The 53,744-nt window shown below is 72.4% G+C and carries 38 protein-coding genes; 20 read left to right on the forward strand and 18 right to left on the reverse strand.

Going from position 1 to position 53,744, the window contains the following annotated elements:
* The first annotated feature begins 96 nt into the window (after nt 1–96).
* Nucleotides 97–2,307 (forward strand): bifunctional glycosyltransferase/CDP-glycerol:glycerophosphate glycerophosphotransferase, encoded by a 2,211-nt coding sequence (locus ABD236_RS21530; protein ID WP_344075607.1) that lies wholly within the window; start codon nt 97–99, stop codon nt 2,305–2,307.
* Here ABD236_RS21530 and ABD236_RS21535 read toward each other — a convergent pair.
* The 3 genes from ABD236_RS21535 to ABD236_RS21545 form a co-directional block, all read right to left on the reverse strand.
* Nucleotides 2,279–2,653 (reverse strand): DMT family transporter, encoded by a 375-nt coding sequence (locus ABD236_RS21535; protein WP_344075609.1) that lies wholly within the window; start codon nt 2,651–2,653, stop codon nt 2,279–2,281. The genes ABD236_RS21530 and ABD236_RS21535 overlap by 29 nt on opposite strands.
* Before the next feature lie 46 nt (nt 2,654–2,699).
* Nucleotides 2,700–4,265 carry a methyltransferase domain-containing protein gene (locus ABD236_RS21540; RefSeq protein WP_344075611.1) on the reverse strand — a complete coding sequence of 522 codons (1,566 nt, stop codon included), beginning with the start codon at nt 4,263–4,265 and terminating at the stop codon, nt 2,700–2,702.
* Between the two features lie 181 nt (nt 4,266–4,446).
* Complete coding sequence (locus ABD236_RS21545; RefSeq protein WP_344075613.1) at nt 4,447–5,676, reverse strand: glycosyltransferase family 39 protein; 1,230 nt, start codon at nt 5,674–5,676, stop codon at nt 4,447–4,449.
* 203 nt (nt 5,677–5,879) lie between these two features.
* Here ABD236_RS21545 and ABD236_RS21550 point away from each other — a divergent pair, with 203 nt between their 5' ends.
* From ABD236_RS21550 to rfbD, 3 genes are read left to right on the forward strand one after another with little or no spacing between them, the layout of a single operon-like run.
* A complete protein-coding gene (locus ABD236_RS21550) occupies nt 5,880–6,947 on the forward strand; it encodes a glucose-1-phosphate thymidylyltransferase (protein WP_344075615.1) in 1,068 nt (355 codons plus the stop codon).
* On the forward strand, nt 6,944–7,927 hold the full coding sequence (rfbB, locus tag ABD236_RS21555; RefSeq protein WP_344075617.1) for a dTDP-glucose 4,6-dehydratase: 984 nt from the start codon (nt 6,944–6,946) through the stop codon (nt 7,925–7,927). Before ABD236_RS21550 ends, rfbB begins: the two co-directional genes overlap by 4 nt.
* A complete protein-coding gene (gene rfbD, locus ABD236_RS21560) occupies nt 7,924–8,814 on the forward strand; it encodes a dTDP-4-dehydrorhamnose reductase (RefSeq protein WP_344075620.1) in 891 nt (296 codons plus the stop codon). The genes rfbB and rfbD overlap by 4 nt, the downstream gene beginning before the upstream one ends.
* Nucleotides 8,815–8,962: 148 nt before the next feature.
* Here rfbD and ABD236_RS21565 read toward each other — a convergent pair whose 3' ends face one another.
* Genes ABD236_RS21565 through ABD236_RS21575 form a run of 3 tightly spaced genes read right to left on the reverse strand, consistent with a single transcriptional unit; the run spans nt 8,963 to nt 13,375 of the window.
* A complete protein-coding gene (locus tag ABD236_RS21565; RefSeq protein WP_344075622.1) occupies nt 8,963–9,574 on the reverse strand; it encodes a dTDP-4-dehydrorhamnose 3,5-epimerase family protein in 612 nt (203 codons plus the stop codon).
* A complete protein-coding gene (locus ABD236_RS21570; protein WP_344075625.1) occupies nt 9,562–11,895 on the reverse strand; it encodes a glycosyltransferase family 2 protein in 2,334 nt (777 codons plus the stop codon). The genes ABD236_RS21565 and ABD236_RS21570 overlap by 13 nt, the downstream gene beginning before the upstream one ends.
* A gap of 52 nt (nt 11,896–11,947) precedes the next feature.
* On the reverse strand, nt 11,948–13,375 hold the full coding sequence (locus ABD236_RS21575) for a CDP-glycerol glycerophosphotransferase family protein (protein WP_344075627.1): 1,428 nt from the start codon (nt 13,373–13,375) through the stop codon (nt 11,948–11,950).
* Between the two features lie 144 nt (nt 13,376–13,519).
* On the opposite strand from ABD236_RS21575, the gene ABD236_RS21580 reads away from it, so the two are divergent.
* Together ABD236_RS21580 and ABD236_RS21585 are read left to right on the forward strand one after the other, a co-directional pair.
* Nucleotides 13,520–17,251, forward strand: a complete 3,732-nt coding sequence (locus ABD236_RS21580; RefSeq protein ID WP_344075629.1) for a bifunctional glycosyltransferase/CDP-glycerol:glycerophosphate glycerophosphotransferase — start codon at nt 13,520–13,522, stop codon at nt 17,249–17,251.
* A gap of 58 nt (nt 17,252–17,309) precedes the next feature.
* Entirely contained in the window at nt 17,310–18,881 is a 1,572-nt protein-coding gene (locus tag ABD236_RS21585) for a hypothetical protein (RefSeq protein WP_344075631.1), read from the forward strand.
* Nucleotides 18,882–18,890: 9 nt separating this feature from the next.
* Here the strand turns inward: ABD236_RS21585 and ABD236_RS21590 are convergent, their stop codons facing one another.
* Entirely contained in the window at nt 18,891–19,517 is a 627-nt protein-coding gene (locus ABD236_RS21590; RefSeq protein WP_344075633.1) for a TetR/AcrR family transcriptional regulator, read from the reverse strand.
* A gap of 203 nt (nt 19,518–19,720) precedes the next feature.
* On the opposite strand from ABD236_RS21590, the gene ABD236_RS21595 reads away from it, so the two are divergent.
* The 5 genes from ABD236_RS21595 to ABD236_RS21615 all read left to right on the forward strand — a co-directional run bounded on the left by ABD236_RS21595 (nt 19,721) and on the right by ABD236_RS21615 (nt 25,834).
* Nucleotides 19,721–20,662, forward strand: coding sequence for an ABC transporter permease (locus ABD236_RS21595; RefSeq protein ID WP_486387788.1), 942 nt, complete (start codon nt 19,721–19,723; stop codon nt 20,660–20,662).
* Entirely contained in the window at nt 20,655–21,461 is an 807-nt protein-coding gene (locus ABD236_RS21600; protein ID WP_344075636.1) for an ABC transporter ATP-binding protein, read from the forward strand. The genes ABD236_RS21595 and ABD236_RS21600 overlap by 8 nt, the downstream gene beginning before the upstream one ends.
* Nucleotides 21,462–21,531: 70 nt before the next feature.
* Nucleotides 21,532–22,788 carry a glycosyltransferase 87 family protein gene (locus tag ABD236_RS21605; protein ID WP_344075638.1) on the forward strand — a complete coding sequence of 419 codons (1,257 nt, stop codon included), beginning with the start codon at nt 21,532–21,534 and terminating at the stop codon, nt 22,786–22,788.
* A 68-nt stretch (nt 22,789–22,856) separates the two neighbouring features.
* The gene (locus tag ABD236_RS21610) at nt 22,857–23,894 is read left to right on the forward strand and encodes a serine/threonine-protein kinase (RefSeq protein ID WP_344075640.1); all 1,038 of its coding nucleotides are present in this window, start codon (nt 22,857–22,859) and stop codon (nt 23,892–23,894) included.
* An 80-nt stretch (nt 23,895–23,974) separates the two neighbouring features.
* Nucleotides 23,975–25,834 (forward strand): serine/threonine-protein kinase, encoded by a 1,860-nt coding sequence (locus tag ABD236_RS21615; protein ID WP_344075689.1) that lies wholly within the window; start codon nt 23,975–23,977, stop codon nt 25,832–25,834.
* 179 nt (nt 25,835–26,013) lie between these two features.
* Here ABD236_RS21615 and ABD236_RS21620 read toward each other — a convergent pair whose 3' ends face one another.
* Nucleotides 26,014–30,984, reverse strand: a complete 4,971-nt coding sequence (locus tag ABD236_RS21620; protein WP_344075642.1) for an NAD-glutamate dehydrogenase — start codon at nt 30,982–30,984, stop codon at nt 26,014–26,016.
* A 491-nt stretch (nt 30,985–31,475) separates the two neighbouring features.
* Here ABD236_RS21620 and ABD236_RS21625 point away from each other — a divergent pair, with 491 nt between their 5' ends.
* Nucleotides 31,476–32,042 carry a DJ-1/PfpI family protein gene (locus ABD236_RS21625; RefSeq protein WP_344075644.1) on the forward strand — a complete coding sequence of 189 codons (567 nt, stop codon included), beginning with the start codon at nt 31,476–31,478 and terminating at the stop codon, nt 32,040–32,042.
* A 214-nt stretch (nt 32,043–32,256) separates the two neighbouring features.
* Here ABD236_RS21625 and ABD236_RS21630 read toward each other — a convergent pair whose 3' ends face one another.
* A complete protein-coding gene (locus ABD236_RS21630) occupies nt 32,257–32,931 on the reverse strand; it encodes an HAD family hydrolase (protein WP_344075646.1) in 675 nt (224 codons plus the stop codon).
* A gap of 117 nt (nt 32,932–33,048) precedes the next feature.
* Complete coding sequence (locus ABD236_RS21635) at nt 33,049–33,555, reverse strand: DUF6912 family protein (RefSeq protein ID WP_344075649.1); 507 nt, start codon at nt 33,553–33,555, stop codon at nt 33,049–33,051.
* Between the two features lie 266 nt (nt 33,556–33,821).
* Here ABD236_RS21635 and ABD236_RS21640 point away from each other — a divergent pair, with 266 nt between their 5' ends.
* On the forward strand, nt 33,822–34,280 hold the full coding sequence (locus ABD236_RS21640) for an Rv3235 family protein (protein ID WP_344075651.1): 459 nt from the start codon (nt 33,822–33,824) through the stop codon (nt 34,278–34,280).
* Between the two features lie 15 nt (nt 34,281–34,295).
* Here ABD236_RS21640 and secA read toward each other — a convergent pair whose 3' ends face one another.
* The gene (secA, locus tag ABD236_RS21645; protein ID WP_344075654.1) at nt 34,296–37,142 is read right to left on the reverse strand and encodes a preprotein translocase subunit SecA; all 2,847 of its coding nucleotides are present in this window, start codon (nt 37,140–37,142) and stop codon (nt 34,296–34,298) included.
* A gap of 195 nt (nt 37,143–37,337) precedes the next feature.
* On the opposite strand from secA, the gene ABD236_RS21650 reads away from it, so the two are divergent.
* Nucleotides 37,338–37,994, forward strand: coding sequence for a GNAT family N-acetyltransferase (locus ABD236_RS21650; RefSeq protein ID WP_344075656.1), 657 nt, complete (start codon nt 37,338–37,340; stop codon nt 37,992–37,994).
* 73 nt (nt 37,995–38,067) lie between these two features.
* On the forward strand, nt 38,068–39,237 hold the full coding sequence (locus tag ABD236_RS21655) for a winged helix-turn-helix domain-containing protein (protein WP_344075658.1): 1,170 nt from the start codon (nt 38,068–38,070) through the stop codon (nt 39,235–39,237).
* Between the two features lie 88 nt (nt 39,238–39,325).
* Here the strand turns inward: ABD236_RS21655 and ABD236_RS21660 are convergent, their stop codons facing one another.
* The 7 genes from ABD236_RS21660 to mtnA form a co-directional block, all read right to left on the reverse strand.
* Nucleotides 39,326–40,078, reverse strand: a complete 753-nt coding sequence (locus tag ABD236_RS21660) for a response regulator (RefSeq protein ID WP_344075660.1) — start codon at nt 40,076–40,078, stop codon at nt 39,326–39,328.
* 225 nt (nt 40,079–40,303) lie between these two features.
* Complete coding sequence (gene hpf, locus ABD236_RS21665; protein WP_344075662.1) at nt 40,304–40,993, reverse strand: ribosome hibernation-promoting factor, HPF/YfiA family; 690 nt, start codon at nt 40,991–40,993, stop codon at nt 40,304–40,306.
* A 313-nt stretch (nt 40,994–41,306) separates the two neighbouring features.
* The gene (locus ABD236_RS21670) at nt 41,307–42,065 is read right to left on the reverse strand and encodes a ComF family protein (protein ID WP_344075665.1); all 759 of its coding nucleotides are present in this window, start codon (nt 42,063–42,065) and stop codon (nt 41,307–41,309) included.
* A gap of 168 nt (nt 42,066–42,233) precedes the next feature.
* Entirely contained in the window at nt 42,234–44,123 is a 1,890-nt protein-coding gene (locus ABD236_RS21675; protein ID WP_344075667.1) for an LpqB family beta-propeller domain-containing protein, read from the reverse strand.
* Nucleotides 44,113–46,158, reverse strand: coding sequence for an MtrAB system histidine kinase MtrB (mtrB, locus tag ABD236_RS21680; RefSeq protein WP_344075669.1), 2,046 nt, complete (start codon nt 46,156–46,158; stop codon nt 44,113–44,115). Before mtrB ends, ABD236_RS21675 begins: the two co-directional genes overlap by 11 nt.
* 1 nt (nt 46,159) lies before the next feature.
* Complete coding sequence (gene mtrA / locus ABD236_RS21685; RefSeq protein WP_188278465.1) at nt 46,160–46,849, reverse strand: two-component system response regulator MtrA; 690 nt, start codon at nt 46,847–46,849, stop codon at nt 46,160–46,162.
* Nucleotides 46,850–46,853: 4 nt separating this feature from the next.
* Nucleotides 46,854–48,002 (reverse strand): S-methyl-5-thioribose-1-phosphate isomerase, encoded by a 1,149-nt coding sequence (gene mtnA / locus ABD236_RS21690; protein ID WP_344075674.1) that lies wholly within the window; start codon nt 48,000–48,002, stop codon nt 46,854–46,856.
* 155 nt (nt 48,003–48,157) lie between these two features.
* Here mtnA and ABD236_RS21695 point away from each other — a divergent pair, with 155 nt between their 5' ends.
* The 5 genes from ABD236_RS21695 to ABD236_RS21715 are packed head-to-tail and all read left to right on the forward strand — an operon-like array spanning nt 48,158 to nt 53,611.
* A complete protein-coding gene (locus ABD236_RS21695) occupies nt 48,158–49,396 on the forward strand; it encodes a DUF7847 domain-containing protein (protein ID WP_344075676.1) in 1,239 nt (412 codons plus the stop codon).
* A 4-nt stretch (nt 49,397–49,400) separates the two neighbouring features.
* On the forward strand, nt 49,401–50,117 hold the full coding sequence (locus ABD236_RS21700) for a DUF4129 domain-containing protein (RefSeq protein ID WP_425543922.1): 717 nt from the start codon (nt 49,401–49,403) through the stop codon (nt 50,115–50,117).
* Nucleotides 50,114–51,310 carry a DUF4350 domain-containing protein gene (locus ABD236_RS21705; protein WP_344075678.1) on the forward strand — a complete coding sequence of 399 codons (1,197 nt, stop codon included), beginning with the start codon at nt 50,114–50,116 and terminating at the stop codon, nt 51,308–51,310. Before ABD236_RS21700 ends, ABD236_RS21705 begins: the two co-directional genes overlap by 4 nt.
* On the forward strand, nt 51,307–52,290 hold the full coding sequence (locus ABD236_RS21710; protein WP_344075681.1) for an AAA family ATPase: 984 nt from the start codon (nt 51,307–51,309) through the stop codon (nt 52,288–52,290). The genes ABD236_RS21705 and ABD236_RS21710 overlap by 4 nt, the downstream gene beginning before the upstream one ends.
* 10 nt (nt 52,291–52,300) lie before the next feature.
* Nucleotides 52,301–53,611, forward strand: a complete 1,311-nt coding sequence (locus tag ABD236_RS21715; RefSeq protein WP_344075683.1) for a DUF58 domain-containing protein — start codon at nt 52,301–52,303, stop codon at nt 53,609–53,611.
* Nucleotides 53,612–53,744: the final 133 nt, after the last annotated feature.

Below are 53,744 nucleotides of genomic sequence, written 5' to 3' on the forward strand. Positions count from 1 at the left end.
GGGTGGGCACAGCGGCACCCCGCCCCCGGGCACGCTCACACCCCGCCCAGCCCGCACCCCGCGCTCCAGAACCCCCCGCCCCGGAAAGAGGCCGCGTTGCCCCGTTTCACCGTCGTCGTGCCCGTCCACAACGCCCGCGGGCTGCTGCGGGAGTGCCTGGAGTCCGTGCTGCGGCAGCGCCGCGCCGACATCGAGGTCATCGGGGTCGACGACGGCTCGACGGACGGCTCGGGGCGGCTGCTGGACGAACTGGCCGCCGCCGACCGCCGCGTCCGGGCCGTCCATCTGGCGGCCCCGGTGAGTGCGGGCGAGCGCCGCGACGCCGGAGCCGGGCAGGCGCGCGGCGAGTACCTGCTCTTCCTGGAGCCCGGCCTGGTCCAGCTGCCCGGCGCGCTCGACGCCATCGACGCCCGCCTGAAGGAGGCCGGGGACCCGGACCTCCTCCTCTTCGGGCATCTGCGCACCCCCTTCCTCGGCACGGCCGAGCCGGCCCGCTCCCTGGAGGTGCTGCGTACCGCAGGGGACGAGGTGACCACGGCCGCCGAGCGGCCGGGCCTGCTCGGCGTCGCCCCGGTGAGCTGGAACCGGGCGGTGCGGCGGGAGTTCTGGCGTGACGGCGGGCCGAGGTTCGGCCCGGGCGAGCGGGCCGAGGCGGTCTGGGCGCTCGGCTCGCTCGCCGCCGCCGGATCGGTGGCGGCGCTGGCCACGCCCTGGGTGGACCACCGCCAGCAGCGCCCGCTGCCGGGGGCGCGCCGCACCGAGGACCCGGCGAAGGTCGTCGCCGCGTACGACACCCTGCTCGCCGAGGTCGCCACCCGCCCCGGGGCCGAGGCCCTGCGCGGACCGCTGTACGCGCTGGCGGTGCGGGAGCTGCTGAAGACGTACGCGGGAGCGCGCGGACAGCGCAGGGCGTACGTCCGCGCGGTGGCCGCGTTCAGCCGAGAGCACCGGCCCGCCGTCGGCGGGCGGCCCGGCGTGCGCGCCCGGTTGCTCACCGAGGGCCGGTTCCGGACGCTGGCCGCGCTCGACCGGGCGCTCGCGGCCCGCCGCCGACTGCGCTCGCGCGCCCGCGCCCTGCGCAAGTCCGTGCTGCGCACGCTGTTGCGGTACTACTACCGCCTCCAGCGGCTGCTCCCGCTCGACCCGCGTCTCGCGGTGTACGCCGCGTACTGGAACCGGGGCGTGAGCTGCAACCCGGCGGCCGTCTACCGCAAGGCCGCCGAACTCGCCCCGCACATCAGGGGCGTATGGGTGGTCAACAGGGCGCAGTCGGCAGCCGGGCACCCCTTCGTGCTGCCGGACACCCGCGCGTACTGGCGGCTGATGGCCCGGGCCACGTACTTCGTGAACAACGTCAACTTCCCCGACCACCTGGTCAAGCGCCCGGGCCAGTGCCATCTCCAGACCCACCACGGCACCCCGCTCAAGCGCATGGGCCTGGACCAGCTCGCCCACCCGGCCGCCGCCAAGGGGTTCAGCTTCCGCCGGTTCCTGGGCCGGGTGGACCGCTGGGACTTCTCGCTCTCCGCCAACCCGCACTCCACAGAGACCTGGTCGCGCGTCTACCCGAGCGCGGTGCGCCACCTGGAGTCCGGCTATCCGCGCAACGACGTCTACGCGGCGGCGAGCGCCGAGTCCGTCGCCGCCGCCCGCCGTGCGCTCGGCATCGCGCCGGGCCGCCGCGCGATCCTGTACGCGCCGACCCACCGCGAGTACGAGCGCGGCTTCTCGGCACCGCTGGACCTGGTCCGGGTGGCGGACGCGCTGGGGCCCGGCACCCTGCTGCTGGTGCGCGCCCACTACTTCCACCCCTCGGCCGGGCTGCCGGAGCACCCGGGGCTGCTCGACGTCTCGGGCCACCCGCACGTCGAGGAGCTGTGCCTGGCGGCGGACGCGCTGGTCACCGACTACTCCTCGGTGATGTTCGACTACGCCAACCTGGACCGCCCGATCGTGGTGCACGCCCCCGACTGGGAGGTGTACCGCACGGTCCGGGGCGTCTGCTTCGACCTGCTGTCGGGGCGCCCCGGGGACACCCCGGGCGCGGTCACCACCAGCACGGACGAACTCATCTCGTGCTTGCGGGACGGCGGTTGGGACAGCCGCGCCAACGCCGTGCTGCGGGCCGCGTTCCGGGAGCGGTTCTGTCCGTACGACGACGGGCACGCCGCCGAGCGGGTGGTGCGCGCGGTGTTCCTCGGCGAGGACGCCGGGGCGCCCGGCGAGCCCGCCCGGCGCGCGCTCCCGCCGCTGCCGGGCCAGAGCGCCGCCCGCCGGGTCACCGCCGCTGCCCGGCCATCACCGTGACGAGCCCGACCACCACGAGCAGCGAACCCGACCACGTCCACACCGACGTCCGCTCGTGCAGCACGGTCGAGCCCGCCAGCACGATCAGCAGATACCCCAGGGCGTTGAAGGGGTACGCGACGGACAGCGGCACCCGGGCCAGCGTCGACATCCAGGCGACGGCCGAGACGGCGAAGACGATCAGCCCGACCACGATCCAGGGGCTGGTCGCGGCCCGCAGCGCGATCGAGCCGCCGCCGTGCTCCACGGCCGACGCGGCGGAGCGCATGCCGTGCTTGAGCATGATCTGGCCGCCCGCCGAGGAGAACACCGCGAAGAGCAGCAGGGCCAGGCTGGACAGGTTCAACGTCGGCCTCCCGACCGGGGCTTCGGGCATCGGGCGCGGGGTGCGGTCAGACGCCCACGCGGTCGGCGGGGGTGTACTGGCGGTTGAGGATGTCCTGTACATCGACGTGCTCCCCAGCGATGATCGTCTCCGCCGCGTGCGGCGTGAGCAGGGCGATGTGCTGGTAGCCGAACAGGGTCGGCCGCAGCCGGGTCAGCAGCCGGGAGAGCCCGCCGAGCGCCTTCGCCAGCGCCCCGCCGACCCGGCCCCCGCCGCCGAGCAGCGCCCAGAAGGGCGCCCCGGTCGAGGTCAGGGCGAGGACGTCGTACCCGGCGCCCTGGACCGTGCGGCGCAGGCTGGCGCGGGTGAAGAAGCGCAGATGCGTCTCGTCCAGGATGCCGCGCCGGTCGTAGCCGAAGGCGCCGAGGGCGACGCGCAGCCGGGAGTACCAGTGGCTGAAGTTCGGCACGGACAGCAGCACCCGGCCGCCCGGGCGCAGCACCCCGGCGATCTCGGCGAGGACGCGCTCGGGCCGGGAGAGGTGTTCGATGACGTCCCCGGCGACCACGTAGTCGTACCCCCGTCCGATCTCCTCGGGCAGCCCCTCCTCCAGGTCGGCCGTGAAGAAGCGGTGGCACCTCTCGCGCACGCCCGGCACCTCGACGCGGTCGACGCCGGTCACCTCGTGGCCGAGGGCCTGAAGGCGCTCGGCGAAGAGCCCGCCGGAGCAGCCGAGGTCGAGGACGCGGCCGGGCGGCAGGGCGCGCATCCGGTCCAGGATCACCGCGTGGGAGGAGCCGTCGCCCTCCTTGAAGGCGTATCCCTCGGGCTTGGGGATCCATGGGCAGGTGCCGAACCCCTTGACCGCGAGCCGGTATTCGAGGACGTCCTTCACCACGTCCTTGGCGTACTTGAGCCCGTTGACGTAGCAGATCTCGTCGCCGTAGTAGGTGGGGACCGGGATCTCCCGGATCCGCAGGCCCGCGTCGATGAGCTGGACGATGATCTGGGTGTCGAAGTCGAAGGCGTCGGTGTTGCGCTCGACGGGCAGCCGGCGCAGGGCGGCGACGCTGTAGGCGCGGTAGCCGGAGTGGAACTCGGTGAGTCGGGAGCCGAGCAGCGCGTTCTCCAGCCGGGTGAGGATACGGTTCCCCAGCCATTTGTAGAGCGGCATCCCGCCGCGCAGCGCGCCGCCCCGGTCCATCATGCGCGAGCCGAACACGGCCTCGGCCTCGCCCCGCTCGATGGGCGCGACCATCTCGGGGAGCAGCTCGGGGGCGTACTGGCCGTCGCCGTGCAGCAGGACGACGATGTCGAGCCCGCGCTCGGCGGCGAGCGCGTACCCGGCCTTCTGGTTGCCGCCGTAGCCGAGGTTCTTGGTGTGCCGCATGACGACGGTACGGGGCCTGCCCTCGGCCTCGGACCAGCGGCAGCCGGCGGTGAAGGTGCCGTCGTGGCTGGCGTCGTCGAGGATGAGGATCTCGTCGATCCGGGAGCGGAAGTCGGCCGGGATGCGGTCGAGGGTGCGCTCCAGAGTGGTCTCGGCGTTGTAGGCGACGACGAGGACGCCGATACGGGGGGTTCGACCTGAGCGGTCGACGGCTTCGGGGGTACGGACCGGGGTCGGCTGCACGGGCGTCTCCAGGGGTGAGGTGGGTTGGTGGCCGGTGTTCGTCTGCGGGCCGGTGGGTGGCTGGTCGCGCAGTTCCCGCGCCCCTAAAAGCTCTCGGGCCGAGCTGAGTTCTCCGGCTGCGGCCGACTGCCTGAGGGGCGCGGGGAACTGCGCGACCGGCCACCGACGGCCCGCAGACGCATCACCGCACCTCCAGCGGCGCGCTCGGAGCCGGAACCGTGGTCGCCACGTGCGGAGCGGGGGCGCCCGGCCGCTCGCGCGACCGGAACACCGCCGCGTACCCCGAGGCCACCCCCACCAGCAGCGCCGCCCAGGCCCACGCACCCAGGACCTGCTGGTCGTAGTTCCAGCGGGTCGGCTTCTGGATCGTGTAGACCCAGGAGGCGAGGACGCCCGCGAGCACGCTGTAGGCGAGGCCCTCCCAGAAGCCGATGGCGAAGAGCGCCGCGACCGGCCAGGCCAGGTACTGCACCCCGGAGGCGGTGCTGAGCAGCAGCAGCACGCTCAGGGTGATCGCGACGACCAGCGGCGCGCGGTCCGGGCGGCGCCAGGCGGGCCAGGCGCCCGCCGCCACGCAGAGCAGGACCACCACGAAGTGGCCGGGTCCGCGCAGCTCGGCGATCGAGGCGTGGGAGAAGCCCAGCCACTCGGCGAACTTCACGATGCCCCACAGCCGGAAGTCGCCGCCCTTGTACTCCAGGACGTTGGCCCGCAGCGCCCCCGGTACGGTCGCGACCACCGGCCCCCACACCACGAGCAGCACCGCGCCCAGGCCCGCCGAGAAGCGCAGGAACTCCCGCCGCCCGGTGCGCCAGGCCGCCACCAGCAGCGCGGGCAGCGCCACCACCGGCACGAACTTCACGCTGATGGAGAGGGCCGCGACCACCCCGGCGGCCAGCGGCGTCCGCCGGTCGGCGAGCAGCCAGGCGGCGGCGAGCGCCAGCGTCACGGCGACCGAGTCGGTGTTGCCGTGGTAGCCGGAGGTCGGGACGAGCACCGGTGAGAGGGTCACGCCGATGCCGCAGGCGACGGCCGTCCGTACCGAGCGGCGCCTGCGGACGATCTCGAAAACCAGCAGGGCGGCCGCGAAGTCGGCGAGGCAGGCGGGGGTGCGGATCAGCGTCCCGAACTCGACGCCGAGACGGGAGAGTCGGTCGAGCCCGAGCAGCATCCAGCCCGCCAGCGGGGGGTGGTTGTAGACCGGCAGCCCCGGCATCGGGTGCGCGTAGATCCGTACCGGGCCGACCTTCTCGATGTGCTGGGAGAAGGCCCAGAAGAAGAAGACGTCGGCGGGGCCCCGGGTGCGGGCGGCGAACACCATCTTCGCGAGGAACCCGACGGCGGCCACGGCCCCGACGATGAGCCTTCCATGCCGTACGTACTGATTCGTCCCGAATGTCTGCGCGCTCATGGCGGACGAACGTACCAATAAGGGGGCGAAATACACCGGAGCGATCAACGCACTTTCACCCCGGGGGCGTTGTTCGGCCTGCGCGTCCTGGGCAAAAGCAGCAGCCCGGAAATCACCCGTATGGTTCACCACCAGCCGTAATCCCCGGCTTCAGCTGTCGTTCACTACCTGTCCCTCGCCTCCCAGACTCCGGTGGTCCCCCAGTGAAAGCACTCGTCCTCTCCGGCGGCGCCGGCACCCGGCTGCGGCCGATCACCCACACCTCGGCCAAACAGCTGGTGCCGGTCGCCAACAAACCGGTGCTCTTCTACGGTCTGGAGTCGATCGCCGCCGCCGGGATCACGGACGTCGGCATCATCGTCGGGGACACGGCCAAGGAGATCCGGGCGGCCGTGGGGGACGGCTCGCGGTTCGGCATCACCGTCACCTACATCCCGCAGCACGCGCCGCTGGGGCTGGCCCACGCGGTCCTGATCGCCCGCGAGTTCCTCGGCGAGGAGGACTTCGTGATGTATCTGGGCGACAACTTCGTGGTCGGCGGGATCACCGACCTGGTCGACGAGTTCCGGGCCGCCCGCCCGGACGCGCAGATCCTGCTGACCAAGGTGCCCGACCCGCGCTCCTTCGGCGTCGCGGAGCTGGACACGGACGGTCGGGTGGCGCGCCTGGAGGAGAAGCCGGCGCACCCCAAGAGCGATCTGGCGCTGGTCGGCGTCTACCTCTTCACCCCGGCCGTGCACGAGGCCGTCCGCGCCATCAGCCCCTCGGCGCGCGGCGAGCTGGAGATCACCCACGCCCTCCAGTGGCTCATCGACCGGCGCCGGCAGGTGAGTTCGACGGTGATCTCCGGCTACTGGAAGGACACCGGCAACGTCGAGGACATGCTGGAGGTCAACCGCTCGGTCCTGGAGCTGCTCACCCCCGGGCACGAGGGCTCGGTCGACGACAGCACCGAGATCATCGGCCGGGTGCGGATCGACCGGGGCGCCACCGTGCGCGGCTCCCGGATCGTCGGCCCGGCGATCATCGGGCCGCGCACGGTCGTGGAGAACTCCTACATCGGCCCGTCCACCTCGATCGCGGAGAACTGCCGGGTGACCGACAGCGAGATCGAGTACTCGATCGTCCTCAGTGGCTCCTCACTGCACGGCGTCGGCCGGATCGAGGCGTCCCTGATCGGCCGCGACGTCGAGATCACGCCGGCCCCGCCCACCCCGGCCGCCCACCGGCTCGTCCTCGGTGACCACAGCAAGGTACAGATCTCCGCATGACCCTTCGCATCCTCGTCACCGGCGGCGCCGGGTTCATCGGCTCGCACTACGTCCGTACGCTCCTCGGGCCCGAGGGCCCCGGCGACGTCGCGCTGACCGTCCTCGACAAGCTCACCTACGCGGGCTGCCCGGCCAGCCTCGACGAGGTGCGCGCCCACCCCGGATTCGCCTTCGTCCAGGGCGACGTCTGCGACGCCCGGCTCGTCGACAAGCTGGTCGGCGAGAACGACCAGGTGGTCCACTTCGCCGCCGAGTCGCACGTCGACCGCTCGATCCGGGGCGCCGCCGAGTTCGTACGGACGAACGTGCTCGGCACCCAGACGCTCCTCGACGCGGCGCTGCGCCACCGGCTCGGCCCCTTCGTCCACATCTCCACCGACGAGGTGTACGGCTCGATCGACTCGGGCTCCTGGCCGGAGGAGCACCCGCTGCGGCCCACCTCCCCGTACGCCGCCTCCAAGGCCTCCGCCGACCTGGTGGCGCTCTCCTACCACCGCACCCACGGCCTGGACGTACGGGTGACGCGCTGCTCCAACAACTACGGCCACCACCAGTTCCCCGAGAAGCTGATCCCGCTCTTCATCACCCGGCTGCTGGACGGCGGAACGGTGCCGCTGTACGGGGACGGGCGCCACGTCCGCGACTGGCTGCACATCGACGACCACGTCCGCGCCGTCGAGCTGGTCCGCACCGGCGGCCGCCCCGGCGAGGTCTACAACATCGGCGGCGGCACCGAGCTCAGCAACAACGAGCTGACCGGGCTGCTGCTGGCGGCGTGCGGCGCGGACTGGGACCGGGTGGTGCACGTCGAGGACCGCAAGGGCCACGACCGGCGCTACTCGGTCGACTGCGCCAAGATCCGCGCCGAGCTGGGCTACGCCCCGGGCAAGGACTTCGCCGAGGGCCTGGCGGAGACCGTCGAGTGGTACCGCACCCGCCGCGACTGGTGGGAGCCGCTGCGCTCAAAGGCCGCCCTGTGAGCGCGAGTTGGCTGGTCACCGGGGCGGGCGGGATGCTCGGCCGGGATGTGGTCGCCCGGCTCGCGGGCCGGGACGCACTGGCCCTGGACCGCTCGGCGCTCGATCTGACGGACGCGGCGGCGGTCGCGGCGACGGTGGCCGGCGCCCGGCCCGACGTCGTCGTCAACTGCGCCGCGTGGACGGCCGTGGACGAGGCGGAAACCCGGGAGGCCGAGGCGCTGCGCGTCAACGGCGAGGGCGCGTCCCATCTGGCGCGCGCCTGTGCCCGCGCCGGTTCACTGCTGCTGCACGTCTCCACCGACTACGTCTTCGCGGGCGACGCGACCGCCCCCTACCCGGAGAACGCCCCGCCCGCCCCGCGCACCGCCTACGGCCGGACCAAGCTGGCGGGCGAGCGGGCGGTGCGGTCGTTGCTGCCGAGGACCGGCCATGTGGTGCGGACCGGCTGGCTGTACGGGGCGGGCGGCGCCAACTTCGTACGGACCATGATCCGACTGGAGTCGGCGCGCGAGCACCTGGACGTCGTCGACGACCAGCGCGGCCAGCCCACCTGGACCGCCGACCTGGCCGACCGGCTGGTCAGGCTGGGCGAGGCGGCGCTGGCCGGGACCGCGCCCGCCGGTCACTGGCACGGCACCGGCGCGGGCCACGGCACCTGGTACGACCTGGCCCGCGAGACGTTCCAGCTGCTGGGCGCCGACCCGGCCCGAGTGCGCCCCACCACCACCGAGTGCTACCCGCGCCCGGCCCCCCGCCCCGCCTACAGCGTCCTGTCCCACGGCCGCTGGCGCGAGGCGGGCTTGAAGCCGATGAGGGAGTGGCGGGAAGCGCTGGCGGAGGCGCTGCCGGGGTTGGTGGAGGCGGAGCGGGCGGGGGCGCGGATTTAGCTCCGCCGCCGGGGGCGTCCCGAAGGGGCGCGCTCAGGGGCGCACTTAGGGGCGCGGGGCTGTGACATGTGCGGCTCCGCCGCGTGGGCGCGAGCAACCGGCCACGGCCCGCAGACGAAGAGCAGCCCCACCCCCACGCGGCGGAGCGTTACGGCCGAGCCGCAACCAACGCCCGCCGCCGCGCATACCACTCCACACACGCCGAGTACGACGGCAACAACCCCCGCTCCCCCGCCTCCGCGACGCCAGGAGCCCCCGCGTCCTTCGGCGAGAGCAGCGGCGTCAGATGCGTGGGCCACGCGATGCCCAGATCCGGGTCGAGCGGATGCACCCCGTGCTCACGGGTCGGCGCGTACCCCTCCGAGCAGAGGTAGACCACCGTCGCCCCCTCGGTCAGCGCCATGAACGCGTGCCCGAGCCCCTCCGCCAGGTGCACGGCCCGATGGTCGCGGTCGTCGAGCAGCACCTGCTCCCACCGCTTGAACGTGGGCGACCCGGTCCGCAGGTCCACCACCACGTCCAGGACCGCCCCGCGCACGCACTTGACGTACTTCGCCTGCCCCGGCGGCACATCCGCGAAGTGGACCCCGCGCAGGGTGCCGCGCGCCGACACCGAGCAGTTGGCCTGCGCCAGGCCCAAGCCGTGGCCGGTGGCGGCGGAGAACCGGTCGTCCCGGAACCACTCGTGGAAGCTGCCCCGGCTGTCGAGCAGCACCTGCGGCTCGACCACCCAGGCGCCCTCGATGCTCAGCTCGCGCACGGGTCGCCCCCCTCGGCGGCGGCCGCCGCCGGTCCGGAGACCGTGAGGGTCAGCTGGTCGTGGCCGTCGCGGCGGACGCGGAAGTCGCGTCCGGCGATCGTACGGGCGGCGGGGAGCGTGGGATGCGCGGCGGCCGGGACCCGCACCGGCGCCTCGCCCATGGACAGCCGCCACTCCCCCTCCCCGATCAGCGTCAGCGCCTCGTACGCCGACTCGACCCGGAACCGGTCGTCCGCGCAGCGGGCGGGCAGCTCGACCTCTTCCTCCTCGGCGCCGGTGCGGCGCAGTTGGAGCGGGATGCCGGGACCGCCCGCGTACCGGCCCTGGAGGACCAGCGAGTGATCGGTCCAGGCCACGCTTTCGGTGTACGCGTGGGGCAGCTGGTCGGTGAGGACGGCGTTGCCCCAGGCGCTCACCGTGAAGGCCAGCTCGCGGCCCCCGGGGGCGGCGTGGCGGCCGAGCGGCAGCGCGGGGGGCGCGGCGACGGGGAGCCGCCGGCCGTCCGGCTTCACCAGTTGGACGCTGTACGCGTCGGCGGGCCGGGACTCGCCGTGCGGCGCCCGCACCGGGCCCCGGCCGCGCACCGCGACCAGCTCGTCGAGCGGCACCCGGGCGGTGAACCGCTCTCCGTCGCGCGCGAGGGGGACCTGGATCGCGGCCTCCGAGTGCCAGTGGCCGAGCCGCAGGGCGCTCGCGCGGGTACGGGTGCGGCCGGTGAGCGTGAGCACGCCGTCGTGGCAGTCGTGGCCGGTCAGCCAGGTCTGGACGCGCTCGGCGCGCAGCTGGAGGCGGCCGGACGCGAAGACCGGGACGACCCTGGTGTCCTCGTCGAGGTAGTGCGCCTCCAACTGCGCGCCCCCGTCCGCGACCCCGCCCCGGCGCGCCACGCCGTGGCCCGGCACGCCCCGGTGGCCGAGCACCCCGAGGACCAGCTTCCAGGTGGTGCCGGCGGACTCGGTGAGCAGCCGGGCCGGATCGACGGTGATCTCGAAGCCGGCCCAGTCGTAGCCGTGCAGCTCCTGCCCCGAACGGGCGGTGATGGACGGGTCGTTGACCCTCTTCAGCCGCAGCGGCAGGGCGCGCCGGTCGGGTGTGCGCAGCCAGGCGGCCTTCAGCGCGTGCCGCCGCGCCCGGGCCGGGAGGTTGCGGATGTAGCCGTACCCGGTGAGCCGGAGCCTGCCGCCCTGCCACTCGGCGCCGGTGAGCCGGGCCTCCAGCGGCAGGTCGCCGGGGGCCAGGGCGGCCACGTCACGCGGCAGGGGCGCGGCGAGCGGCGGGTACACGGCGGTGCGCCGGTGCAGCCCGCGCACCCGGTGCGTACGCGGATTGCGGCGCTCGAACTCCAGCAGGCCGACCAGCTCTTCGAGGCGCCGCTCGCGGGTCAGGTGCCACTTCACCCGGTGGTGCAGCGGCAGCCCGGCCAGCACCTCGGGGTCCACCTGGCCCGCGAACTCCCCCGCGTGATCGAGGAACGCCTGGCGGTAGGCCGCGTCGCCCTCCGGCAGGACCTGCATGAAGTACCAGAGGTCCTCGCACAGCACCGACTCGTCGTAACGCTTCTTGTGCTCGGGCGTCCCCGCGAGCCACTGGCTGACGCCTAGCACCGCCGCCGTACGGTCCACGACCCCGCGCACCACCGCGCGCCGGTTGGTGATCGAACTCTCCCTGTAGCGCCAGTAGTAGACGGCGTCCTGGAGGACGTCGACCGAGCGGGCGGCGAAGTGCGCGGGCAGCACGACCGGGATGTCCTCGTAGAGCACGCCCTCGGGGAAGGCGAAGGCCTGCTCGTCCCAGAAGGCGCGGCGGAACACCTTGTTGCAGGCGATCCGGTCAAGGAGCAGCGACCAGTCCCTGGTGACGTGGGTGGCGGGGCGCGTGGAGCGCATCGGCCTGGTGAACAGCGGGTGCTGTCCGAGGCGCCCGCCGCCGGTCAGCCGCAGGACGTTGCCGGAGGCGAAGTCGGAGCCGGACTTGTCGAGCGCGCCGGTCAGCAGCTCGAAGGCGCGCGACGGCAGTACGTCGTCGCTGTCCACGAAGGCGAGGTACTCGGTGCCGGGCGCGGTGTGCGCGACGCCCGTGTTGCGGGCCGCGCCCAGGCCGCCGTTCTCCCTGGCCACCACCCGGAACCGGTCGTCGCGCGCGGCGAACTCCCGGGCGATGTCGGCGCTGGCGTCCGTCGAGCCGTCGTCCACGAGCACCACGTCGAGGTCCCGCAGGCTCTGCCGGGCCAGCGACTCCAGACAGGCCCCCAGGTGCTCCTCGACGTTGTGGACGGGGACGACGACGCTGAGGCGGGGCGTCAGGGGCGTCATACGCGTCATACGGGGAGCACCTTCCTGCGGCGGACGGGGGCGCGTCCCGCCCCACGCGTGCTCAACCGCCGAACGCGAGGGCGGTCACCTCAGCCCGTCCATCCGGGTGACGGGTGGGGCGGGTGGGGCCGGTGGGGGCTGCCGGTCCTGGGCGAGGTGGCTGTTCGCCCAGGAAGAGGCGGCGCACGACCCGCTCCGCCGCGTGCCCGTCGTCGTACAGGCAGAACCGCGCCCGGAACGCCCCGCGCAGCCCGGTGCTGGCGTCCGTGTCCCAGCCGCCGTCCCTGAACAGCGCGATCAGCTCGTCGTCGCTGGTGGAGACCGCGCCGGGGGTGTCGCCCGGACGCCCCGAGAGCAGGTCGAAGTAGACGCCCCGGGCGGCCCGGTACTCCTCCCAGTCCGGGGCGTGCACGACGATCGGCCGGTCGAGGCAGGCGTAGTCGAAGAGCAGCGACGAGTAGTCGGTGATCAGCGCGTCCGACACGAGACAGAGGTCCTCGACGCGGGGATACCCGGTGACGTCCACGACCCGGGGCGGCCCGGCGTCGAGGCCCGCCGAGATCCCGTGGAAGTAGTGCGCCCGCACCAGCAGGACGCACTCGTCCCCCATTTCGCGCGCGAATCGCCCCACGTCGAGAGCGAGCGGCGGCGAGCGGCGCCCGGCCCCGTCGGGCTGATGATCACGGTGGTCCCGGTGGGTCGGGGCGTAGAGGAGCACACGGCTGTCGGGCGCGATGCCGAGCGAGGCGCGGACGGCGGCGACGTCGTCGGAAGTGGCGGTGAAATAGCGGTCGTTGCGGGGCTGGCCGAGGTGGAGGTGTTCGTACGCGGCCGGGTAGACGCGGTCCCAGACCTCGGCCGCGTGCGGGTTGGCGGCGAGGCTGAAGTCCCACTGGCCGACGTGCGCGAGGACCTTCTCGAAGTCCATGCCACGCGCGGAGGCCGGATAGCTGCGCTGGTCGAGACCCATGGACTTGAGCGGGGTCCCGTGGTGGGTCTGGAGGTAGACCTGCCCGGCCCGCTTGCGGAACCCGCCGGGGAAGCTGGAGTTGTTGACGAGGTACGTGGCCGTCGCCATGGCCCGCCAGTACGCGCGCGACCCCGCGACGACGTGTTCCACCCCCGCCGGCACCCGCCCGACATGACGGCTGCCCACCACCCACAGATGCCGCAGCCGGGGCGCCAGCTCCAGCGCCTTGGCGTGGATGGCGGCGGGATTGCAGGCCACGCCCCGGTTCCAGTACGCCCCGTGGACGACGAGGTCCGGGTCGAGGGGGCGGCGCAGGTCGGCGCGGTAGAGGCCACCGAGGACATGGCGGCGCACCCGCTTCTTGCCGCTCAGGGCCCACGCCCTGACGCGCGCCTGCTTCTCCCCCTGATCCTGATCCGGCTCCCCGTACGACTGGTCGAGCGCGGGCGACGGGCTCTCGCCGAGACGGTCCTGAACAGGGTGAAGCGGTGCGACGACGCTGACGAGGGGGCGCGGCATGGGAGCCGAGCGTAACCACCCGTCACCCTCACCGGTGCGCACTGTCACCCGATAGGGGCAGCATCGGTAACCAGTGCAGGACACTCGGGTTGACCCGGCGTGAACCCACCGCAGTCCGTTCCCCCGGAAGCGCCGGGGCCGCGGGTGCCCACGCCCGGGGCACCGAAGGCCGCGGCCCCGCCCAGGCTGAGCGTGGTCGTCCCCGTCCACAATGTCGCCCCCTATCTGGAGGAGTGCCTCGCGTCCCTGGCCGCGCAGAGCATGACCGCCCTCGACGTGGTCCTCGTCGACGACGGCTCCACCGACGACAGCCCCCGCATCGCCCAGGAGTTCACCCGCCGGGACGCCCGCTTCCGTTACGTACGCCAGCCCAACGCCGGGCTGAGCGCGGCCCGCAACACGGGCGTCGCCCACACCGCCCCCGGCACCGACTACCTCGCCTTCGTCGACAGCGACGACGTCCTCGCCCCCCATGCCTACGCCCGGCTGACCGCCTCCCTCGACGCCTCCGGCTCGGACCTCGCCTCCGGGAACGTGTGGCGCCTGCATCCGGGCGGGCGGCGCCAGGCCTGGCAGTACCGGTGGCTCACCGCCGACCGGACCGGCACCCACATCACCCGCGAGCCCCGCCTCCTCACCGACCGCGTCGCCTGGAACAAGGTCTTCCGCCGCTCGTTCTGGGACCGCCACGGATTCACCTATCCGGTGGGAAGGCTGTACGAGGACACACCGGTGGTGATCCCGGCGCACTACCTCGCCCGCTCCGTGGACGTCCTCCACGAGCACGTCTACTACTGGCGGGTGCGCGAGGGCTCGATCACCCGGCTGCGCACCGATGTCCGGGGTGTGCGCGACCGGATCGCCGCCTGCGCGGACGTCAGCGCGTTCCTCGCCCGGGCCAGGCCGGATCAGCTGGGGCACTACGACACCTCCTGTCTGCGGGACGACTTCGTCTACTTCCTGGAGGGCCTGCCGATGGGCGGGCCCGACTACCGGGCGGCGTTCATGACCGGCGCCCGGGCGTTCCTGGAGCGCGCGGGCGCGGACGCCACCCGTGCTCTGCCGCCCCATCTGCGGGTCAAATGGCAGCTGGTGCGGGAGGACCGGCTCGCTGAGCTGGTCGAGGTGCTGGCCTTCGAGCAGGCCAACGGGGTGGGCACGCACGCGGTGCGGGGCGGCCGCGTCTCGTACCCGGGCGTCGGAGCGGTGGTCGGCCGCGCCGCTCGGGTGCGGCGCGGGGAACTGCCGGTGGTGGCCCGGCTGTCGGCGGTGGAGCGGCAGCCGGACGGGACCCTGCGCCTGACCGGCTTCGCGTACGTACGCAACGCCGGTCCGGGCAGGCTCGTGCTCGCGCTGGCCCAGGAGCACGGCACCCACCGGCTGCGCCGCTTCCCGACCCGCACCATCAGCCTGCCACCCGCCACTGACAACGCCGCCCAGGAGCTCCACGACTACGACCGCTCGGGCTTCGAGACCGTCGTGGACCCGGCCCGCCTCGGCGACGGCGAGTGGACGGCAGGGGTGGTGCTGGTGGCGGTCGGGGGCGGAGGCGGGGCGGTGCGGCGGGCCGCCCTCCGCCCCCTCGGCCGCTCCGAGGACCAGCCCCGGGTGTACGAACTGGCCGCCGGGAGACGGCTGGTGGCCGCCTACCGGGAGGGGCGGCTGGTGCTGTCGGTGCGGCGGTACGGAGCGCGGGTGGAGGGCCATCGGGTGGTCGAGGCGGGGGCGCTCGGCGAGACCGGTGGAGACACGGCCCGGGCCCAGCCGGCCGTCGAACTCTTCGGCAGCCTCCACGGCCCCGCCCCACGCCCCACCCACCTCTCTCTGCACCACCCGCCCTCCGGCATGGAGTTGGCCTTGCCCGTACGGGAGGCACGAGAGCCACAAGAGGCGGGGGAGGTACGGGAGCCAGGAGAGGCACAGGAGGCACGAGAGGCACAGGAGGTACGGCAGGCACAGGAGCTTGGGGAGGTACGGGAGCCGCCGGGGGGCCGAGACCAGCCGGAAAGCCCGGGTCCGCAGGACCGCCGCCGCCCCGGGTTCGCCGTGCGCATCCCCCTCGCCGGGCTCATGGGTGTACAGCCCGCGCCCCACACCGCGCCCCGTGGCGTGGAACCTCCGGACGCGGACCGCTGGGAGGCCCGGTTCGGGTACCCCGACGGCAGCGCGGGCCCGGTCCCGGCCTCCCTCGACCTGGCCCCCGGGCACGCCCTCGGGCGGCTGTGCCTGCGCGCGGACCCGGCCGGAAACCTGGCGGTCGAGCTCACCCGGCGACCGCTGGCCGACTCGGTCGACTGGGCCGACGACGGCACGCTGACCGTGGCGGGGACCTGGAGCGCGGACGGCTTCGGCGGCGCCCGGCTGGTGCTGCGCCACACCGTCCTGCGCGAGGAGGTCACCGCGCTCCTCACCCGGGACGGTGTGCGCTTCCGGGCCACCGTGCCCGCGGAGGCGATGGCCTCGCTGACGGAGGGCCGCTGGTCCATCCTTCTGGGTGAAGCTCCGGTACGCCTGCTGACGTCGACCGGTGCCGCGCTCCCCCGCCCTCGCGACCTCTTCGGGCGCCGGTTCACGGCCGCCCGCCGCCACGGCGACCGGCTGGAGCTCGTCGCCGGGTCACCGCTGGCCGAGGCCGAGCGCGGGGCGTACCGCCAGCGCGGGCTGCGTACGGCGTACTTCCCGGACCGGCGCCCCCACGGCCGGCTGGGCAACGCCGTTCTGCGGCGCGACACAGTCCTGCCCGGCACGGTCCCGCCCGGCACGGTCCTGCCCGACACCGTTCTGCCCGACACCGTCCTGCGCGACACTGTCCTGCGCGACACGGTCCTGTTCACGGGCGGCGACTCCCCGCGCGCGGTGCTGGCCGAACTGGTCGCCCGAGGCAGCGGATTGACCCCGCTGTGGGTCACCGGCGACCGGCGCCGCGCGGCTCCGCCCGGCGCGGCGCCCGTCGAGCCCGGCAGCCGCGCCTGGTACGAGGCGCTGGCGACCGCCCGGCACATCGTCACCGACGACCACCTCCCCGAGTGGTTCGAGCGGCGGCCGGGGCAGAGCGTCGTCCAGACCTGGCACGGCACCCCGCTCGGCCGGACCGGCACCGATCTGACCGGCACCCTCCACGCCGACCACCGCCGTATCGAGGCGCTGCCGCACCTGGCCCGGCAGTGGTCGCTGCTGGTGTCGCCGAGCCGGTGGGCCACACCGGTGCTGCGCCGGGCACTCGCGTACGAGGGCGAGGTCCTGGAGGCGGGCAACCCCGCCAACGACGCGCTCCTGGCGGCCGACCGGGACCGCACCCGCGCCCGGGTGCGCGCCGCCCTGGGCGCGGGCCCCGACGCGCGCGTGGTGCTCTACGCGCCCACCTACCGCTGCCACCTCCCCCTGGGCCCGAGCCACCCCGGCGTCCACCGCCCCGACCCGGCCGGCCTCGACGTCGTCGAGCTGGAGCGCAAGCTCGGGCAGGACCACCTCGTCCTGGTGCGGCGCCACGCGCGCGTGGCGGGAGCCGTGGCGGGCGGGCGTGACGTCTCGGCGCACCCCACGACCTCGGGGCTGCTGCTGGCCGCCGACGTCCTGGTCACCGACTACTCCGGGCTGATCTGCGGCTTCGCCCACACCGGCCGCCCGATGCTCTTCCACACGTACGACCTCGCCCACTACCGCGACACCGCGCGCGGCTTCTACGCGGACTTCGAGGCGCTGGCCCCCGGCCCGCTGCTCAGCGACACCGGCGCCGTGGCGGAGGCGCTGGCCGCGCCGGAGAGCGGCGCCACGACCCACGCGGGCGCGTACACCGCCTTCCGTGCCGCGTTCTGCGACCTGGACGACGGCCGGGCAGCGGCCCGGGTCGTCGACCGGCTGACGGCGGGCTGCTGATCGGGTGATGGACGCGGGATGCCGGGACAGATCGGGACCCCCACGGAACCGATGACCTGTGCGCACCTTTCCTCCCACCGGCCCCGCCCGGCTCCCGGCGCCCCGGCGCGCGGCGGGCCGCCCCGGCGACGCGCCGCCCCCGGGTCCCGCCTGGCGCGTCACGCCGTACTTCGTGTGCGGGGGGATCTTCTGGCTGGTGATATCGGCGGCGGCCTGGCGGGTGCCGCTGTGCTGCGACCTCGGTACGCACGCCGCCGTGGTGGAGCGGCTGAAGGCCGATCTGCTCGCCCCCGCGCACCCGATGGCCGACCTGCCGGGCCTGGGCAGCCCGTACTACTCGCCGTACTCCGTGGTCCAGGGCCTGTTCGCGGAGCTCACCGAGCTGCCCGGCCGGGTGGTGGTGCGGCTGTTCGGGCCGGTCAACCTGCTGGTCCTGATCACCGGACTCGGCCGCTTCACCCGGCTGTTCTCCACGCGCGCGTGGGCGCCGGTGTTCGCGCTGGTCTTCTCGGCGGTGCTGTGGGGCACCTCGGTGACGTGGTGGAGCGGATTCCTCGGGCTGCTCTCGATGACCGGCAACCTGTCCTATCCGAGTACGTTCGCCATTGGTCTCACCTTTCACATCTGGGCCCTGACGGGCCGTCTGACGGAACGTTCTTCCCGTACGTCCCGGTGGCGCGCGGCCCCGCTGGAGCACGCCGCGCTCGGCGTGCTCACCGGTGTGGTCGTCCTCGTCCACCCGATCACCGCGATCGCCGCGGTGCTGGGCGCGGCGGGGCTCGCGCTCGCGCGGAAGGGGGCGTGCACCCGTGCGGCGGCCGGCCGCTGGGCGCTGGCGGGGGCGGGCGCCCTGGCGGTGACGGTCACCTGGCCGTACTGCGACATCTTCACACTCGTCGGCGACACCGGCATCGATTCCATGCACAGGGCCCTGTATGAAGATCTGACCGGCCGTTACTGGCTGGCGGCCCTGCTCGGCGGCCCCGCCCTGCTGCTGCGTCTGCGCCGCGACCGGCGTGACCCGCTGGCGCTGATGACGCTGCTGTTCTGGCTGGTCGTCCTGTACGGCTGGGCGAGCGGCCACTACACGTACGGCCGGATGCTCGCGGTCGCCCCGGTGCCCGCGCAGGTCGCACTCGCCGTCGAACTGGCCCGCCCGCGCCCCTGGTCGGCGGCCCGCCGCGCGCTGGCCCCGCTGGCGGCGGCCGGGGCGTGCCTGGGGTTCGTCTCGGCCCAGGCCGGGGCGGTGGCGCCGAGCCTGGGGGTGCGCGGCATCGAGCGCCCGCCGCACTGGGACACGTACGGCTGGGCCGCCCAGCACATCCCGCCGGGCGAGACGGTCCTCGCGGACGACTACTACGTAGTTCGGTCCCTGCCCGGGTACGGCCCCTTCCTGGTGGCCCCGGTCTGGCCCGACCCGGCGCTCGCGGAGTCCGAACGGCTGCGCCGCAAGGCGGCGGTGAAGCGCTATCTGTCCCCGTCGACGCCCCGCCACGCGCGCGCGGCCATCGCCCGCCGCTACGGGGTCCACTGGCTGCTGCTCACACCGCAGGAGCGGCTGCCGGAGGAGGCGGTGGTGGTCGCCTTCAACCGGCGCAGCGGCGAGGTACTGGCGCGGGTCAGGTACTAGGGCCTGCCCTCAGCCCGTCGCCTTCAGCGCCGCCACGGCCGAGGTGGCCAGGTCGTCCAGGTACCCCTTCGGCAGGTCACCCCGGACCACCACGAGCCGCCAGTACAGGGGGCCGACGATCAGGTCCAGGGCCCGGTCCGGGTCGGCTCCCGCGGGGAGCTCGCCGCGCTCCACGGCCTCGCGCACGACGACCGCGGCGACGCCCTTCTGCCCGTCGAGCAGCGCCTTCTTGATGGCGTCGGCGATCTCCGGGTGGCGCACGGACTCCACCAGCAGGTCCGGGATCACCTGGGAGGCGACCGGGTGGCGCAGGGCGAGCGACGCCACCGCGAGCAGTGCCCGGATGTCCCCGTACAGGGAGCCCGTGTGCGGCACCGGGAGGCCCTGTGCGGCGAAGGCGGACACCAGGTCCAGGACCAGGCTCAGCTTGGACTTCCAGCGGCGGTACACGGCCGTCTTGCCCACTCCGGCGCGGCGCGCGATGCCCTCGATCGACATCCGGGCGAAGCCGACCGCCGCCAGCTCCTCGAAGACGGCCTTGCGGATGGCCTCGGTCACGTCGGAGCGCAGCACGGCGGCACCGGCCGGGGCGCGGCGCTGCGGTTCGGCGGGGGCCGGGGCGTCCGAGTTGGTCATGTCTTGAGCATAGCGATACGACGAGACGGTTGCGTTGCGACGTCATCACGTCCTACTCTCAGCGTTACGACGATACGGACCCGTCCCGTCGTAACCTCGGGTTCACCGCCCGGCCACCCCCCGGCCTCGATACACGCGCCGGTCCTGAGACACGCATCCCGCGAAGACCTCCCGCCCGCGAAGCCACGTCGAAAGCGATCGTTGTGAGCCAGACCGCAGCACCGCCGGCCCCGCCGGCCCCCGCGCAGGACACCCGGCCCGCCGACCCCGACCAGGGCCTGGACGCCGCCGAGCTGGCCGCCAAGTACGGCCTGACGGTCAGCGGCGCCCGCCCGACCCTGCGGGAGTACGTCCAGCAGCTCTGGGAGCGGCGCCACTTCATCTCGGCGTTCGCCACCGCCAAGCTCACCGCGCAGTACAGCGAGGCGAAGCTGGGCCAGATCTGGCAGCTGATGACACCGCTGCTCAACGCGACGGTCTACTACTTCATCTTCGGCATCCTGATGGGCACCAAGCAGGGCGTCCCGGACTACATCCCGTTCCTGGTCACCGGCGTCTTCATCTGGACCTTCACCGCCAACTCGATCATGTCGGGCACGCGCGCGATCACCGGCAACATGGGCCTGGTGCGCGCCCTGCACTTCCCGCGCGCGTCCCTGCCCATCGCGCTGGCCCTCCAGCAGCTCCAGCAGCTGCTCTTCTCGATCGCCGCGCTCGCGATGATCCTGGTCGCCGTCGGCGTCTACCCGGCGGTGTCCTGGCTGATCGCCGTCCCCGCGCTGGTCCTCCAGGCCATGTTCAACACCGGCCTGTCGCTCGCGATGGCCCGGATCGCCAGCAAGACCCCGGACGTCTCCCAGCTGATGCCGTTCGTGCTGCGCACCTGGATGTACGTCTCCGGCGTCATGTGGAGCCTGCCGCAGCTGATGACCCGCAGCTCGCTGCCGCACGGCCTGGTGCAGGTGCTCCAGTACAACCCGGCGGCCGTCTACATCGACCTGATGCGCTTCTCCCTGATCGACAGCTTCAAGGCGAAGCAGCTCCCCGACCACGTGTGGGCCGTCGCGGGCGGCTGGGCGGTCCTCGCCCTCGTCGCCGGGTTCATCTACTTCTGGAAGGCAGAGGAGAAGTACGGCCGTGGCTGACAGCACTCCCGCCGTGACCGGCGCCCCCGCCGCGCTCGGCGCCCCCACCGTGATCGCCGACGACGTCCACGTCGTCTACAAGGTGAACGGCGGCTCCTCCAAAGGAAGAGGCAGTGCGACCTCCGCGCTCAGCCGGATCGCCTCCCGCAGGGCCACCCCGGGCGTCCGCGAGGTGCACGCCGTCAAGGGCGTCAGCTTCGTCGCCCGCAAGGGTGAGGCGATCGGGCTGATCGGCTCCAACGGCTCGGGCAAATCCACCCTCCTGAAGGCCGTCGCGGGCCTGCTCCCGACCGCCGGCGGCCGGATCTTCACCCAGGGCCAGCCGTCCCTGCTCGGCGTCAACGCGGCGCTGATGAACGACCTCACCGGAGAGCGCAACGTCACCCTCGGCGGACTCGCCATGGGCATGTCCCGCGAGGAGGTCCGCGAGCGCTACGACGACATCGTCGAGTTCTCCGGGATCAACGAGAAGGGCGACTTCATCTCGCTCCCGATGCGCACCTACTCCTCCGGCATGGGCGCCCGGCTGCGGTTCTCCATCGCCGCCGCCAAGTCCCACGACGTGCTCCTGATCGACGAGGCGCTCTCCACGGGCGACGCCCGCTTCCAGCGGCGCAGCCGGCAGCGGATCGAGGAGCTGCGCGCCGAGGCGGGCACGGTCTTCCTGGTCAGCCACAGCAACGGCACCATCAAGGAGACCTGCGACCGGGCGATCTGGCTGGAGTCGGGCGTCCTGCGCATGGACGGCCCGGCCGACGAGGTCGTCGCCGCGTACGAGGAGCACACCAGGAAGAAGTAGGCCACCCGGGGACGACATAGCGTCACACCCGTACGAATAAATATCCCAAAACGGTATAAAATTCTGGTCGATGACGACCCAGCAGCTGCGCATCCCCGCTCCGTCCGCCGCGCCCGACCCGGGCGCCTCGGGCCGCCGCACCCGGTACGCCGCCCTCGCCGCCACCTGGCTCGCCACGCGCGCGGTGATGCTGTTCCTCCTCATGGACGACTCGATCGGCGTCGGCGGAGTGACCGGCGAGGTCTACGTCCTGTACCGCCAGTGGTACGAACAGCTGACCGCCGGTCACTTCCCCTACGGAGACCCCACCTGGCAGTACCCGCCGGGCGCGGGCGCGGTGATCCTCTCCCCCGCACTGCTGCCGTTCCTGACCTTCTTCCAGGCCTTCGTCGCGCTGACCCTGGCCGCCGACGCCCTGATCGCCCTGGCGCTGGTACGGGCCGGGGCGCGCGCGGGCGGCAGCGCGGCGGGCGCCTGGACGTGGGTCGGCGGGCTGCCGCTGCTGCTCCACCTCCCGTACGGCCGCTACGACGTCCTGGTCACCGCCCCGGCCGTGGCTTCCCTGCTCTGCGTACGGCGCAGACCGCGCCTGGGCGGGGCGCTCGCGGGGCTCGGCGCGCTGGTCAAGGTCTGGCCCGCGCTGGTCCTGATCGGCACCCCTCGCGGCCGCACCACGCGCGCGTCATGGACGGCGGCGCTCGGCGCGGCCGCCGCGCTGTTCTCCGTCCTCGCCCTCGGTTTCAGCCACAGCCTGGACTTCCTGCGCCAGCAGGGGAGCCGAGGGGTGCAGATCGAGTCCCTCGGCGGCACCGCCCTCCAGCTCGCCCACCTCCTCGCCCACTGGCCCGGCCGGGTCGTCTACCGGTACGGCGCCATGGAGTTCACCGGCCCGTACGTCTCCTCCGTGGCGCACCTGGCCCTCTGCCTCACCGCCGCCGCGTTCTGCTGGCTGCTGCTGTGGCGGGTCAGGGCGCGCCGCTGGACGGCCGCCACCCCGGCCGACGCGGCGCTCTGCGCGGTCCTGCTCTTCACCGTCACCAGCCGGGTGATCAGCCCGCAGTACCTGGTCTGGCTGCTCGGCCTCGCCGCCGTGTGTCTGACCTCGCGGCAGACCAGCCAGCGGCCCGTGGCGCTGCTGATGCTGCCCGCGGCCGCCCTGAGCGCCCTCGCCTTCCCCACCCTGTACGGCCAGGTCATGGCCGGGACGGCGACCGGGACCGCGCTGATGGTGCTGCGCAACGGACTGCTGCTCGGCGCCGCGCTGCTCTCCTGCCGCCGGCTGTGGAGGGCGACGGCCGCGCGGCCCGTTGTCAGTGGGCCGCGATAGTCTCGTTCCTCATCGGCACGAGGGCCTCGCCGGCGCCACAAGAGGCCCATGGGGGAAGGGAGATCGCGGTGTCCGACACGCGTTTTCCGCCGCTGCGCGCGGACGACCCGCGCCAGATCTCCGGCTATGTCCTGGAAGCCCGCATCGGCGAGGGCGGCATGGGCACGGTCTACCTCTCCCGCACCCGGGGCAACCAGCCGGTGGCCCTCAAACTGATCCGCAGGGAGTACGGGGAGAACGAGGAGTTCCGCCGCCGCTTCACCCGCGAGGTCGAGGCCGCCCAGCGGGTGTACGGGGCCCATGTCGCCCCCGTTCTGGACCACTCGGCGCAGAGCGCGCGGCCCTGGCTCGCCACCCGCTACATCCCGGGCGTCCCGCTGGACGACGCCCTGGACGCGCACGGCCCGCTGCCGCCCGGGGCCGTGCTGCACCTGCTCGCCTGCGCCGCCCGCGCGCTCGACTCGGTGCACCACGCCGGAGTGATCCACCGCGATGTGAAGCCCGGCAACCTGCTGCTGGCCGCCGACGGCCCCTGGCTGCTCGACTTCGGGATAGCCAAGGCCGCCGGGGCGGTCCGGCTCACCACCACGGGACGGCTGGTGGGCACCCCGAAGTACATGTCGCCCGAGCACGCCCTCGGACGCGAACTCACCCCGGCCGCCGACGTCTTCGCGCTCGGACTGCTCGCCGGTCTCGCCGCCACCGGGCACCATCCGTACGGAGGGGGCAGCGCCCTCGCGGTCGCCGCGCGCATCGCGGGCACCGACCGCGAGCCGCCGGACCTCACGCCGTACCCGGAACCACTGCGCGAGGTGCTCCGGCTCTGTCTGGCCGCACGGCCCGAAGAGCGCCCCGCCGCCGCCGAGTTGGCCGCCCTGTGCCGCCGCCTCTGCGGCCGCGGACCGCTCGACTTCGCGGGCTGGCTGCCCGCGCCGCATCTGGCCGCGATCCAGGCGACCGAGGCGGCGGCCCGGCTGCGGATGGCGCTGCCGGACGCGCCGACGGTCCCGGCGGTGCCCCCGACCGCGCCGCTGACGGTCCGCGACGCCGACGCGGCCGAGTTCATCCGTCGCGTGCGCGGGACGAGGCGTTCAGGCGCTGAGTAGTCCCGGTGGCGGCTGCGCGCGTAGGCTCTGCGCGCGCAGCAGTTGACGGCACGTCGGGTGCCACGACCGGGGGAGGAACCATCAGCAGATCCGGTGACACACTCAGGCCACTCGGGCCCGACGACCCGCGCGAGACCGCCGGCTACCAGCTCCTCGCCCGTATCGGCGAAGGCGGCATGGGCACGGTCTACCTCTCGCACACCCGGGGCGGACAGCCGGTCGCCCTCAAGGTGATCCGCAGGGAGTACGGCCAGGACCCCGATTTCCGGCGCCGCTTCGAGCAGGAGGTGCAGGCCGCCCGCCGGGTGCAGGGCTACCACATCGTCCCGGTGGTGGACCACGACACCAGCGGCGCCCAGCCCTGGCTCGCAACGCAGTACGTGCCGGGCCTGTCCCTGCACGACGCGCTGGCCTCGTTCGGCCCGCTGCCGCTGCCCGCCGTCTTCCAGCTCGTCGGCTGCGCGGCCCAGGCGCTGACCGCCGTGCACGCCGCCGGGGTGATCCACCGCGACCTGAAGCCCAGCAACGTCCTGCTCGGCTCCGGCGGCCCGTACGTGATCGACTTCGGCATCGCGCGCGCCGCCGACGCCACCCAGCTCACCGCCAGCGGCGGCATGATCGGCACGCCGCAGTACATGTCGCCCGAGCACGCGCTGGGCGAGCAGCTCACGCCCGCGACCGACGTGTTCTCGCTCGGACTGATAGCGGCCGTGGCGGCCACCGGCCGCCACCCGTACGGCGACGGCGGCGCCATCACCGTGGCCGCGCAGATCGCCAACTCCGCCCACCGCCCGCCGGACCTGAGCGGCTATCCGGCGGAGCTGCGACCCCTTCTCGAGTGCACGCTGACCGCCGACCCGGCGCTGCGCATCACCCCGGCCGACCTCGCCCCGCTCTGCGAGCAGGCGTCGGGGCGCGCCCTGCGGGACTTCTCCGGCTGGCTGCCGGAGGCGGTGGCGGCCGAGATCACCCGCAGCGAGCAGGCGGCCTCGGCGCCGCCGAAGCCCGCCCCGGCCCAGCCCCCGCTGCCGCCGACCGCGCCCCCGGCGATGCCGCGCACGGCCCCGCAGGCCCCGCCGACGGCTCCCCCGGTCACCCACACGCCGCCCCAGCCGGTCCCGCAGACGGCTCCGCAGCCGGGCCCCGGGACGGGCCCCGTTCCCGGGTACGGCACGGCGTACGGAGCCCCGTACGACACGGCGTACGGGGCGGGCTACGGCACCGCCCAGCACCCGGCCGTCCACGCCCAGACTCCGGCCCCGGCCCCGGCGCCGACCGCGCCGCAGAAGAAGCCGAAGCGCAGGCTCCGTACCGTCGTCGTCGCGGCCACCCTGGTCGTGGCGGTCGGCGCGGGCGCGGGCGCGGCGGTCTGGCTCACCAAGAAGAAGGACGACGGCGACAGCAAGGACGCCAAGGGCAGCACCTCGCAGCCGCCCGCCGCCAAGAACCCGCCGAAGGGGTCCCCGGCCGTCGCCACGCCCTCGGACGGGCCGAGCAGCGAGGCTTCGGCGCCGCCCGCCAACGTCACGTACACGCTGGTCTTCGAGGACAAGCCGATCACCCTGCGGACGCCGGAGTCGCTCTCCACCACGATGGTCGACTTCGACGTCCCGGCGGTGGACCCGACCGGCAAGCTCGCCTACGACAACACCGAGTTCGAGGCGAGGGACGACCGGCTGGACTTCAAGCAGGCGCTCGGCAAGGCGGACGGCACCACGCCCCAGCAGTGCCGCGAGGGAGCCCTGCAGAACCCGCTGCCCAACTCGGCCTCGGCCCAGGCGCTCAACGACGACCACCTGATCAAGGCGGGCGACATCATGTGCACGGTGACCACCAAGGGCAATCTGGCCATGTGGAAGATCACCAAGGTGACGCCGTCGACGGACAAGGACATCCCGACGTTCGAGGGCACGGTCACCCTCTGGAAGGCGACGCGCTAGGGGGCGCGCAGCGGCACTCAAGGGGCGCGGGGGGATTGCCGCGCAGCGGCATTCAAGGGGCGCGGGGAACTGCGCGCCCAGCCCCCACCGGCCCGAGGACGAACACGATGCACCGCGCGCCCGCTCATGGCTGAGGGGCGGCCACCGGTATCCACCGGTGGCCGCCCCTCAGCCGTTACTCAGCTGTGCGTCCGCAGCAGCGTCCGCATCGTCCGCATCGCCACCGACAGATTCGCCAGATCGAACGCGTCCGACCCCTGGATCTCCTCCAGGGTCGTACGGGCCCGGCCGAGGATCGCCGCGTTCTTCTCCTCCCACGCCTTGAAGCGCTGCTCGGGCGACGAGGTGCCGTTGCCGACCGAGAGCACGTCCTGGGTGAGACCCGCGTGCGCCGCGTACAGGTCCTCGCGGATGGAGGCGCGGGCCATGGACTGCCAGCGGTCGGCCCGCGGCAGCTCGATGATCCGGTCCATCAGCTGGGTGATCCGCAGCCGGTCCGCGAGGTCGTAGTACACCTCGGCCACCGCCAGCGGGTCCTTGCCCGTGCGGCCCGAGACCGCCACGATGTCGAGCGAGGGGAACGCGGAGGAGAACCCGGCGACCCGGCGCGCGAGCTCGTCCGGCACCCCGGCCGAGGTCAGCTCGTCCAGGATCGACTGGTACCACTCCAGGTCCGCGCCCTTGAGCATCTTCGCCAGCTCGCCCCAGACCTTCTCGACGCCCTCGGCGAAGTCCGCGATGGTCTCGGCGATCTGGAGCGGCTGCGGCCGGTTGTTGAGCAGCCAGCGCGTGCCGCGCTCGACCAGCCGGCGCGAGTGGAGCCGGATACGGGTCTGGACATCGGCGTCGACCTTGTTGTCCAGCGCCTCCACCGCGTCCCACACCGCGCTCAGGCCGAAGATCTCACGGGCCGCGGTCTGCGCCCGGACGATCTCCTCCATCGACGCGCCGGTCTCCTCGCGCAGCCGGTGCAGGAAGGTCGAACCACCGGTGTTCACCGTGTCGTTGACCAGGACCGTGGTGACGATCTCACGGCGCAGCGCATGGCCGTCGATGGCCTCGGGGAACTTCTCGCGCAGCTGCTTGGGGAAGTACGCGTGCAGCAGCTTCTGCAGGTACGGGTCGTCCGGCAGGTCGGTGTGGATCAGCTCGTCGGCCACCGTGATCTTGGTGTAGGCGAGCAGCACGGCGAGCTCGGGCTGGCTGAGCCCGCGCCCGTTGCTCAGCAGCTCACGGATCTGGCGGTCGGTCGGCAGGAACTCCAGCGCCCGGTCCAGATGGCCGTCGCGCCCGAGGCGGCGCATGAACCGCTGGTGGGCGTGGAGCAGCGACGGGGACTGGGCCACGGCGTTGGCCAGGGCGGTGTTCTGCGCGTAGTTGTTGCGCAGCACCAGGTGGCCGACCTCGTCGGTCATCTGGGCGAGGATCTTGTTGCGCTGCTTGACGGTCATGTCGCCGTCCGTGACCAGACCGTTGAGCAGGATCTTGATGTTCACCTCGTGGTCGGAGGTGTCCACGCCCGCGCTGTTGTCGATCGCGTCGGTGTTGACCTTGCCGCCGTTGCGGTCGAACTCGATCCGGCCGAGCTGGGTCAGCCCTAGGTTGCCGCCCTCGCCGACGACCTTGACCCTCAGGTCCTCGCCGTTGACGCGGATCGCGTCGTTCGCCTTGTCACCGACGTCCGCGTTGGACTCGGCCGACGACTTCACATACGTACCGATGCCGCCGTTCCACAGCAGGTCCACCGGCGACTTGAGGATCGCCTGCATCAGCTCGGCGGGCGTCAGCTTGGTGACGCCGCCCTCGATGCCGAGGGCCGCGCGCATCTGCGCGTTCACCGGGATCGACTTGGCCGTACGCGGGTGGATGCCGCCGCCGACCGACAGCAGCTCCTTGTTGTAGTCCGCCCAGGAGCTGCGCGGCAGGTCGAACAGCCGGCGGCGCTCGGCGTACGAGACGGCCGCGTCCGGGGTCGGGTCGATGAAGATGTGGCGGTGGTCGAAGGCGGCGACCAGGCGGATGTGCTCGGAGAGCAGCATGCCGTTGCCGAACACGTCACCGGACATGTCGCCGACGCCGACGACCGTGAAGTCCTCGGTCTGGGTGTCGTGGCCGAGCTCGCGGAAGTGCCGCTTGACGGACTCCCAGGCACCGCGCGCGGTGATGCCCATGCCCTTGTGGTCGTACCCGGCGGAGCCGCCGGACGCGAACGCGTCGCCGAGCCAGAAGCCGTAGGAGACGGCCACCTCGTTGGCGATGTCGGAGAAGGTCGCGGTGCCCTTGTCGGCGGCGACCACCAGGTAGGTGTCGTCCTCGTCGTGGCGCACCACGTCGGCCGGCGGCACGACCTCGCCCGCCACCAGGTTGTCGGTGATGTCGAGCAGCGCCGAGATGAACGTCTTGTACGAGGCGATGCCCTCGGCCAGCCACGCGTCGCGGTCCACGGACGGGTCCGGGAGCTGCTTGGCGACGAAGCCGCCCTTGGCACCGACCGGCACGATGACGGTGTTCTTCACCATCTGTGCCTTGACCAGGCCGAGGATCTCCGTACGGAAGTCCTCGCGGCGGTCGGACCAGCGCAGACCACCGCGCGCGACCTTGCCGAAGCGCAGGTGCACGCCCTCGACGCGCGGCGAGTACACCCAGATCTCGAACGCCGGGCGGGGCGCCGGCAGGTCCGGAATCGCCTGCGGGTCGAACTTCATCGAGACGTACGCGTGCGGGTTGCCGTCCGCGTTCTTCTGGAAGTAGTTCGTCCGCAGCGTCGCCTTGATGACGGTGAGGAAGGAGCGCAGGATGCGGTCCTCGTCGAGCGAGGCGACCTGGTCGAGCGCCCCGTCGAGCTCTTCGAGCAGACCGTCGATGAGCTCGGTGCCCGCGCTCTGGCGGCCCGGCGACATCCGCGCCTCGAAGAGCGAGACCAGCAGCCGGGTGGTGTGGACGTTGTCGCGGAGGGTGTCCTCCATGTAGTCCTGGCTGAAGGTCGAACCGGCCTGGCGCAGGTACTTGGCGTAGGCGCGCAGCACCATCGCCTGGCGCCAGTTGAGCCCGGCGCGCAGCACCAGCGAGTTGAAGCCGTCGTTCTCGGCGGCGCCGGTCCAGGTGGCGGCGAAGGCCTCCTGGAAGCGCTCACGGGCGTCGTCCGCGAGGTAGTCGCCGTTGCCGACGACCTTCTTGGGCAGGCGCAGACCGAAGTCGTAGATCCACGCGTGCGTGCGGTCGGCGCACCGAAGCTCGTAGGGGCGCTCGTCGGTGACCTCCACGCCCAGACGCTGGAGGACCGGCAGCACCGCCGAGAGCGAGACCTGCTCGCCGATGCGGTAGATCTTGAACCGGCGCTCGCCGGGGGCCGCGTTGACCGGCTCGTACAGCGAGAGCGCGAAGTCCTTGCGGCCGTGGGTGAGCTGCTCCAGGTGGACCAGGTCGGCCACGGCGGCGCGCGGCGAGTGGTCCGCCTTGTAGCCCTCGGGGAAGGCGTGGCCGTAGCGGCGCAGCAGCTCGGCGGCGCGCTCCTCGCCGCACTCGGCGTTCAGCGCGTCGGAGAAGCCGTCGGCCCAGGAGCGGGCGGCCTCCACCAGCCGGGCCTCGATGCGCTCGGTGTCGGCGTCGGTGAGGTCGGGCAGCTCGGTGCCGGCGGGCACCCGCACCACGAAGTGGAGCCGGGACAGGATCGACTCGGTGTTCCAGGCGGTGAAGTCGACGCTGATGCCGCCGAGCTCCTCCTTGAGGATGTCGATGAGCCGCAGCCGCACGCCCGTGGTGTAGCGGTCGCGGGGCAGGTAGATCAGCGCCGAGTAGTAGCGCCCGTACTCGTCCTGGCGCAGGTAGAGGCGCAGCCGGCGCCGCTCCTGGAGGTAGAGCACCGAGGTGACGATGGAGCGCAGCTGGTCGGCCGGGGTCTGGAACAGCTCGTCGCGCGGGTAGGTCTCCAGGATCTGGAGCAGGTCGCGGCCGTCGTGGCTGTTGGGCGAGAACCCGGCGCCGCGCAGCACCTCGGCGACCTTGCGGCGCACCACCGGGACGCGCCGGACCGACTCGGTGTACGCGGCCGAGGAGAACAGGCCGAGGAAGCGGCGCTCGCCGATCACGTTGCCGCTGTCGTCGAACTTCTTCACCCCGACGTAGTCGAGGTAGGAGGGCCGGTGCACGGTGGCGCGGCTGTTGGCCTTGGTGAGCACCAGGAGCTTGTGCTCGCGGGCCTTGGCGCGCGCGTCGGCGGGCAGCCGCTCGAAGGACGGGCTGACCGGGTGGCTGTCGTCGCCGCCGTGCTGCGGGTCGGAGCGCAGGATGCCGAGGCCGGTGCCGGGCACCGCCGCCAGCGAGTCGTCCTCGCGCAGCTCGTACTCGCGGTAGCCGAGGAACGTGAAGTGGTCGTCGGAGAGCCAGCGCAGCAGCTCCCGGGCCTCGTCGACCTCCTCGTCGCGCAGGTCGCCGGCCTTGGGCTCCTTGGGGAGCTCGTCGGCGATGCGCAGCGAGGCGTCGCGCATCTTCTCCCAGTCCTCGACGGCCTCGCGGACGTCGGACAGCACCCGCAGCAGATCGGCGGTGATCTGCTTCAGGTCGGCGCGGTCGGTCTCGCGGTCGATCTCGACGTGGATCCAGGACTCGGTGACCGCGTCGTGTGGCAGGGCGCCGGACTGCGCGCCGGTGTCCAGCACCTCGATGAGCTTGCCGGTCAGGTCGCGGCGGACCACGACCTGCGGGTGGATCACGACGTGGATGCCGCGGTTCTGGCGGGAGAGCTCGTTGGTGACCGAGTCCACGAGGAAGGGCATGTCGTCGGTGACGACCTCGACCACGGAGTGGCTGCAGGTCCAGCCGTTCTCCTCGACGGTCGGGGTGTGCACCCGCACGCTCGCGGTCCCCTGTGGGCGGTTTTCGGCCAACCTGTAGTGCGACAGGGCGGCACCGAAGACGTCGACCGGGTCGCGGTCGGTCAGGTCCTCGGGAGCGGTGTGCAGGTAGTAGCGCTGGAGGTACCCGAGGACGGCGTCCTGGGCAGGACCTTCCTCCCCCGCGGCCCCGGTGGTGGCTGCCCGGTCCTGGGGGGTGCCCCCCAGACCGCCGGGGCCCCCCACCGGGCTGTTCTCAGCTACCCGGGCGGCCCGTGCGAGCAGCTCGGCCTTGGCTTCGTCCAGCTTGGTCTGCATGTCCTCTGGCTCCTGTCGCGCGCCGTTGCGTGACGTAGGTAGAAGCAGCGCAACGCCACGACGCGGGGTGTCCGGTCGGAGTCGACGTTATGCCGCGATGAGAGATGCCCGGGTCGATATTGGCCATTTTCGGCGAAGGGCCCGGGATACGGGAATCAGCGAGGGCCCGGGCACTGTGGCACTCCGGGCGCAGGGCAGGGGCGTCAGTGCCCCTGCGGGATATCGCGCTGATCACGGGTCAAGGCTATCGCCCCGCCCCCCCGAACCGTCATGAGCCGTATGTGTACAAAAGCGGGGCCCGAAGTTTGACACTCTGGACAGCGACGCGGGCCGTCCATATGTCCTCTTGGCAAAACGGCCGGGCCGGGGCACGTTTGCCCCGTACCCGCGGTGCGGCCGACCGCACCGCGCCGACCCCCAGGAACGGCGGGGCGCACAGCCCTGCGCACCCTGTACGAGCCAGGCACGCACGGTCGACTCCGGGAGCACCGATGGCAGCCAAGATCCTGATCGTGACCGGCGACGCGGCGGAGTCGCTGGAGGTCCTCTACCCCTTCCAGCGGCTGCGCGAGGAGGGCTACGACGTCCACATCGCCGCGCCCTCCCGCAAGAAGCTCCAGTTCGTCATCCACGACTTCGAGCCGGGCTTCGACACCTACACCGAGAAGCCGGGCTACACCTGGCCGGCCGACCTCGCCTTCTCGGAGGTAGATCCCGGCCAGTACGCCGCCCTGGTGATCCCGGGCGGCCGCGCGCCCGAGTACCTGCGCAACGACCCCGAGCTGCGCAAGCTCCTCAAGGCCTTCTTCGACACGGACAAGCCGGTCGCCCAGATCTGTCACGGACCCCTCCTGACCGCCGCGATCGGCGGCCTCAGCGGCCGCCGGGTCACCGCGTACCCCGCCCTCGAACTCGACATGCAGGCCGCCGGCGCCAGCTTCCGCGACGCGGAGACCGTGGTCGACGGCACCCTGGTCTCCGCCCGCGCCTGGCCGGACCACTCCACCTGGATGCGGGAGTTCCTCACGGTGCTGCGGGCCAAGGCGCCGGTGACGTAGGTGAGCCAGGGGGCGCCGCGCCCCCTGGGCAACCCTCAGCCGACGTGTGCGGCCTCCTCCAGGTGTTCCGGCCGCCCGGGTGCGGTGCGGGAGCGTCTGGACTGACCGCCCCGTACCACCTGCTCGTACGGCCCTCCGCCCGCGCGGGCGGAGGCGTCCGGGCCTCCGGTGTGCGCGCAGGTGCCCCGGGCCCACCCGGGCCCGCGCGGGCGCCTCAGCCCGCCAGCGCCTCCGCCGTCTCGACCGCGTCCGCCAGCGTGTCCACCACCGGCACGCCCGCCAGCGCGAGGCTGGCGCGGCTGTGCGAGCCGCCGGTGTACAGCACCGCGCGCGCCCCCACGTGCGCCGCCGCCACGGCGTCGTCCACCGCGTCCCCGATCACCACGATCCGTTCCGGGGATATGCCCTTGCCCGCCTCGCGCAGCAGCGTCAGATGCCGCACCATGTGCTCGGCCTTGCTGCCGTGCGAGGGGCCGGTGCGCCCGTCCACCCGCAGGAAGTGCTCGGTGATGCCGTGCCTGCGTACGATCGGCACCAGGTGCTCGTGCGGCGCCATCGACAGCAGTGACTGGCTGAGCCCTGCCGCCCGGCGCGCGGCGAGCAGCTCGGCCGCGCCCGTGGTGAGCGCGCAGGCGTCCGCCCGGAGCCAGTAGTGCTTGTGGAACGCCTCGTCCATCACGAGCCACTCCGCATCGGTCGGCAGCCGCCCCATCAGCCGCTCGTAGAAGCGGGGTATCGGCACGCAGTACAGCTCGCGGTACCGCTCCAGCGTGATCGGCTCCAGGCCCAGCTCCGCGAAGGCGGCGTTGGTCGCCTCGATGACCGCGGCGATGTCGTCGAGCAGTGTGCCGTTCCAGTCCCAGACCAGATGCGTCGTGCGCTTCCCCATGCCAGAACGGTACCCACCCCCACTGACAACGGACCCCGCCGGAACCCCTCGGGTACCCAAAAGCACAGGTCAGCCAGGACGTCAGCTGGGACGTCAGCCGAGCAGGCCAGGAATCTCCTAGCCGATCAGGCTGGGAATCTCCTGCACCCCGAACCACAGCAGCTCGTGGTCCTCCGCGCCGTCGACCGTGAACCGCGCGTCGTCGTCGCCCTGGTCCGCCGCGCCCAGCGCCTCGGCCGCGGCGGCGACATCGGCGACCGCGTCGTCGGAGTCCACGTGCACCGCGGCCGCCTTGGCCAGCGCCACCGGTCCGGCGATCCGCACCTCGCCCAGCGCGTCGGCGTCCAGGCTGCGGTCCGGGTCGGCCGAGGCGGCCCCGTCGGGCACGTCCACGGCGACCACGACCCGGCGCCTGGCGGCCTGCGGGTCCCCGGCGATCAGCCGCAGCGACGCAGCGGCGGCGCGGCTCAGCGCCGCGTACTCCAGCTCCTCCATGTCGTCCGAGACGTACCACTCGCGCAGCCCGGGCGTGACGGCGTAGGCGGTCAGCGGGCCGGGGCCGAGCTCTCCCGCCGTGTGCGCCGTCGCAAGACCAGGGAGGGTCAGAGGGAGGTACACGCGCATGACAGGCCGCTCTTTTCTGGTCGGAAGACGCACTCAGGATACGTGGGGAGTCCCCCTTCGGGTTGCCCGCGCGGCGGCTGGGGGCTGGGGGTGCGGGACGCCGGATTTCCCGCCGCCACTGGGCCCGCCGGGCCCCACATCACCCAGATAGGTGAACCTCCTCGGCCCCGCCGCGCCCGTCCCGCGGCCCTTGCGACCCGCTGCGCCACCCCCGTACAAGATCCCCAACAGAAAGCTACCGGCCGGTATCAAAGGGGGCGACGGAGATGAACAGGACCGACAGGACGAGGGCGGCCGCGCGGACCGACAGGACTCGGCCGGCGGGACGCGCCGACCGCGTGGGGCCCGGCAGGGCCGCCGCCGACGCCCTGTACGCGCGGCGCCAGCGGCTGCCCCGCTACTGGTTCGCGGAGCGCCTGCTGGCCGTCCTCAGCGGCCATCGCCCGGTGCACTGGATGCTGGGTCACACCGTCGGCGAGGCGTACGAGCAGTTGGTGCTGCTCGCCCCCGCGAGCCCGCTGAGGGCCTCGTGCAGGCCGGTGGTGCGCCACTGCGACGAGTACGTGCCCCAGCCGGGCGTCATCGAGGCCTTCGCCCGCATCGGCGCGGGCGACCACGTACGCGCCATGGCCTTCCGCCTGGAGCAGGGCGCCGACCTGCGCTGGCGGTGCGCGGCAGTAGAAGTGGGGCCGGGCACCCGTACGGTGCCCGGCCCCACCCGGTGACTGCTCGCCTCGCCGTTACTTCTTGCGGCGGCGGCCGCCCGTGGCCTTCTGGGCCTTGCGGCGCTCCGCGCGCGTCATGCCGTCCGCCTCGGAGCGGGCCGGCTCGTCGCCGTTGTCGAAGTCACCCTCGACGACACCGCCCTCGCCGTCCACCGTCGGCGCCGAGAAGTGCAGCCGGTCCGGGCGCTGCGGGGCGTCCAGGCCCTTGGCCCGGATCTCCGGACGCGCCCCGGCGGGCTCCTTCTCCAGCGACGGCCTGTCGGACGGCGCCGCGTCCTCGACGGGGACCTCCTCGACCTGCTGCTCGACCTGGACCTCCAGGTTGAACAGGTAGCCGACGGACTCCTCCTTGATGCCGTCCATCATGGCGTTGAACATGTCGAAACCCTCGCGCTGGTACTCCACCAGCGGGTCCTTCTGCGCCATGGCACGCAGGCCGATGCCCTCCTGGAGGTAGTCCATCTCGTAGAGGTGCTCGCGCCACTTGCGGTCGAGCACCGAGAGGACCACGCGCCGCTCCAGCTCGCGCATGATGTCGGAGCCGAGCTGCGCCTCGCGCGCGGCGTACTGCTCGTGGATGTCGTCCTTGATGGACTCGGCGATGAACTCGGCGGTGATGCCCGCGCGGTCGCCCGCCGCCTCCTCCAGCTCCTCCACGGTGACCTTCACCGGGTAGAGCTGCTTGAAGGCGCCCCACAGCCGGTCCAGGTCCCACTCCTCGGCGAAGCCCTCGACGGTCTCCGCCTGGATGTAGGCGTCGATCGTGTCGTCCATGAAGTGCTGCACCTGCTCGTGCAGGTCCTCGCCCTCCAGGACGCGGCGGCGCTCTCCGTAGATGACCTCGCGCTGGCGGTTGAGCACCTCGTCGTACTTCAGGACGTTCTTACGCGTCTCGAAGTTCTGCTGCTCGACCTGCGACTGGGCCGACGCGATCGCGCGCGTCACCATCTTGTTCTCGATCGGCACGTCGTCCGGCACGTTGGCCATCGACATGACGCGCTCGACCATCTGGGCCTTGAACAGGCGCATCAGGTCGTCGCCCAGGGACAGGTAGAAGCGGGACTCGCCCGGGTCGCCCTGACGGCCGGAGCGTCCGCGCAGCTGGTTGTCGATACGGCGCGACTCGTGCCGCTCGGTGCCCAGCACATAGAGGCCGCCGAGCTCCTTGACCTCTTCGAACTCCGCCTTGACGGCCTGCTCGGCCTTCTCCAGAGCGGCGGGCAGCGCCTGCGCCCACTCCTCGGCGTGCTCCACCGGGTCCAGACCGCGCTGGCGCAGCTCCGCCTCGGCGAGGTCGTCCGGGTTGCCGCCGAGCTTGATGTCGGTGCCTCGGCCGGCCATGTTCGTGGCGACGGTCACGGCGCCCTTGCGGCCGGCCTGGGCGACGATCGTCGCCTCCCGGTCGTGCTGCTTGGCGTTCAGCACCTCGTGCTGGATGCCGCGCTTGGAGAGCTGCTGCGAGAGGTACTCGGACTTCTCGACCGAGGTGGTGCCGACCAGGATCGGCTGGCCCTTCTCGTGCTTGTCGGCGATGTCGTCGACGACCGCCTCGAACTTGGCGACCTCGGTCCGGTAGATCAGGTCGGACTGGTCCTTGCGGACCATCGGGCGGTTGGTCGGGATCGGGACGACACCGAGCTTGTAGATCTGGTGGAACTCAGCGGCCTCGGTCATCGCCGTACCGGTCATGCCGGAGAGGCCGGGCTGCTCCCTGCCCTCCTGGTCGTGGCGCTTGTAGAGGCGGAAGAAGTTCTGCAGGGTGATCGTGGCGAGGGTCTGGTTCTCGTCCTTGATGTCCACCCCTTCCTTCGCCTCGATCGCCTGGTGCATGCCCTCGTTGTAGCGGCGGCCGGCGAGGATACGGCCGGTGTGCTCGTCGACGATCATGACTTCGCCGTCCATGACGACGTAGTCCTTGTCCTTCTTGAACAGTTCCTTCGCCTTGATGGCGTTGTTCAGATAGCCGACGAGGGGGGTGTTCACCGACTCGTAGAGGTTGTCGATGCCCAGCCAGTCCTCGACCTTGGCGACGCCCGGCTCGTGGATGGCGACGGTGCGCTTCTTCTCGTCGACCTCGTAGTCGCCGGTCTCCTCGATGCCCTTGAGCGGGTTGCCCGCCTCGCCCTTGGTGAGGCGCGTGACCAGCTTGGCGAAGTCGCCGTACCACTTGGTGGCCTGGTCGGCCGGACCGGAGATGATCAGCGGCGTACGCGCCTCGTCGACCAGGATGGAGTCGACCTCGTCGACGATGGCGAAGTTGTGGCCGCGCTGGACGAGCTCGTCCTTGGACCACGCCATGTTGTCGCGCAGGTAGTCGAAGCCGAACTCGTTGTTCGTGCCGTACGTGATGTCGCAGGCGTACTGCGCGCGGCGCTCGGCGGGCGACATGTTGGCCAGGATGCAGCCGACCTCGAGGCCGAGGAACTTGTGCACCCGGCCCATCATCTCGGAGTCGCGCTCGGCCAGGTAGTCGTTGACCGTGATCAGGTGCACGCCCTTGCCGGAGAGCGCGTTGAGGTACGCGGGCAGCGTGCCGACGAGGGTCTTGCCCTCACCGGTCTTCATCTCGGCCACATAGCCGAGGTGCAGGGCCGCGCCACCCATCATCTGGACGTCGTAGTGGCGCTGTCCGAGGACGCGCTTGGCGGCCTCGCGGACGGTGGCGAAGGCTTCCGGGAGCAGGTCGTCCAGGCTCTCCCCGTTCGCGTACCGCTCCTTGTACTCGTCGGTGAGGGCACGGAGCTCGGCGTCGGAGAGGTTCACGAAGTCCTCTTCGATGGAGTTGACCTGGTCCGCGATGCGGTGCAGCTTGCGCAGGATCTTGCCTTCGCCTGCACGCATGAGCTTTGAGAGGACGGACACGGGGGTTGGTCTCCTTGCCGGTCGGGCCTGGCGCGGTCGAGTACGGTTGATTACTTCTGAGCAACGGCCATCGTATGCGAGGACCCGCCCGCGCCGGGAGGTCTGCCATTACGACAACGGACAGGGCGCCCGGAAGGTGCCGGGAAACACGAAAAGCCCTGGCGCCCGTTCCGGCCCCGCGCGGAGAATCAGCCGATGGACGCCATCACCCTCAGGACCGAGCGCCTGCTGCTGCGCCCCGTCGGCCCGCAGGACGCGGACGCGACGTACGCGGCTTGTCAGGATCCCGACATCCAGCGCTGGACCACCGTCCCGTCGCCCTACCTGCGTGAGCACGCCGAGGCCTTCACCGGCACCTTCGCACCCAACGGCTGGCGTGACGACTCCGACTACACGTTCGCGGTACGTCTGAGGGATACGTCCGGGATGGGTGGAATCGCCGGGACCGATGGGACAAACGGGGCCGATGGGGGCGAGGGGGCCGCAGGGGCTTCCGAGGCGGAAGGCGCGCTGGTGGCGATGGTCGGCGTCATGCGGCGCGGCGAGAACGTCGCCGAGCTCGGGTTCTGGGCGGCCAAGGAGCACCGGGGCCGCGGCTATATGACCGAGGCGGCGCTGGCGGTGGCCCGCTGGGCCTTCGAGTCGGCGGGCGTCGAACGCCTGGAGTGGCGGGCGGAGGTCGGCAACACGGCCTCGCGCGCGGTGGCCGAGAAGGCGGGCTTCACCATGGAGGGCACCCTGCGCGCGGGCCTCGTCCACGGTGGCACCCGCCGCGACAGCTGGGTGGGCGGCCTGCTCCCGAGCGATCTCGGACTGCCCACCACGCGCGCGTACCTGCCGCCCCGGACGTGAGGCGAGCGCGGACGGACCGCGGCCGAGGGCGCTCCCCGGGGGATTGTCAGTGCCGCCGTCTATCGTGCGGAGCATGACCAGCCTGCCGCGTCCCGCCGCCCAGCTCTCCGCCGACGAGGCCCGCCGTATCGCCCTGCGCGCCCAGGGATTCATGGGCACGCCCGACCGCAAGGGCGGCGTGCGGGGCGTGCTGCGCCACCTGGGCGCGGTCCAGCTGGACACGATCTCGGTCCTCGCCCGTTCGCACGAGCTGATTCCGTACGCACGGCTGGGCGCGGTGGGCCGCAAGGCGGTGGACCAGGCGTACTGGACGGACACCCACGCCTTCGAGTACTGGTCGCACGCCGCCTGCATCCTCCCCGTGGAGGAGTGGCCGCACTTCGCCTTCCGCCGCCGCGCCTACCGCTCCCGCCCGCACTGGCACCACGACCTGCCCGACGGGGCGTACGAACAGGTGATCAAGCAGCTGCGTGCCGAAGGCCCGCTGACCGCCACGGACTTGGGCGGAGCCAAGAACAAGGGCGAGTGGTGGGACTGGTCGGAGTCGAAGGTCGCCGTCGAGCGCGCGTTGATGTACGGCGAGGTGGTGTGCACCGAACGGCGCGGCTGGAAGCGGGTCTACGACCTGGCCGAGCGCGCCATCCCCGACGCCCTCCTCCACGACGAGCTGGACGACGCCGAGTGCCTGCGCCGCCTCGTCGCCCTGGCGGGCCGCTCCCTCGGCGTGGGCACGCGCGCGGACATCGCGGACTACCACCGCCTGAAGGGCGAGCAGGTGGACGCGGTGATCGCCGACTCCGGCCTGGTGCCGGTCACCGTCCAGGGCTGGGACAAGGCCGCCTGGGCGGACCCGCAGGCGCTCGCCACCGAGCCGCGCGGACGCCACCGTACGACGCTGCTGTCGCCCTTCGACTCGCTGATCTGGGACCGCGCCCGCACCGAGCGGATCTTCGGCTTCAGCCACCGGCTGGAGGCCTACACCCCCAAGCCGAAGCGGGTGTACGGATACTTCGCGATGCCGCTGCTGGCGGGCGGCCGGCTCCTCGGCCGCGTCGACCCCGCGCGCGAGGGGCGCACCCTGGTGGCCAAGCAGGTCTCGCTGGAGACGCCGAAGGCGATAGCCCCGATGGCGCAGGCCCTGCTGGAGGCGGCGCGCTGGGTGGGCTGCGACGCCGTACGGATCGAGCGCGCCGACACCCCGGGGCTCGCCCGTGAGCTGACGGCGGCGGTCGCGGCCTTCTGACGCCGGGGGCTCCCCGGCAGGATCCGAGGGGCTCCTGGGGTGGCTCTCAGGGGCTCCTGGCGGCGGTCGCGGCAGGCGTCGACGGCGGCTAGCGGATCTCCAGGATCTTCTCGCGCATCGCGTACACCACCGCCTCCATCCTGGAATGCAGCTGGAGCTTCTCCAGGATGTTGCGGACGTGGTTCTTCACGGTGTTCTCGGAGATGAACAACTCCTTGGCGATGTCCCGGTTGTTCATCCCCGTGGCCACGAGCTTGAGCACTTCGAGCTCGCGGTCGGTCAGTCTCGGCGCGGGCACCAGCCGGCGCTCGTCGGTGCGCTGGATCATCGACTTGAACTCGGTGAGCAGCTTCGACGCCATGGACGGGCTGATCTGGGACTGGCCGTCGGCCACCGCCCGGATCGCGGTCGCCACCTCGTCGGTGGAGATCTCCTTGAGGAGGTAGCCCGTCGCGCCCGCCTTGATCGCGTCGTAGAGGTCGGCCTCCTCGTCGCTGATCGTCAACATGATGATCTTCGCGCTGGGCGCCACCTCCTTGATGGAGGTGCAGGCCTCGATGCCGCCGCGGCGCGGCATCCGTACGTCCATCAGCACGATGTCAGGGAGCAGGTCCGCCGCCTTGTCCACGGCCTCCGCCCCGTCGCCCGCCTCACCGACGACCTGGATGTCCTCCTCCGCGGCCAGCACGATCTCCAGGCCCCGGCGGAACAGCGCGTGGTCGTCGACGACGAGGACCCTGATCGGCTCCTTGCGCGACCCGGCTGTTTCCATGCCGGTGGGAGCCCCGTCAGAACCGTCCGGGGCCGATCCGTCGTGCACCGGCCCGAAGGTGTCTGCCATCGTTCCTCCCCCTGAAGGCCATGGCCCGAGTTGGTGTGGCTGCACCAACCGCGCTCCAGGGAGCAGCGGTTGGCGTGCGACGCCATGATTTCATGCCCGGCCGACAGAGCGGTGGTCCAGTAGTCGCACAGTGGTGCCCCTGGGGGCGCACAAGGCGCTCCAGGGGCATCACCGCTCATCGGTACGGCTCGCCGCACGGTTTCGTTCAGCGCGCCGCCGACCCGGTCATCCGCCGAGTGCTCCGCCGGCGCCGCTCGCGTCCTCACCGGCGAGCGGGTCCGTCTCCAGATGAATCACGCCGTAGTCGTAGGCGTGGCGCCGGTAGACGACGCTGGGCTGCTTCGTCTCGGAGTCGACGAAAAGGTAGAAGTCATGTCCGACCAGCTCCATCTCGTACAGCGCCTGGTCGAGTGTCATCGGGGCCGCGAGGTGGGTCTTCTCGCGGACCACCAGCGGGCCCTCGCCCTGCACTTCGACCGATCCCATCCGGGTGATGGGAACGCGCTCCTCCCTCGCGCCGCCCACCGGCTCGCCGTTTCCGTTCAACTGGGCCGCGTCCGGGACCACGTCGGCCACCTCGGCAGCCGACAGCCGGCCGTTGCCCCTGCGGGTGTAGCGCTTGTCGTGCTGCTTGCGCAGCCGCGCCTCCAGCTTGCTGTGGGCCAGGTCGAGGGCTGCGTACGGGTCGCCTGCCGCCGCCTCCGCCCGGATCACCGGGCCACGCGAGTGCAGCGTGATCTCCACTCGGTCGGAACGGTCGGCCTGCCGCGGGTTGTGTTCCTTGGACACCTCGACGTCGAGGCTGATCACCTTGCCGTCGAGCTTCTGGATCTTCTCCAGCTTCAGCTTCTCGGCCACGTGCTTGCGGAACCGCTCGGGCACCTCGGTCTTGCGGCCCTTGACGACGATGTCCACGCAGAACTCCGTTCCCGGATCACTCCGCCTTCACTGCGGAGCATCTCCCTCTTGCACCAGACTCCGGTGGGCACCGGAGTCTCGGACTGGGCGACTTTCACCTCCTCCTCCCCCGTGGGGAAGATCGCCACCCCACCGACTTCGGGTCGGGGAAATACCCAGAAGCGAGGTCGTGCATTCCATGAGGGCGGCTGTCGCCGTTCCTCACAACCGAACATAGCTCGCTCGGACGGATGTCGGCACCCGCTACCCGCACGTACCTCCGTTCAGGTGTTTCCCGCCTCTCACTACCTGCAACGATGCAAGTTCCCCGTCAGTTCCGGTTTATTTCAAAAGATGCCGGGGTTGATGCGACGACCGCAGCCGCCGAAGCCCGTTGCGCGTCTCCCGCGATCGCGTGTGCCCGGAAACCGCCCGATGCCACACCCGCCGTTCTGGCGGAATCCGCCACTGCCCGGGCCGCCTCCACCAACGAGGCACCGGTGGTCATCAGGTCGTCCACGAGGACCACCTGGCCGCCCTCCAGCAGCCTGTCACCGCCCGCCGACACCTCCAGCGCCCCGCTCAGATTCACCAGCCGCTGCCGGGCGCTCAGCCCCGACTGGTCCGCCACCGCACGCCGCTGGCGCAGCACCGCCGCCACGCGCGCGTCCGTGCCCGTACGCCGCAACTCCCCGGCCGCCGCCAGGGCGATCCGGCGCGCCGGATCATGCCCGCGCGCCCGCACCGCCCGTCGCGCCGAGGGCACCGGCACGAGCAGCACCGGCCCGTCCCGGGGCACTCCCGCAGCCGCGCGCACCGCGCCCGCGAGCGCCTGCCCGAGGACCCCGGCCAGGCCCAGGGCGCCCCGTTCCTTGTGCGCGAGCAGCACCGCCCGCACGGAGTCCTCGTACACCGCCGCCGCGTACACCACCGGCAGTCCAGCGGGCTCGGGGGAGGGTCGGACCCGCCGTGCCCGCACATCGAGCAGCGCCGCCGCGCACCGCTCGCACAGCGCCGTACGGGGACTGCCGCAGCCGCCGCAGGCAACCGGCAGCACCAGCCCGGAGACCTCCTGCCACCATCCCCGCATGGCATCCACTGTGCCAACCGGACGGCTGCCCGGCCACCCCTGTGGAAAACCCACCGGAGATGGCCGGGCAGCCGTCCGGTGCCACCGTCGGGCCACACGGGGAGCCGCGTGCCCCGGCCCGGTCCGAGGACCGGCCCGGTCCGAGGACCACCGCCGAGCGGCGAACCGTCAGCCCGGGTAGACCGGCGAGGAGCCCGTCTTGACCGCCGTCTTCCAGTTGGCGCCCGGCGGCAGCCGGACGATGCCGTCCTCCCTGGAGTGCGCCACCAGCGGCAGCCGCTCGTCGTCCGCGGCGGCGATCTCCGTCACCCGGTTGGCGCCCGGCAGATTGCCCGCGGCCGACAATGAGCCGTCCGTCTGCATGTAGCGCAGCTGCTGCTGGAGCCCGCCGGACTCCTTGCCGACGACGACCAGGCGGCTGCGACCGGCCCAGGACACCGCCGTCACGTCCTCCATCTGCGGCGCCCCGGGGCGCAGTTCCACCACCGAGACCTGCGGGTGCTCGGGGTCGCCGATCCGCTCCACACGGCCGATCCGCAGCGTCGTGTGACCGCCCTCGTTCACCAGGAGCGCGATGCGCACCCCGTCCGCCGACATCCGCACCTGCTCGATGCGCGCCCCGTTCAGACCGGCGACATCGACCTCCTGCGGCTGCCCCTGACCGTGGTCGAGGTGGAGCAGCCGGGGGTGGTCCGGGTCCCTGTCGGCCACCCACAGGTCGTCGCGGCCGTCCCAACTCGGTGCCGAAAGGCCGTCCTTCGGGTCCTTGCCCTGGCTGGTCACCAGCGTCTTCACCAGCTCGCCGTCGGACACGATGGGCGCCACGTACAACGAGCGGCCGTCGGTCGTCACGCCCGCGGCGCGCCGCTCGTCCCGCTCCACCGCGACCGTACGCAGCTTCTGCTCACCCCGGCCGAACGGCCCGGGCACCAGCTCGGTGACCACGTCGCCGTCCGTGCTGTCGACACTGTCGGCGGCGTCCGCGCCCTCATGCGTCCCGGCGCGCATCCGCGCGAGGCGGCCCTGCGCGTCCACGAAGTACTGGCCGGGCTTGGGGGAGGTGCGGTCCGGGGCGTACCCCTCGGCCTGGTCGCCGCCGAGCACGCACAGCTGCGAGCCGTTCGCCCGGTCCAGCTCCACCTGGCTGACCCGGGTCGCCGTCAGGTCCCGCAGGGTGAACAGCAGTTGGGCGGCCATCTTGCGGCACTGGCCGCCACCCACGTTGGACGCCCGCTCGTTGAGCGGCACCTTGAGCGCGTTGCGGTCGTCGAACGAGAGCGACTTGGTGCCCTCCTTCAGGGCCGTCCCGCTCGGGAAGCGCGACCCCACCACCGGCCGAAGCCAGTTGGTCGGCCCCTCCAGCACGGTCCTGACCGTCTGGGTGACCAGGTTCATCTGCGTCTCGGGGTCGTTGCGCTGGCGCACGTACACCGGATCGGCCACCAGCCGGTCCTGCCCGGACGCGAAGTAGTACTTGTTGACGGAGCGGTAAATGCGCTGGAAGTCCGACTGCCCGAGCAGCAGCCCCTCGGGGAGCACGTCGATGCGCCACTCCTTGCCGCTGGGCGTGTTCTGCCGTACGAGATGGATCGTCTCGTTGTACGTCGACTTCGCCGCCGCCGGCTGGTAGGCGTGCTGCTTGTCCACCACGGCCACCGGCTTTCCGGTCACCGTGAAGGTGAAGCTCGAGGCGTCGCCCTTGTCGCTGACGCGGTTCGGCTGCGGGTTCGGCCCGTCCGCCAGCACCGTGGTCGCCTGATCCGGCTTCCAGTTCCGCGCGGCCTGCGGCGTCAGATACTTGCGCGCCGTCGCGAACTGCGGGTCGTCGCTGGTCATCGCCTCCAGGAAGCCGTCGACTATCTCGTCGGCGGCCGCCCCCTCACGCGGCGGCACCGCGTACACCTGCACCTGCGAGTCGGCGCGCTGCGAGGCCTGCACGGCGTGCACGTCGCCGCTGTCGGGCATCGACGCGCACCCCGCCACCAGCACACCGCCGCAGCCCAGCAGCGCGGCCGACCGCAGCCGTCGGCCGCGGCCCCTCCCCCGATCAGCGCCCACGAGACGATTCCTCCTGGTCGGCGGCTGCCTCGGCAGCCGCTCCGTCAGCAGCCTGCGATGGTACGGACTCGCCCTCCACGCGCGCGTCGCTGACCCGCGGCACCACCCTGGCCCCGCCGCCAGCGGGCAGCGCGGTCGGATCGGCGGCCGGCCCGGACGTCCTCGGCGGAACCGGCGGACGGGGCGGCACGGGCAGCGAGGAGCGGGTGGCGGCGGGCTGGACCGGCACGCTCGCCAGCCGCAGCCCATTGCCCTGCTCGGGCGCCGCGCCCTGCCGGGCCCGCTCACGGGCGGCCCGGGAGTCCTCCGGCTCCAGCGGTATCGGCGATCCGCGCAGCGGCTCGTCGGCGGTCCGCGGCAGCGTCAGCCGGAACTGGGAGCCGCCGCCGGGCTCGCCCCAGGCCTGGAGCCAGCCGCCGTGCAGCCGCGCGTCCTCGACCGCGATCGACAGGCCCAGACCGGTGCCTCCGGTCGTCCTGGCCCGGGCCGGGTCGGCCCGCCAGAAGCGGTTGAACACCCGGGTCGCCTCGCCCGGCTTCAGGCCCACTCCGTAGTCGCGCACCGCGACCGCGACCGCTCCCCCGGCCGAACCCATGCGCACCACCACGTCCCGGCCCTCGCCGTGCTCCACGGCGTTGACCACGAGGTTGCGCAGCACCCGCTCGACCCGTCGGGCGTCTGCCTCGGCGATCACCGGCTGGTCGTCGCCGACCACCCGTATCCGGGTCCCCTTGCGCTCGGCGAGCGGCTCGGCACCCTCGATCACCCGTCGTACGACATCCCGCAGGTCTATCGGCTCGGCCTCCAGGGCCGCCGCGCCCGCGTCGAACCGGCTGATCTCCAGCAGGTCGGCGAGCAGCGACTCGAACCGGTCCAGCTGCCCGGCCAGCAGCTCCGCCGACCGCGCCGTCACCGGATCGAAGTCGACGCGTGCCTCGTGGATGACGTCCGCCGCCATCCGTACGGTCGTCAGCGGCGTCCGCAGCTCGTGCGAGACGTCCGAGACGAACCGCCGCTGCATCCGCGACAGCTCCTCCAGCTGCTGGATCTTGATCTGGAGGTTCTGCGCCATCTTGTTGAAGGCCTCGCCGAGCCGCGCGATGTCGTCCTCGCCGGTGACCTTCATCCGCTCCTGGAGCTTGGCCGCGGAGAGCCGCTCCGCGATCTGCGCCGCCATCCGCACGGGGGTGACGACCTGCCGCACCACCAGCCAGGCGATGGCCCCGAGCAACACCACCAGGAACAGCCCGGCGGTCGCGAGGGTGCCCTTGACCAGGCTCAGCGTCTTCTCCTCCTGCCCCAGCGGGAACAGGTAGTACAGCTGGTACGCCTGACCGTCGACGTCCTTGAGCTTGGTCCCGATCACCAGCCCCGGCTTGGGCTCCTGACCGTCGAGGAACTTGATCGAGGCGTACGTCTTGTACGCCCCCGTGCCCTGGTCGACGTTGTCCCGCAGGCTCTGCGGGACGCTGGTGACCGGGTCCACCCCGCCCGAGGCGCGCGGGCCGCGGTTGCTGGAGCCCCCGTCCTCGGAGTCGGCGCTGAGCGCGACCACGTAGAACGCGCCCTGGCCGCCACTGGCGAGCTGGGTCACCAGCTCACTGCGCCAGGTCACCGAGCTGCCGGCCCGCCCGTCGGAGCCGCTGTCGTCCGCGCCGGGCGCCGCCGGGGCACTGGCCTTGTCCTTGGCCACGGCGAAGCCGCCCGCGGACTGGCTCTCGGACGCCTTCTCCTTGGTGACGAGAAGTCCGTTGCGCACCTGACCGATGACAACGAACCCGAGCAGCAGCACCACACCCAGCGACATCAGCAAGGTGGAGGCAACCACCCGCAGCTGGATGTTGCGCCGCCACAGCCGCACCGCGGGCAGCAGCGGACGCCGCACCCAGCGCACGAAGAGCCGCAGCACGGGGCTGGCGGGCGTGCCCTCCTGGAGGATCCGCCCGCCCCATGACGTCTTGCGTCCTCCACCAGCAGCCCGCCCCCCACGGACCCCGGGCTTCCCGGGCTTCGGAGCAGCACCGCCGCGGGACATGTCAGCTCGGTCCGGCCTTGTAACCGACACCACGGACGGTCACCACGATCTCCGGACGCTCGGGGTCCTTCTCGACCTTCGAGCGGAGCCGCTGGACGTGCACGTTCACCAGCCGTGTGTCCGCCGCGTGCCGGTACCCCCACACCTGCTCCAGGAGCACCTCACGGGTGAACACCTGCCACGGCTTGCGGGCCAGCGCGACCAGCAGGTCGAACTCCAGCGGGGTCAGGGCGATGGACTGCCCGTCCCGCTTCACGGAGTGACCCGCCACGTCGATCACCAGATCGCCGATCGCCAGCTGCTCCGGCGCCGGCTCCTCCGACCTCCGCAGGCGCGCCCGGATACGGGCGACCAGCTCCTTCGGCTTGAACGGCTTCACGATGTAGTCATCGGCCCCGGACTCCAGGCCGACCACCACATCCACGGTGTCGCTCTTGGCGGTGAGCATGACGATCGGCACACCGGACTCGGCCCTGATCAGCCTGCAGACCTCGATGCCGTCCCGTCCGGGCAGCATGAGGTCCAGCAGGACCAGGTCCGGCTTGGCCTCACGGAATGCCGCCAGTGCCTTGTCGCCGTCCGCTACGAACGACGGCTCAAAACCTTCTCCACGCAGCACAATGCCGAGCATCTCGGCCAGCGCGGTGTCGTCGTCGACGACAAGGACGCGTCCCTTCATAAACGTCATCATCCCATTAGCTAATCGTTACCTGGCGTGACCTGGCACACAGCTCTCTCAGACCGCCCCCGGTGACGGGCGAGAGAACACCTTCCTCGGTGACGATCGCCGTCACCAGCTCGGGGGGCGTCACATCGAACGCGGGGTTGTACGCCTGCGTCCCCAGCGGCGCCACGGGCAGCCCGCCGCCGGCCCCCCACCCCGCCGCAGGAGCCTGCGGTCCGGTGAGCTCCGTCACCTCCTGCCCGGGTCGCTGCTCGACCTCGATCGCCGCCCCGTCCGGGGTTTCCAGATCCACCGTCGTGACCGGCGCCACCACCACGAACGGCACATGGTGGTACTTGGCGAGCACGGCGAGCGGATAGCTCCCCACCTTGTTCGCCACCGACCCGTCGGCGGCGATCCGGTCGGCGCCGACCAGCACAGCGTCCACCTCCCCCGCCGCGAACAGTGAACCCGCAGCATTGTCGGTCAGCAGGCTGTACGCCATTCCGTTGCGCGCCGCCTCGTACGCGGTCAGTCTGGCTCCCTGGAGCAGCGGCCGCGTCTCGTCCACCCACAGCCGCCGCAGCCGGCCCGCCCGGTGCGCGGCCAGCGCGACCGCGAACGCGGTGCCCTCACCGCCGGAGACCAGCCGCCCGGTGTTGCAGTGCGTGAGCACCCGGTGGCTGCCGCCGGGCAGCAGCTCGTCGAGCAGGGCCAGGCCGTGCGCCGCCATCCTGGCACTGGCCTCCGCGTCCGCCCGGTGCAGGGCCCGCGCCGCGGCCAGCGCCGCCGCCCCGGCCTCCTGCGGACCCGCGCCCTTGTCGGCCGCCGCCTGATAGGCGCCCAGCGCCAGCCGCACCCCGTACCCGAGGTTCACCGCGGTGGGCCGCGCCGCCGCCAGCAGAGCGGCGGCCTCCCGCACGTCGTACCCGCGCACCCCCGCCAGCGCCACCCCGTACGCCCCCGCGATTCCCAGCAGTGGCGCCCCGCGGACGGCCAGCGTCTGGATGGCCCGCACCAGCGCCGGCACATCCGTGCAGACCAGCTCCACCTCCTCGGCCGGGAGCCGGGTCTGGTCGAGGAGCACCAGCACCGGCCCTTCCGGCGGCTCGTCCCAGCGAAGCTGTGCCAGTCCCTGCGGCTGGGAGCCCAGGGTGGATCGCACCTCGTGATCAGCCATCCGCCCAGTCTGCCCGGTGAGCCACCGACAATTGAAGGTGCCAACGAGATACGGGGGCCGGTCCACGGCCCGGGACCGCATGGCACGATGGCTGCCAACCCCAGGGAGCCGGCTCGCCGAGCTGGTCCCACGACCAATCCACGAGGTGGACGACCGTGAACGACTCTCCGGGCTGGGCCTCGCCCGGATCGGCCCCCTCCGACGGTGAGGACTCCGGCACGCCCCGGCAGCCCGAGCCCTCCGACCGGGCCCGCGCGTCCTCGCAGTGGTCCCGCAACCAGCCTCCGGCGGGCCAGTGGTCGCCTCCGGCCGCCACCCCGGGGCAGAGCACACCTCCGCCTCCGCCGGGCCGTCCTGGGCCCCAGCAGGGCGGTTGGGGCCCGCCTCCCGCTCCGGGCGGGCCATGGAACTCCGGATGGGGCCCGGCGCCCGCCGCCAAGCCCGGCGTCATCCCGCTCCGCCCCCTGGGCGTGGGCGAGATCCTCGACGGAGCGGTCTCGACGATGCGCGCCCACTGGCGCACGGTCCTGGGCCTCACCCTCACGGTCGCCGTGATCACGCAGATCGCGAACATCCTCGCCGAGCGCTACCTCCTGCCCGACCCGCCGGACATCGACCCGAACGCCACCGGCGCCGAGGCCGTGGACCAGCTCATGGACTCGCTGCGGTCGAGCATGCTCAGACTGCTGCCCATAGGTGTCCTCGGACTGATCGGGACGCTCTTCGTCACAGCGGTCCTCACCGTCGTCATCAGCCGCTCCGTCCTGGGGCGCCCTGTAACCCTGCGGGAAGCCTGGGCGGAGGCCCGGCCGAGGCTGCTGCCGCTGCTCGGCCTGCTGGTGCTGCTGCCGGTGATGGCAGGAGCGGTCGTCGGTATCGGCATCCTGCCCGGGGCGCTCATCGGATCCGACGCGGGTGCGGCCCTCGCCGGACTCGGCGGGCTCACCGCCTCCGTGGTCGTGATCTGGCTGCTCGTCCGGTTCAGCCTCGCCGCGCCCGCGCTGATGCTGGAACGCCAGAGCCTCCTCAAGTCCCTCCGCCGGTCCGCCAAGCTGGTGCGCGGCGCCTGGTGGCGGATCTTCGGCATCACGCTGCTGACGCTGCTCCTGACGTTCATCGTCTCGATGATCATCGGGATCCCGTTCACCGTGATCGGAACGCTCGTGGACGACGGCGGTGCCGGCAGCCTTTTCTCCGGGGACAGCTCCGACTTCGGCTGGCCGTTCCTGATCATCAGCGGGATCGGCGCCGTGATCGGCTCGGCGATCACCTACCCGATCTCCGCCGGTGTGGCCGCGCTGCTCTACGTCGACCAGCGCATCCGCCGCGAGGCCCTCGACCTCGATCTCGCCCGCGCCGCGAACCTGCCGGGCTACGAGACTCCCGGGAGCTGATGCGGTGTCCGCAACGGGGGGCACAACCATGGTGCGGCTGCTGGTCCGGGCGGCCGGCGAACCACCGGTGGACACTCCGCGCGTGCCCGCCCGCGAGGGGGCCCGGCGCGAACTGTCCAAGCCGATGTACCACGAGAACGACCCGAACCTCCTGGAGCGTGCCCTCAACCGCTTCTGGGACTGGGTCGGCGGCCTCTTCGACGCCGCCTCGGGCGCGGCCCCGGGCGGCGCGCTCGGCCTGGTCGCCATCGCCGTGTTCGTCCTGGCCCTGGTCGCCGCCCTGTGGTGGCGACTGGGCACCCCGACGCGCGCCGTCTCCACCGTCGGCACCGTCTTCGACGACCGTCCGCGCAGCGCCGCCGAGCACCGCGCAACGGCCGAGGCCCACGCCGCGGCCGGCCTCTGGACCCAGGCCGTCCAGGAACGGATGCGCGCGATCGTCCGCTCCCTAGAGGAGCGCGCCCTCCTCGATCCGCGCCCCGGCCGGACCGCCGACGAAGCCGCAGCCGAGGCAGGCCGCCCGCTGCCCGCCCACGCCGACCGACTCCGCGCCGCCGCCCGTGAGTTCGACGACGTCACGTACGGAGGCCGTACGGCCGACAAGACCGCGTACGACCGTCTGCGCGACCTCGACACCGATCTCGAACGTACGAAGCCGGATCTCAGCACTCTCAGCCAGCGCCCCACCGCGGCAGCGGCTGCCCGGGGAGGCGCCGAATGACCGGCACCGAGATCCCCGCGAAGACCGCCTCCACGTCCACCGATGCAACACCTCGGCAGATCTGGACGCGCACCCGTGGGCTGCTGCTCGCCACCGTGATCCTCGTGGCCGCCGGCATCGTCCTCGCCGCCACGCGCTCCGGCGATCAGCACGGCCGCCTCGACCCCCGCTCTGCGGACCGCTACGGCAGCCGCGCCATCGCCGAACTCCTTAAAAACCAGGGCGTCTCCACGCGCGTGGCCACCACCCTCGACGAAGCCACGCGGGCCACAGGGCCGGACTCGACCCTCCTGGTCACCGTCCCCGATCTGCTCACCGCCTCCCAGCAACAGCGCCTCCACGATGCCGCCACCAAGTCCGGCGGACGGACCGTGCTGCTTTCCCCCAGCTCGCCCTCCCTCTCCGTACTCGCCCCTGGCGTACGGGAGGAAGGCTCGTCCTCGGTCGACAACCGCGAGCCGAACTGCTCCCTGCCCCTGGCCGTCCGCGCCGGAAGCGCCGACACCGGAGGCATCCGCTACGCCGCCACCAGCAAGGCCGACGACGCCTGCTACCTCGCGGGCGGACTGCCCACCCTGCTGCGGATACAGGCCTCCTCCGGCGGCGACACCGTCCTGCTGGGCGCCCCGGACATCCTCTACAACCACCGTCTCGACAAGCAGGGCAACGCCTCGCTCGCCCTCCAACTCCTCGGCTCCCGCCCCCATCTGGTCTGGTACCTCCCCTCGCTCGGTGATGTCTCGGCCACCGATGGCGGTGACCGCAGCTTCTTCGACCTCATCCCATCCGGATGGCGCTGGGCCACCCTCCAGCTCACCCTCGCGGCCGCCCTCGCCGCCGTCTGGCGAGCGCGCCGCCTCGGCCCGCTGGTGACCGAGCAACTCCCGGTCGCCATCCGCGCGTCCGAGACCACCGAGGGCCGAGCCCGCCTCTACCGCAAGGCCAACGCCCGCGACCGCGCGGCCGACGCCCTGCGCTCGGCGACCCGCACTCGTCTCGCCCCCCTTCTGGGCGTGCCCGCCGCTTCGGCGCACGCGCCCGAACTCCTCGTCCCCGCCGTCTCCGCCCGGACCCCGTCCGCCGAACGGGACCCCCAGGTCCTGCTCTTCGGCCCGGCCCCGGCCGATGACGCCGCACTGGTCCGCCTCGCGGACGAACTCGACGCCCTCGAAAGAGAGGTACGCACCTCATGAGCGACCGAACCCCGGCGACCGCAGCGAACCCGGACAGCGCCCGCGCCTCCCTGGAGGCCCTGCGCGCCGAGATCGCCAAGGCCGTGGTCGGCCAGGACTCCGCCGTGACGGGCCTGGTCGTGGCCCTGCTCTGCCGTGGCCACGTCCTCCTGGAAGGCGTCCCCGGCGTCGCCAAGACACTGCTGGTGCGCTCGCTCGCCGCCTCACTCGAACTCGACACCAAGCGCGTCCAGTTCACCCCCGATCTGATGCCCAGTGATGTCACGGGCTCGCTGATCTACGACGCCCGCACCGCCGAGTTCTCCTTCCAGGCAGGCCCGGTGTTCACCAATCTGCTGCTCGCGGACGAGATCAACCGCACGCCCCCGAAGACCCAGTCCTCTCTCCTCGAGGCCATGGAGGAGCGTCAGGTCACGGTCGACGGCACGCCGCGCCCGCTTCCCGAGCCCTTCCTGGTCGCCGCGACGCAGAACCCCGTCGAGTACGAGGGCACGTACCCCCTGCCGGAAGCCCAGCTGGACCGCTTCCTGCTGAAGTTGACCGTGCCTCTGCCCTCGCGCGCGGACGAGATCAACGTCCTGGCCCGTCACGCCGAGGGCTTCAACCCTCGCGATCTCCAGGCAGCGGGAGTCCGTCCCGTCGCGGGTGCCGCCGACCTGGAAGCGGCTCGCGCCGCCGTAGCCAAGACCGCCGTCTCAGCGGAGATCACCGGCTATGTCGTCGATATCTGTCGTGCCACGCGTGAATCCCCCTCGCTCAGCCTCGGTGTCTCTCCCCGAGGCGCCACCGCCCTGCTCTCCACCGCTCGCGCCTGGGCCTGGCTCACGGGCCGGGACTATGTCATCCCCGACGACGTAAAGGCCTTGGCCCTCCCCACACTTCGCCATCGCATCCAGTTGCGTCCCGAGGCGGAGATGGAGGGCGTCACCGCCGACTCCGTCATCACCTCGGTGCTCGCCCACGTACCCGTCCCCCGCTGAGACGGCGATCGTGGCTCTCACCGGACGCGCTGCTCTGCTCGCTGCTCTCGGATCCGTCCCCGTTGGCGTATGGGCCCCGAGCTGGGCGGGAATGCTCGCGGTCAACGCCCCCCTCACACTCGCAATGATGTGCGACTACACCCTCGCCGCGCCAGTGCGAAAGCTTCAATTCACCCGAAACGGTGATACATCAGTTCGACTGGGTGACGCCGCGGAAGTCGTCCTCACCGTCACCAACCCCTCGGGCCGTCCGCTGCGGGCCCAGCTCCGCGACGCCTGGCCCCCCAGCAGCTGGCCCGCCGACGCCGAACAGGACGCCTCCCGGCATACGGTGACGGTCCCGGCCGGCGAACGCCGCCGCGTCACCACGGCCCTTCGCCCCACCCGCCGCGGTGACCGTCGCTCCCAGCAGATCACGGTCCGTTCCTACGGGCCGCTCGGTCTCGTCTCCCGGCAGGGCACCCATCACGCCCCCTGGACCGTACGCGTCCTGCCGCCGTTCACCAGCCGCAAACACCTGCCGTCCCGGCTGGCCCGGCTACGGGAACTGGACGGCCGTACCAGTGTGTTGACGCGGGGCGAAGGCACCGAGTTCGACAGCCTGCGCCCGTATGTCCCGGGCGACGACACCCGCTCCATCGACTGGCGCGCCACCGCCCGGCAGAACGCCGTGGCCATACGCACCTGGCGCCCCGAACGCGACCGTCACATCCTTGTCGTCCTCGATACAGGCCGTACGTCAGCGGGCCGCGTCGGTGACGTCCCCCGCCTGGACGCCGCCATGGACGCCTCCCTGCTACTGGCCGCGCTAGCGTCCCGCGCGGGCGACCGCGTCGACCTCCTTGCATACGACCGTCGCGTACGAGCACGGGTACAGGGCCGCTCCCAAAGCGAACTCCTGCCTTCTCTCGTCAACGCGATGGCACCGCTCGAACCCGAACTCGTAGAGACGGACACCCGAGGCTTGAGCGCCGCCGCGCTCGCCAATGCTCCTCGTCGCTCTCTGATCGTGCTCCTCACCAGCCTGGACGCGGCTCCGGTGGAGCAAGGCCTCCTGCCAGTCCTTCCTCAGCTCACTAAGCGCCATACGGTGGTGATCGCGGCGGTCGCCGACCCGCATATCAAGAAGATGGCGGAGGCGCGGGGCACGGTGGACGCCGTTTACGGAGCCGCCGCTGCCAGCCGCACCCAGGAACAACGTCGCCGCACGGCTGAACAACTCATGCGCCATGGAGTTACCGTCGTGGACGCCACTCCCGATGATCTTGCTCCGGCGTTGGCCGACGCCTATCTGGAACTGAAGGCCGCGGGGCGGCTCTGATCTGATCCTGCGCCGGAGTGGTTAGTGACCCGGCCGTCCCGTCGCGTTCCCGTGCGTGGGCGTATGGGTCCTGAACGCAAAAATGCCTCAACCCCCGGCCCAAAAGGGCACGGGGGTTGAGGCTAAAAATTGT

The organism is Streptomyces crystallinus (genome assembly GCF_039521265.1).
In the GTDB taxonomy this organism is placed as follows: Bacteria; Actinomycetota; Actinomycetes; order Streptomycetales; family Streptomycetaceae; genus Streptomyces; species Streptomyces crystallinus.

Excerpts from the sequence above, each read along its gene's own strand:
- ABD236_RS21545 (WP_344075613.1), bottom strand. The coding sequence starts at position 5,676 with ATGAGCGCGCAGACATTCGGGACGAATCAGTACGTACGGCATGGAAGG.
- rfbB (WP_344075617.1), top strand. The coding sequence starts at position 6,944 with ATGACCCTTCGCATCCTCGTCACCGGCGGCGCCGGGTTCATCGGCTCG.
- ABD236_RS21570 (WP_344075625.1), bottom strand. The coding sequence starts at position 11,895 with ATGACGCGTATGACGCCCCTGACGCCCCGCCTCAGCGTCGTCGTCCCC.
- ABD236_RS21575 (WP_344075627.1), bottom strand. The coding sequence starts at position 13,375 with ATGCCGCGCCCCCTCGTCAGCGTCGTCGCACCGCTTCACCCTGTTCAG.
- ABD236_RS21590 (WP_344075633.1), bottom strand. The coding sequence starts at position 19,517 with ATGACCAACTCGGACGCCCCGGCCCCCGCCGAACCGCAGCGCCGCGCC.
- ABD236_RS21605 (WP_344075638.1), top strand. The coding sequence starts at position 21,532 with ATGACGACCCAGCAGCTGCGCATCCCCGCTCCGTCCGCCGCGCCCGAC.
- ABD236_RS21620 (WP_344075642.1), bottom strand. The coding sequence starts at position 30,984 with ATGCAGACCAAGCTGGACGAAGCCAAGGCCGAGCTGCTCGCACGGGCC.
- ABD236_RS21625 (WP_344075644.1), top strand. The coding sequence starts at position 31,476 with ATGGCAGCCAAGATCCTGATCGTGACCGGCGACGCGGCGGAGTCGCTG.
- ABD236_RS21630 (WP_344075646.1), bottom strand. The coding sequence starts at position 32,931 with ATGGGGAAGCGCACGACGCATCTGGTCTGGGACTGGAACGGCACACTG.
- ABD236_RS21635 (WP_344075649.1), bottom strand. The coding sequence starts at position 33,555 with ATGCGCGTGTACCTCCCTCTGACCCTCCCTGGTCTTGCGACGGCGCAC.
- ABD236_RS21640 (WP_344075651.1), top strand. The coding sequence starts at position 33,822 with ATGAACAGGACCGACAGGACGAGGGCGGCCGCGCGGACCGACAGGACT.
- ABD236_RS21650 (WP_344075656.1), top strand. The coding sequence starts at position 37,338 with ATGGACGCCATCACCCTCAGGACCGAGCGCCTGCTGCTGCGCCCCGTC.
- ABD236_RS21655 (WP_344075658.1), top strand. The coding sequence starts at position 38,068 with ATGACCAGCCTGCCGCGTCCCGCCGCCCAGCTCTCCGCCGACGAGGCC.
- ABD236_RS21660 (WP_344075660.1), bottom strand. The coding sequence starts at position 40,078 with ATGGCAGACACCTTCGGGCCGGTGCACGACGGATCGGCCCCGGACGGT.
- ABD236_RS21670 (WP_344075665.1), bottom strand. The coding sequence starts at position 42,065 with ATGCGGGGATGGTGGCAGGAGGTCTCCGGGCTGGTGCTGCCGGTTGCC.
- mtrB (WP_344075669.1), bottom strand. The coding sequence starts at position 46,158 with ATGTCCCGCGGCGGTGCTGCTCCGAAGCCCGGGAAGCCCGGGGTCCGT.
- mtrA (WP_188278465.1), bottom strand. The coding sequence starts at position 46,849 with ATGATGACGTTTATGAAGGGACGCGTCCTTGTCGTCGACGACGACACC.
- mtnA (WP_344075674.1), bottom strand. The coding sequence starts at position 48,002 with ATGGCTGATCACGAGGTGCGATCCACCCTGGGCTCCCAGCCGCAGGGA.
- ABD236_RS21705 (WP_344075678.1), top strand. The coding sequence starts at position 50,114 with ATGACCGGCACCGAGATCCCCGCGAAGACCGCCTCCACGTCCACCGAT.
- ABD236_RS21710 (WP_344075681.1), top strand. The coding sequence starts at position 51,307 with ATGAGCGACCGAACCCCGGCGACCGCAGCGAACCCGGACAGCGCCCGC.